The organism is Streptomyces sp. IBSNAI002, assembly GCF_052244475.1.
In the GTDB taxonomy this organism is placed as follows: domain Bacteria; phylum Actinomycetota; class Actinomycetes; order Streptomycetales; family Streptomycetaceae; genus Streptomyces.
The window spans coordinates 6,390,687-6,446,669 of sequence record NZ_JBQPXG010000002.1 but is presented as its reverse complement, the minus strand read 5'-3'; the positions used below and the strand labels follow the sequence as shown (position 1 = coordinate 6,446,669).

52 protein-coding genes and 2 pseudogenes (2 of these 54 running past the window's edge) are annotated in these 55,983 nt (G+C 71.8%); 19 read left to right on the top strand and 35 right to left on the bottom strand.

Annotated elements, in window-relative coordinates; genetic code table 11:
• Window positions 1-508 carry the 3' portion of a PaaX family transcriptional regulator gene (locus tag ACTVZO_RS30650; RefSeq protein ID WP_443301400.1) on the top strand. The gene continues 305 nt to the left of window position 1, outside the view, so only the last 508 of its 813 coding nucleotides appear in the window; its start codon lies off the left edge, out of view; its stop codon occupies window positions 506-508.
• An 86-nt stretch (window positions 509-594) separates the two neighbouring features.
• Entirely contained in the window at window positions 595-1,434 is an 840-nt protein-coding gene (locus tag ACTVZO_RS30645) for a GNAT family N-acetyltransferase (protein WP_443301399.1), read from the top strand.
• 36 nt (window positions 1,435-1,470) lie between these two features.
• On the opposite strand, the gene ACTVZO_RS30640 is transcribed toward ACTVZO_RS30645, so the two are convergent.
• Together ACTVZO_RS30640 and ACTVZO_RS30635 are read right to left on the bottom strand one after the other, a co-directional pair.
• Window positions 1,471-3,720 (bottom strand): bifunctional salicylyl-CoA 5-hydroxylase/oxidoreductase, encoded by a 2,250-nt coding sequence (locus tag ACTVZO_RS30640; protein ID WP_443301398.1) that lies wholly within the window; start codon window positions 3,718-3,720, stop codon window positions 1,471-1,473.
• Window positions 3,721-3,724: 4 nt separating this feature from the next.
• Entirely contained in the window at window positions 3,725-4,552 is an 828-nt protein-coding gene (locus tag ACTVZO_RS30635) for an enoyl-CoA hydratase family protein (protein ID WP_443301397.1), read from the bottom strand.
• Between the two features lie 258 nt (window positions 4,553-4,810).
• Here ACTVZO_RS30635 and ACTVZO_RS30630 point away from each other — a divergent pair, with 258 nt between their 5' ends.
• Entirely contained in the window at window positions 4,811-5,233 is a 423-nt protein-coding gene (locus tag ACTVZO_RS30630; protein ID WP_443301396.1) for an ATP-binding protein, read from the top strand.
• Here the strand turns inward: ACTVZO_RS30630 and argF are convergent, their stop codons facing one another.
• The 5 genes from argF to ACTVZO_RS30605 form a co-directional block, all read right to left on the bottom strand.
• On the bottom strand, window positions 5,234-6,244 hold the full coding sequence (gene argF, locus ACTVZO_RS30625; RefSeq protein WP_443301395.1) for an ornithine carbamoyltransferase: 1,011 nt from the start codon (window positions 6,242-6,244) through the stop codon (window positions 5,234-5,236).
• 150 nt (window positions 6,245-6,394) lie between these two features.
• Window positions 6,395-7,621, bottom strand: coding sequence for an arginine deiminase (locus tag ACTVZO_RS30620; protein WP_443301394.1), 1,227 nt, complete (start codon window positions 7,619-7,621; stop codon window positions 6,395-6,397).
• 46 nt (window positions 7,622-7,667) lie between these two features.
• Window positions 7,668-8,180, bottom strand: coding sequence for a hypothetical protein (locus ACTVZO_RS30615; protein WP_443301393.1), 513 nt, complete (start codon window positions 8,178-8,180; stop codon window positions 7,668-7,670).
• A gap of 170 nt (window positions 8,181-8,350) precedes the next feature.
• Window positions 8,351-10,936: a polynucleotide kinase-phosphatase gene (locus tag ACTVZO_RS30610; protein WP_443301392.1), complete on the bottom strand. Its 2,586-nt coding sequence runs from the start codon at window positions 10,934-10,936 to the stop codon at window positions 8,351-8,353.
• Complete coding sequence (locus ACTVZO_RS30605; RefSeq protein WP_443303315.1) at window positions 10,933-12,417, bottom strand: 3' terminal RNA ribose 2'-O-methyltransferase Hen1; 1,485 nt, start codon at window positions 12,415-12,417, stop codon at window positions 10,933-10,935. The genes ACTVZO_RS30610 and ACTVZO_RS30605 overlap by 4 nt, the downstream gene beginning before the upstream one ends.
• Before the next feature lie 130 nt (window positions 12,418-12,547).
• Between ACTVZO_RS30605 and ACTVZO_RS30600 the strand changes: the two genes are divergently transcribed.
• On the top strand, window positions 12,548-13,342 hold the full coding sequence (locus ACTVZO_RS30600; protein ID WP_443301391.1) for an excalibur calcium-binding domain-containing protein: 795 nt from the start codon (window positions 12,548-12,550) through the stop codon (window positions 13,340-13,342).
• 170 nt (window positions 13,343-13,512) lie between these two features.
• Here ACTVZO_RS30600 and mmuM read toward each other — a convergent pair whose 3' ends face one another.
• Together mmuM and ACTVZO_RS30590 are read right to left on the bottom strand one after the other, a co-directional pair.
• Window positions 13,513-14,409 carry a homocysteine S-methyltransferase gene (gene mmuM / locus ACTVZO_RS30595; protein WP_443301390.1) on the bottom strand — a complete coding sequence of 299 codons (897 nt, stop codon included), beginning with the start codon at window positions 14,407-14,409 and terminating at the stop codon, window positions 13,513-13,515.
• A 17-nt stretch (window positions 14,410-14,426) separates the two neighbouring features.
• Window positions 14,427-15,350 carry an LLM class F420-dependent oxidoreductase gene (locus tag ACTVZO_RS30590; protein ID WP_443301389.1) on the bottom strand — a complete coding sequence of 308 codons (924 nt, stop codon included), beginning with the start codon at window positions 15,348-15,350 and terminating at the stop codon, window positions 14,427-14,429.
• A 204-nt stretch (window positions 15,351-15,554) separates the two neighbouring features.
• Between ACTVZO_RS30590 and ACTVZO_RS30585 the strand changes: the two genes are divergently transcribed.
• On the top strand, window positions 15,555-15,812 hold the full coding sequence (locus tag ACTVZO_RS30585; RefSeq protein WP_443301388.1) for a hypothetical protein: 258 nt from the start codon (window positions 15,555-15,557) through the stop codon (window positions 15,810-15,812).
• 118 nt (window positions 15,813-15,930) lie between these two features.
• Here the strand turns inward: ACTVZO_RS30585 and ACTVZO_RS30580 are convergent, their stop codons facing one another.
• The 4 genes from ACTVZO_RS30580 to ACTVZO_RS30565 form a co-directional block, all read right to left on the bottom strand.
• Complete coding sequence (locus ACTVZO_RS30580; RefSeq protein WP_443301387.1) at window positions 15,931-16,416, bottom strand: DUF6099 family protein; 486 nt, start codon at window positions 16,414-16,416, stop codon at window positions 15,931-15,933.
• 123 nt (window positions 16,417-16,539) lie between these two features.
• A complete protein-coding gene (locus tag ACTVZO_RS30575; protein ID WP_443303314.1) occupies window positions 16,540-16,926 on the bottom strand; it encodes a nucleotide pyrophosphohydrolase in 387 nt (128 codons plus the stop codon).
• A 21-nt stretch (window positions 16,927-16,947) separates the two neighbouring features.
• A complete protein-coding gene (locus ACTVZO_RS30570) occupies window positions 16,948-18,267 on the bottom strand; it encodes an ATP-binding protein (RefSeq protein ID WP_443301386.1) in 1,320 nt (439 codons plus the stop codon).
• Between the two features lie 67 nt (window positions 18,268-18,334).
• Window positions 18,335-18,730: a cell division protein SepF gene (locus tag ACTVZO_RS30565; RefSeq protein WP_384218973.1), complete on the bottom strand. Its 396-nt coding sequence runs from the start codon at window positions 18,728-18,730 to the stop codon at window positions 18,335-18,337.
• Window positions 18,731-18,898: 168 nt separating this feature from the next.
• On the opposite strand from ACTVZO_RS30565, the gene ACTVZO_RS30560 reads away from it, so the two are divergent.
• Entirely contained in the window at window positions 18,899-19,621 is a 723-nt protein-coding gene (locus tag ACTVZO_RS30560) for a DUF2470 domain-containing protein (RefSeq protein WP_443301384.1), read from the top strand.
• 71 nt (window positions 19,622-19,692) lie between these two features.
• Complete coding sequence (locus ACTVZO_RS30555) at window positions 19,693-20,613, top strand: NADP-dependent oxidoreductase (RefSeq protein ID WP_443301383.1); 921 nt, start codon at window positions 19,693-19,695, stop codon at window positions 20,611-20,613.
• 91 nt (window positions 20,614-20,704) lie between these two features.
• Here ACTVZO_RS30555 and ACTVZO_RS30550 read toward each other — a convergent pair whose 3' ends face one another.
• From ACTVZO_RS30550 to ACTVZO_RS30525, 6 genes are all read right to left on the bottom strand, one after another.
• Window positions 20,705-22,060 (bottom strand): LLM class flavin-dependent oxidoreductase, encoded by a 1,356-nt coding sequence (locus ACTVZO_RS30550; RefSeq protein WP_443301382.1) that lies wholly within the window; start codon window positions 22,058-22,060, stop codon window positions 20,705-20,707.
• A 128-nt stretch (window positions 22,061-22,188) separates the two neighbouring features.
• Complete coding sequence (locus ACTVZO_RS30545) at window positions 22,189-23,184, bottom strand: ABC transporter permease (RefSeq protein WP_443301381.1); 996 nt, start codon at window positions 23,182-23,184, stop codon at window positions 22,189-22,191.
• A complete protein-coding gene (locus tag ACTVZO_RS30540) occupies window positions 23,181-23,975 on the bottom strand; it encodes an ABC transporter ATP-binding protein (protein ID WP_443301379.1) in 795 nt (264 codons plus the stop codon). Before ACTVZO_RS30540 ends, ACTVZO_RS30545 begins: the two co-directional genes overlap by 4 nt.
• A 5-nt stretch (window positions 23,976-23,980) precedes the next feature.
• Window positions 23,981-25,015, bottom strand: a complete 1,035-nt coding sequence (locus tag ACTVZO_RS30535; protein ID WP_443301378.1) for an ABC transporter substrate-binding protein — start codon at window positions 25,013-25,015, stop codon at window positions 23,981-23,983.
• 45 nt (window positions 25,016-25,060) lie between these two features.
• Window positions 25,061-25,672: an NADPH-dependent FMN reductase gene (gene ssuE / locus ACTVZO_RS30530; protein WP_443301377.1), complete on the bottom strand. Its 612-nt coding sequence runs from the start codon at window positions 25,670-25,672 to the stop codon at window positions 25,061-25,063.
• Between the two features lie 36 nt (window positions 25,673-25,708).
• A complete protein-coding gene (locus tag ACTVZO_RS30525) occupies window positions 25,709-26,653 on the bottom strand; it encodes a TauD/TfdA dioxygenase family protein (RefSeq protein WP_443301376.1) in 945 nt (314 codons plus the stop codon).
• Window positions 26,654-27,440: 787 nt separating this feature from the next.
• Here ACTVZO_RS30525 and ACTVZO_RS30520 point away from each other — a divergent pair.
• Genes ACTVZO_RS30520 through meaB form a run of 4 tightly spaced genes read left to right on the top strand, consistent with a single transcriptional unit; the run spans window position 27,441 to window position 33,723 of the window.
• Window positions 27,441-28,631, top strand: a complete 1,191-nt coding sequence (locus ACTVZO_RS30520; RefSeq protein WP_443303313.1) for an ROK family protein — start codon at window positions 27,441-27,443, stop codon at window positions 28,629-28,631.
• Between the two features lie 34 nt (window positions 28,632-28,665).
• Complete coding sequence (locus ACTVZO_RS30515) at window positions 28,666-30,531, top strand: methylmalonyl-CoA mutase family protein (protein ID WP_443301375.1); 1,866 nt, start codon at window positions 28,666-28,668, stop codon at window positions 30,529-30,531.
• Window positions 30,528-32,732: a methylmalonyl-CoA mutase gene (gene scpA / locus ACTVZO_RS30510; protein ID WP_443301374.1), complete on the top strand. Its 2,205-nt coding sequence runs from the start codon at window positions 30,528-30,530 to the stop codon at window positions 32,730-32,732. Before ACTVZO_RS30515 ends, scpA begins: the two co-directional genes overlap by 4 nt.
• A 10-nt stretch (window positions 32,733-32,742) precedes the next feature.
• Window positions 32,743-33,723: a methylmalonyl Co-A mutase-associated GTPase MeaB gene (gene meaB, locus ACTVZO_RS30505; RefSeq protein ID WP_443301373.1), complete on the top strand. Its 981-nt coding sequence runs from the start codon at window positions 32,743-32,745 to the stop codon at window positions 33,721-33,723.
• A gap of 186 nt (window positions 33,724-33,909) precedes the next feature.
• On the opposite strand, the gene ACTVZO_RS30500 is transcribed toward meaB, so the two are convergent.
• A complete protein-coding gene (locus ACTVZO_RS30500) occupies window positions 33,910-34,911 on the bottom strand; it encodes an asparaginase (RefSeq protein ID WP_443303312.1) in 1,002 nt (333 codons plus the stop codon).
• 119 nt (window positions 34,912-35,030) lie between these two features.
• Between ACTVZO_RS30500 and ACTVZO_RS30495 the strand changes: the two genes are divergently transcribed.
• The 4 genes from ACTVZO_RS30495 to ACTVZO_RS30480 all read left to right on the top strand — a co-directional run bounded on the left by ACTVZO_RS30495 (window position 35,031) and on the right by ACTVZO_RS30480 (window position 38,758).
• On the top strand, window positions 35,031-35,486 hold the full coding sequence (locus ACTVZO_RS30495) for an Lrp/AsnC family transcriptional regulator (protein WP_443301372.1): 456 nt from the start codon (window positions 35,031-35,033) through the stop codon (window positions 35,484-35,486).
• 188 nt (window positions 35,487-35,674) lie between these two features.
• Window positions 35,675-36,109: a hypothetical protein gene (locus tag ACTVZO_RS30490; protein ID WP_443301371.1), complete on the top strand. Its 435-nt coding sequence runs from the start codon at window positions 35,675-35,677 to the stop codon at window positions 36,107-36,109.
• Between the two features lie 37 nt (window positions 36,110-36,146).
• Window positions 36,147-38,216: a hypothetical protein gene (locus ACTVZO_RS30485; protein WP_443301370.1), complete on the top strand. Its 2,070-nt coding sequence runs from the start codon at window positions 36,147-36,149 to the stop codon at window positions 38,214-38,216.
• A complete protein-coding gene (locus ACTVZO_RS30480) occupies window positions 38,213-38,758 on the top strand; it encodes a hypothetical protein (protein WP_443301369.1) in 546 nt (181 codons plus the stop codon). The genes ACTVZO_RS30485 and ACTVZO_RS30480 overlap by 4 nt, the downstream gene beginning before the upstream one ends.
• A gap of 161 nt (window positions 38,759-38,919) precedes the next feature.
• Here the strand turns inward: ACTVZO_RS30480 and ACTVZO_RS30475 are convergent, their stop codons facing one another.
• Window positions 38,920-39,120: a tyrosine-type recombinase/integrase gene (locus ACTVZO_RS30475; protein WP_443301368.1), complete on the bottom strand. Its 201-nt coding sequence runs from the start codon at window positions 39,118-39,120 to the stop codon at window positions 38,920-38,922.
• 69 nt (window positions 39,121-39,189) lie between these two features.
• Window positions 39,190-39,561 carry a hypothetical protein gene (locus ACTVZO_RS30470; protein WP_443301367.1) on the bottom strand — a complete coding sequence of 124 codons (372 nt, stop codon included), beginning with the start codon at window positions 39,559-39,561 and terminating at the stop codon, window positions 39,190-39,192.
• 170 nt (window positions 39,562-39,731) lie between these two features.
• On the opposite strand from ACTVZO_RS30470, the gene ACTVZO_RS30465 reads away from it, so the two are divergent.
• Window positions 39,732-40,094: a hypothetical protein gene (locus ACTVZO_RS30465; RefSeq protein WP_443301366.1), complete on the top strand. Its 363-nt coding sequence runs from the start codon at window positions 39,732-39,734 to the stop codon at window positions 40,092-40,094.
• Window positions 40,095-40,311: 217 nt separating this feature from the next.
• Here the strand turns inward: ACTVZO_RS30465 and ACTVZO_RS30460 are convergent, their stop codons facing one another.
• From ACTVZO_RS30460 to ACTVZO_RS30435, 6 genes and pseudogenes are all read right to left on the bottom strand, one after another.
• Entirely contained in the window at window positions 40,312-40,836 is a 525-nt protein-coding gene (locus ACTVZO_RS30460; protein WP_443301365.1) for a hypothetical protein, read from the bottom strand.
• A gap of 369 nt (window positions 40,837-41,205) precedes the next feature.
• Window positions 41,206-41,975: pseudogene (locus ACTVZO_RS30455) on the bottom strand (transposase).
• Window positions 41,976-41,982: 7 nt separating this feature from the next.
• Window positions 41,983-42,327 carry a hypothetical protein gene (locus tag ACTVZO_RS30450; protein WP_443301364.1) on the bottom strand — a complete coding sequence of 115 codons (345 nt, stop codon included), beginning with the start codon at window positions 42,325-42,327 and terminating at the stop codon, window positions 41,983-41,985.
• 270 nt (window positions 42,328-42,597) lie between these two features.
• A pseudogene (locus tag ACTVZO_RS30445) lies at window positions 42,598-43,520 on the bottom strand (DUF5655 domain-containing protein).
• A gap of 308 nt (window positions 43,521-43,828) precedes the next feature.
• Window positions 43,829-45,166, bottom strand: a complete 1,338-nt coding sequence (locus tag ACTVZO_RS30440; protein WP_443301362.1) for a class I SAM-dependent RNA methyltransferase — start codon at window positions 45,164-45,166, stop codon at window positions 43,829-43,831.
• A gap of 129 nt (window positions 45,167-45,295) precedes the next feature.
• Complete coding sequence (locus ACTVZO_RS30435; RefSeq protein WP_443301361.1) at window positions 45,296-47,350, bottom strand: APC family permease; 2,055 nt, start codon at window positions 47,348-47,350, stop codon at window positions 45,296-45,298.
• A 241-nt stretch (window positions 47,351-47,591) separates the two neighbouring features.
• Between ACTVZO_RS30435 and ACTVZO_RS30430 the strand changes: the two genes are divergently transcribed.
• Together ACTVZO_RS30430 and ACTVZO_RS30425 are read left to right on the top strand one after the other, a co-directional pair.
• Window positions 47,592-48,260 (top strand): potassium channel family protein, encoded by a 669-nt coding sequence (locus ACTVZO_RS30430; protein WP_443301360.1) that lies wholly within the window; start codon window positions 47,592-47,594, stop codon window positions 48,258-48,260.
• Entirely contained in the window at window positions 48,257-48,919 is a 663-nt protein-coding gene (locus ACTVZO_RS30425) for a potassium channel family protein (RefSeq protein ID WP_384219053.1), read from the top strand. Before ACTVZO_RS30430 ends, ACTVZO_RS30425 begins: the two co-directional genes overlap by 4 nt.
• Before the next feature lie 94 nt (window positions 48,920-49,013).
• Here ACTVZO_RS30425 and ACTVZO_RS30420 read toward each other — a convergent pair whose 3' ends face one another.
• The 7 genes from ACTVZO_RS30420 to ACTVZO_RS30390 form a co-directional block, all read right to left on the bottom strand.
• Window positions 49,014-49,745 carry a DUF3159 domain-containing protein gene (locus ACTVZO_RS30420; RefSeq protein ID WP_443301359.1) on the bottom strand — a complete coding sequence of 244 codons (732 nt, stop codon included), beginning with the start codon at window positions 49,743-49,745 and terminating at the stop codon, window positions 49,014-49,016.
• Window positions 49,746-49,749: 4 nt separating this feature from the next.
• Entirely contained in the window at window positions 49,750-50,169 is a 420-nt protein-coding gene (locus ACTVZO_RS30415) for an OB-fold nucleic acid binding domain-containing protein (RefSeq protein ID WP_079154374.1), read from the bottom strand.
• A gap of 25 nt (window positions 50,170-50,194) precedes the next feature.
• Window positions 50,195-50,881: a response regulator gene (locus ACTVZO_RS30410; RefSeq protein WP_443301358.1), complete on the bottom strand. Its 687-nt coding sequence runs from the start codon at window positions 50,879-50,881 to the stop codon at window positions 50,195-50,197.
• Window positions 50,878-53,451, bottom strand: coding sequence for a DUF4118 domain-containing protein (locus ACTVZO_RS30405; RefSeq protein ID WP_443301357.1), 2,574 nt, complete (start codon window positions 53,449-53,451; stop codon window positions 50,878-50,880). The genes ACTVZO_RS30410 and ACTVZO_RS30405 overlap by 4 nt, the downstream gene beginning before the upstream one ends.
• 176 nt (window positions 53,452-53,627) lie before the next feature.
• Window positions 53,628-54,419 (bottom strand): DUF3710 domain-containing protein, encoded by a 792-nt coding sequence (locus ACTVZO_RS30400; protein ID WP_443301356.1) that lies wholly within the window; start codon window positions 54,417-54,419, stop codon window positions 53,628-53,630.
• A 1-nt stretch (window position 54,420) separates the two neighbouring features.
• On the bottom strand, window positions 54,421-54,957 hold the full coding sequence (gene dut / locus ACTVZO_RS30395) for a dUTP diphosphatase (RefSeq protein ID WP_384225613.1): 537 nt from the start codon (window positions 54,955-54,957) through the stop codon (window positions 54,421-54,423).
• Window positions 54,957-55,541: a PaaI family thioesterase gene (locus ACTVZO_RS30390; protein WP_443301355.1), complete on the bottom strand. Its 585-nt coding sequence runs from the start codon at window positions 55,539-55,541 to the stop codon at window positions 54,957-54,959. The genes dut and ACTVZO_RS30390 overlap by 1 nt, the downstream gene beginning before the upstream one ends.
• Before the next feature lie 58 nt (window positions 55,542-55,599).
• On the opposite strand from ACTVZO_RS30390, the gene ACTVZO_RS30385 reads away from it, so the two are divergent.
• Window positions 55,600-55,983: the 5' portion of a DUF3093 domain-containing protein gene (locus tag ACTVZO_RS30385; RefSeq protein WP_443301354.1), read on the top strand. It continues 72 nt past the right edge of the window; only the first 384 of its 456 coding nucleotides appear in the window; the start codon lies at window positions 55,600-55,602; its stop codon lies off the right edge, out of view.

Below are 55,983 nucleotides of genomic sequence, written 5' to 3'. Positions count from 1 at the left end.
GGTGGCCGTGTTCTCCGTCCCGGAGCAGGAGCGGCACAAGCGGCACCTGCTGCGCTCCCGGCTGGCCCGGCTCGGCTTCGGCTCGGTGGCGCCGGGCGTGTGGATCGCCCCGGCCCGGCTGTACGGGGAGACCGGGCACACGCTGGAGCGGCTGCACCTGACCCCGTACGTGGAGCTCTTCCGCGGCGCCCACCTCGGCTTCGCCCCCACCGCCGAGGCCGTGGCCCGCTGGTGGGACCTGGCGGCCCTGGCCAAGCAGCACGAGCACTTCCTCGACCTGCACGAACCCGCCCTGCGGGCGCTCCAGTCGGGCCCCGCGCCGACGCCGGAGGAGGCCTACCGCGGCTATCTGCTCGCCCTGGACAGCTGGCGCCGCCTGCCGTACGCCGACCCGGGCCTGCCGCGCGAACTGCTCCCGGCGGACTGGCCGGGCGACCGCGCGGCGGCGGTCTTCGCCGAGCTCCACACCCGGCTGCGGGACACGGGCGCGCGGTTCGCGCAGCCGTAGCGCTGGGCCGTCTCGGCGAGCCGTTGGTGAGCGTCCCGTCGGGAAAAGCGGGTGCACGGGGCTCGCCCGCCGCGCCAGGATGGGCCATGACCTGGACCTTCTCCTCAGACCTCGCCGCCTATCTGGCCGCGGCGGGCCCGGCCGTGGCCGCGCAGCCCGTGCCCAACACCCTCCTGCTGACCGTGGCGGACACGCTGGAACGGCGCGGAATCCATGCCTTCGGCCAGGCCGACCCCTTCTTCGGCTGGTGGACCGGGCCCGACGGCGCCGTGTCCGCCGGCCTGCTGTGCACCCCGCCCTACCCCCTCCAGCTCGGCTCGCTGCCGCCCGAAGCGGTCCGGGCGCTGGCGGACTCGCTCCATGCCGAGCCGGTGCTCGCCGGACTGCACGGCTTCAACGCCCGCCGCCCGGACGCCGAGACGCTGGCCCTGGCCTGGGGCCGGCCCACCCGTGTGGCCGAGGAGACCCGGCTCTACCGGCTGGGTGGCCTGATCGCCCCGGATCCCGCGCCCGCCGGACGGGTCCGGCGGGCGACCGGGGAGGACCTGCCGCTGCTGCGGAAGTGGATCACGGCCTTCGACGAGGAGCTGGGGCAGCCGGCGCCCGCCTCCGAGGCCGCGCTGCGGGACCGGATCTCCTACGGCGGCTTCCTGCTGTGGGAGCACGACGGGACCCCCGTCTCGCTGGCGGCCTTCTCCCGCCCGATCGGTTCGGCCTGCCGCGTCGGCCCCGTCTACACCCCGCCGGAGCTCCGCGGCCGCGGCTACGCCGCCGGGGCCACGCACGCGGCGAGCGAGGCGGCGTACGCGGCGGGCGCCTCGGAGGTCCTGCTCTTCACGGACCTGGCCAACCCGACCAGCAACGGCCTCTACCTGCGCCTGGGCTACACCCCGGTCGAGGACCGCGCCGAGGTCGTCCCGGCCTGAGGACGTCCGAGGACGCCCGAGGACGGTGGACGGGCCTCAGCCGCGGCCCGTCGGGGGCTTGCGGCTGCCCGCCCGGTAGGGCGGCGGCCAGGGCGCGGCCGGGCCCTCGTAGGACTGGTCGGCGGCGGCGTGCAGGGTCCAGTGCGGGTCGTAGAGGTGCGGCCGTCCGACGGCGCACAGGTCCGCGCGCCCGGCCAGGAGCAGGGAGTTCACGTCGTCCCAGGAGGAGATGGCGCCGACGGCGATGACGGGGACGCCCAGGGCGTTGCGGATCCGGTCGGCGTACGGGGTCTGGTACGAGCGCCCGTACTCGGGGGCCTCGTCCGCGACGACCTGGCCGGTCGACACGTCGATGGCGTCCGCTCCGCGGTCGGCGAAGGCGGCCGCGATCCGGACCGCTTCCTCGGGCGAGGTGCCTCCGGGGGCCCAGTCGGTGGCCGAGAGGCGGACCGTCATCGGCCGGTCCGCGGGCCATGCGGCACGGACCGCGTCGAAGACCTCCAGGGGGAAGCGCAGCCGGTTCTCCAGGCTGCCGCCGTAGGCGTCGGTCCGGCGGTTGGTCAGCGGGGAGAGGAAGCCGGAGAGCAGGTAGCCGTGGGCGCAATGCAGTTCCAGCAGGTCGAAGCCGCAGTCGGCGGCGCGGACCGCGGCGGCCTCGAACTCGGCGCGGACCACGTCCATGTCCTCGCGGGTCAGGGCGCGCGGGACCGCGGAGAGGCCCGGCCGGTAGGGCAGTGCGGAGGCGGCGGCCAGGGGCCAGTTCCCCTCCGGGAGGGGGTCGTCCATGCCCTCCCACATCAGCCGGGTGGAGCCCTTGCGGCCCGAGTGCCCGAGCTGGACGCCGAGTGCGGTGCCGGGGGCCGAGGTGTGCACGAAGTCGGTGATCCGCTGCCAGGCGGCGGCCTGTTCGCGGGTGTAGAGGCCGGTGCAGCCGGGGGTGATCCGTCCCTCGGCGCTGACGCACACCATCTCCGTCATGACCAGGCCCGCCCCGCCCAGGGCCCGTGCGCCGAGGTGCACGAGGTGGAAGTCGCCGGGCATGCCGTCCCGGGCCGAGTACATGTCCATGGGCGAGACGACGACCCGGTTGCGCAGGGTCAGTCCGCGCAGGGTGAAGGGGGTGAACATGGGCGGGGTGCGGTCGTCGGGGCAGCCGAAGTCCCGTTCCACGGACCGGGTGAAGCGTTCGTCGCGCAGGCGCAGGTTGTCGTGGGTGACGCGGCGGCTGCGCGTGAGCAGGTTGAAGGCGAACTGCCGGGCGGGCTGGCGGGTGTATCCGGCGATCTCCTCGAACCAGCGCATGCTGGCGGCGGCGGCCCGCTGGGTGCTGGCGACCGCCGGCCGCCGGGCCGCCTCGTACGCGGCGAGGGCGGCGGTGACGTCGGGCTCGCTGCGGATCGCCCCGGCGAGGGCGAGGGCGTCCTCCACGGCCAGTTTGGTGCCGGACCCGATGGAGAAGTGGGCGGTGTGGGCCGCGTCGCCGAGCAGCACCACGTTGCCGTGCGACCAGTGCTCGTTGACGACGGTGTGGAACCGCGTCCAGGCGGAGCGGTTGCCGTGCAGCGGGCGGCCGCGCAGGGCCTCGCTGAAGATCTTGGCGCAGCGGGCCGCGGACTCCTCCTCGTCGCACAGGTCGAAGCCCGCCGACCGCCAGACCTCCTCGCGCATCTCGACGATCACGGTGGAGGCGTCGGCCGAGTAGGGGTAGGCGTGCAGCTGCATGACGCCGTGCTCGGTCTCCGCGATCTCGAAGCGGAAGGCGTCGAAGGCGAAGTCGGCGGCGAGCCAGACGTACCGGCACCGGCCGCCGGTCAGGGTCGGCGCGAAACGGCCAGCGCCCGCCTCGCGCGTCGCGCTGTGCACCCCGTCCGCCGCGACCACCAGGTCGTGGGATCGGGCCAGGGCGAAGGCGTCGGGGGCCTCGGCACGGAACCGGAGGCGGACGCCGAGCCCGGCGCAGCGCTCGTGCAGGATCTCCAGCAGCCTGCGCCGTCCGAGGGCGGCGAAACCGTGGCCGCCGGAGGTCAGCAGCCGTCCGCGGTGCACGATGTCCACGTCGTCCCACCGTACGAACTCCGCGCTCAGGGCCGCGTACACCACGGAGTCGGCCTGCTCGATCCCGCCGAGGGTCTCGTCGGAGAGGACCACGCCGAAGCCGAAGGTGTCGTCGGGGGCGTTGCGCTCCCAGACCTCGACGGTGTGGCCCTGGCGGGCCAGCAGTGCGGCGGCGTACAGCCCGCCCGGTCCCCCGCCGACGACGGCGACCCGCATGGCGTCCGCGGACATGTGGCTACCTGCCCTTCCACTCCGGCGGGCGCTTCCCGGTGAAGGCCGCGTGGAACTCGGCGTAGTCCTGGCCGTTCATCAGCAGGGCCTGGGTGCTGGCGTCCAGTTCCACGGACGCGGCGAGCGGCATGTCGAGTTCGGCGGTGAGCAGCGCCTTGGTCTGCGCGTAGGCGAGGGCGGGCCCGGCGGCGAGGTGTGCGGCGAGTTCGGCGGCCCGTGCGTGGGCCTTGCCCTCGTCGGTCAGTTCGCTGAGCAGGCCGATCCGCTCGGCCTCGGGGGCCCGTACGGGCTCTCCGAGCATGAGCAGCCGCGTGGCGTGGCCGAGGCCGACGACGCGGGGCAGCAGGTAGGCGGCGCCCATGTCGCCGCCGGAGAGGCCGACGCGGGTGAAGAGGAAGGCGAAGCGGGCGGTGGGGTCGGCGATCCGGAAGTCGGCGGCGAGTGCGAGGACGGCGCCGGCGCCGGCGGCCACTCCGTGCACGGCGGCGATCACCGGGAAGGGGCATTCGCGGATGGCGCGCACGACCTGGCCGGTCATCCGGTTGAAGTCGAGGAGCTGGGCGGTGTCCATGGCGAGGGTGGCGCCGATGATCTCGTCCACGTCGCCGCCGGAGCAGAAGCCGCGGCCCTCGCCGCCGAGCACGAGGGCGCGTACGGACCGTTCGCGGGACAGTTCGGCGAGCAGGTCGCGCAGGTCGGCGTAGGCGCCGAAGGTCAGCGCGTTGAGTTTGTCGGGGCGGTCGAGGGTGACGGTGGCCACGCCGTCCTGCCGGGTCACCCGCAGGTGGCGCCACCGTTCGGTCGCTTCTGTGGAACCGGTGAAGGGGCTCACACGACCGACGGTATCACTGGATCGTGACTGCCGTCACAGAAACGCGACACGTGCTCCGGCGGTGCCCCCGTCACACGTGCCGAAGGTCCCGTGGACCCGGTGCCGTGGTCCCTTGCGGTTCGGACGGGGTGCCCTACGGTCGCGGATTTCGACTTCGTATGGTTGAAACCAGGATTTCATCCTGCCTGCCCCCTGCCCCCTGCCCGCCCCTGCCGAACCCCGCCGACCCTGCGCCCCCACGGAACGGAGGGACCTGCCGTGCCCGACGCGTCCGCCTGGCGGATCGCCCTGCCCCACACGACGGCCGCCGTCCCCATCGCCCGCGCCCTCGTCCGCACCGCGCTGGCCGAGGTCGACGCGCCCGCCGACAGCGACACCGCGGAGCTGCTGACCGCGGAACTGGTCGCCAACGCCGTCGAGCACACCCGCCCCGGCGCCCCGATCGAGCTGGTCGTGGAGCTGCTGGAGAGCGGCTGCCAGGTGGAGGTGCACGACGGGGACCCGCGGCCGCCCGGCGATCTGACGGCCCGCCCGGACGACGACCACCCCGACCCCTGGCAGGAGCACGGCCGCGGACTGCTGCTGATCCGCACCCTGAGCTCGTCCTGCGGCCACCGGCCCACCCCGCACGGCAAGGCCGTGTGGTTCACCCTGCCGGGGCGCAGGGCGCCGCGCGTATGACTATGCGCCCGGCTTCGCGAGGGTCGCGACGAGCACGGCCTTGATGGTGTGCAGCCGGTTCTCGGCCTCGTCGAAGACGACGGAGTGCGCGGACTCGAACACCTCGTCCGTCACCTCCAGCGATTCCAGCCCGTGCCGCTCGTGGATCTCCCGGGCCACCTTGGTGCCCAGGTCGTGGAAGGCCGGCAGGCAGTGCATGAACTTCACGTCCGGATTGCCGGTGGCCCGCAGCACGTCCATGGTCACCGCGTACGGGGACAGCGCCGCGATCCGCTCGTCCCAGACCTCCCCGGGCTCGCCCATGGACACCCAGATGTCGGTGACGACGAAGTCGGCCTGGGCCACGCCCTCGGCGACCTCCTCGGTCAGGGTGATGCGGGCGCCGCTGCGCGCGGCGAGCTCGCGGGCCGCGGCCACCACGGGCCCGGCCGGCCAGTAGGCCTTCGGCGCGACGATCCGTACGTCCATGCCCAGCAGCGCCCCGGTCACGAGGTAGGAGTTGCCCATGTTGAACCGCGCGTCGCCGAGGTAGGCGAAGGAGACGCGCTCCAGCGGCTTGGCGCAGTGCTCGGTCATGGTGAGGACGTCGGCCAGCATCTGCGTGGGGTGCCAGTCGTCGGTGAGGCCGTTGAAGACCGGGACCCCGGCGTGCGCCGCGAGCTCCTCGACCGTGTCCTGGCTGTCGCCCCGGTACTCGATCCCGTCGAACATCCGGCCCAGCACCCGGGCGGTGTCCTTGACGGACTCCTTGTGGCCCATCTGCGAGCCCGAGGGGTCCAGGTAGGTCGTGCGGGCGCCCTGGTCGGCCGCGGCGACCTCGAAGGCGCAGCGGGTGCGCGTGGAGGTCTTCTCGAAGATCAGCGCGATGTTCCGGCCCTGGAGCAGGGGCCGCTCGGTGCCCGCCTTCTTGGCGGCCTTGAGTTCGGCGGCGAGCTCGATCAGGCCGCGGAACTCGGCGGCCGTGAAGTCGAGCTCCTTGAGAAAACTGCGGCCGGCGAGGTCGGTGGCCATGGGGGTCGCTCCAGCGTCACGGTGACAGGATATTGGAAGTCTATACGATCCCCTGTATTGATATACAGCCCCATGGGTCCCGTGCGGTGCACGGGCCCGCCGCCCCCTCGCCCTCCCCCGTCAGATCCCGTCAGATCCCGTCAGAACCCGTCAGACACTGTCACGCTCCACCGGGCAGCTCATGCAGCGCGGACCGCCCCGCCCCCGGCCCAGCTCGCTCCCGGGGATCTCGATGACCTCGATGCCCTCCTTGCGCAGGTGCGTGTTGGTGGTCACGTTCCGCTCGTAGGCGACCACCACGCCCGGCTCGACGGCCAGCACGTTGCACCCGTCGTCCCACTGCTCGCGCTCCGCCGAGTGCACGTCCTGCGTCGCGGTCAGCACCCGGATCGAGTCCAGCCCGAGCGCCGCCGCAATGGCCCGGTGCATGTGCTCCGGGGCGTGGTCGGTCACCTTCAGCTCCTGCGGCTCCGCGCCCGGCTCGATCGTGTAGGAGCGGAGCATGCCGAGCCCCGCGTACTGAGTGAACGTATCTGCGTCGACCATCGTCATCACGGTGTCCAGATGCATGAACGCCCGCCGCTTCGGCATGTCCAGGGCCACGATGCTGGTCGCGGACCCGGCGGCGAACAGCCCTCGCGCCAGCATCTCCACCGCCTGCGGGGTGGTCCGCTCGCTCATCCCGATGAGCACCGCGCCGTTCCCGATGACCAGCACGTCACCGCCCTCGATCGTCGAGGGGTAGTCGGCCTGCCCCTGCGACCAGCAGTGGAAGGCGCCCGAGGAGGTGAAGAGCGGGTGGTGCTTGTAGATCGCCTCGAAGTGGACCGTCTCGCGCTGGCGTGCCGGCCAGCGCATCGCGTTGATGGACACCCCGTCGTAGATCCACGCGGAGGTGTCCCGGGTGAACAGGTGGTTGGGCAGCGGCCCCAGCAGGAAGTCGTCCAGCTCCATGGCGTGGAAGCGCACCGACACCGGTTCCGCGTGCCGCTCCAGGAACTCCCGCTTGGTCATCCCGCCGACCAGCGCCTCGGCCAGGTCCGCCGAACCCAGCGCGTCGAAGACCGCCCTGAGGTGGTCGGTGGCGAGCGGCCCGTACTCCTTCTCGTCGAACACCCGGTCCAGGACGAGACGTCTCGCCTCCGGGATGTCGAGCGACTCGCACAGCAGGTCGCCGAAGAGGTGGACCGCCACGCCCCGGTCGCGCAGCACGTCCGCGAAGCCGTCGTGCTCCTGGCGGGCGCGGCGCACCCAGAGCACGTCGTCGAAGAGGAGCGCGTCCTTGTTGCTCGGTGTGAGCCGCTTCAGCTCCAGGTCGGGCCGGTGGAGGATGACGCGGCGAAGCCGCCCGGTCTCGGAGTCGACATGGAATCCCATGCCGTACACGTTCCCAGACCGGACGGCCTTTTGACGTGGCGTCCGCTCAGCGAGGGGTGCCCAGACCGAGAAGTGCCTGCGGGGCGCCCACCAGTTCCGGGACGAGCAGGCCCAGCTTGGGCGCGGTCAGGTTCGGCAGACCGAAGTTGGAGCCGTCGGGCATCGTCAGCGGGGAGCCGACGATCGCACCCGGGGTCCGGGCGCGCAGCGTGGTGGCCGGGGCGTCCAGGGAGCCCTCGCCGTCGGTCGACGGCTCGCCCAGCAGGTTGGGCACGGGAGAGGTGACGAGGGTGTTGCCGAGCTCGGTGGCGATCGGCACCGCGGGGAGCAGCGGGGTCGGGAGCATGTCCCCGCGGTGGAAGCGGGGCGCCTCGGGCGCTCCGACGACCGGCACCGGCACGCCGGTGGCCACGCGGGGGGCGTCCACGCCGAGCGTGGTCTCCACGGCCTCCAGCGGGACTCCGACCGGGACCGACGAGGCCACGGCCGGGGTGGCCGCGCCGGCCGCCGCCATACAGGTCAAGAGCGCCGCAAAGCTTCCGCGCGCGGTCATCTTCATAGGTGATGTTCCGTCCTTCCAGGGTCGCGGACAGTCCGCTGCCCTGGATGAACGATCCCGCCGGTGGTTTTCCCGGCGTTCTCCGCGAAAGTTCCCCCATACGACCTAATTCGCGGCCGTACGGGGGCCTCGGCTTTACGCGCCCCCGCGGCCCAGCGGCCCGTACCGCGTCACAGGCGCGGGTCGACCGGCTCCGACTCCAGGGCGAGCACGGCGAAGACGGCCTCGTGGACCCGCCACAGCGGCTCGCCGGCCGCCAGCCGGTCCAGCGCCTCCAGCCCGAGCGCGTACTCGCGCAGGGCCAGCGAGCGCTTGTGCCCGAGGAAGCGTTCGCGCAGCCGCTCGAGGTGGTCGGGGCGGGTGTACTCCGGACCGTAGATGATCCGCAGGTACTCGCGGCCTCGTACCTTGACCCCCGGCTGGACCAGGCGGCCCTTGCCGTCCCGGGCGTACGCCTGGAGCGGTTTGACGACCATGCCCTCGCCGCCGGCGTCCGTCAGCTCCAGCCACCAGTCGGTGCCGGCCCGTACGGAGTCCTCGTCCGCGGTGTCCACCAGGATCCGGCCGGTGCGGCGCAGCAGGCCGGTGCCCGCCGCCTCGTCGGCGGCGACCAGCCGGTCCAGCCAGAACAGCTGCTCGTCGTGGGCCACGGCGGCCAGCGACCGCCCGGCCGCCGCCAGCAGCTGGAATGGTGCGAACCGTACGCCGTCCAGCCCGTCGGTGGGCCAGCAGTAGCGCCGGTACGCCTCGGTGAAGGCGGCCGCGTCGGAGGCCCGGCCGCGCTGGCGCTCCAGCAGCTCCCCGGTGTCGACGCCCCGGGCCGCGGCCGCCTCCAGCGCGGCGATCGCGTCCGGGAAGACCGCGCCCGAGGCCGCGCCGACGGCGGCGTACTGGTTGCGCAGCAGGCCGCCCGACTTCAGGGACCAGGGCAGCAGCTCCCCGTCGATCAGCAGCCAGTCGGTGGCCAGTTCCTCCCAGAGCCCGGCGTCGGTGACGGCGGTGCGGAGCCGGGTGAGGACCTCCTCGGTGACCTCGGGCTCCTTGAAGAACGGCCGTCCGGTGCGGGTGTAGACCGAGCCGGTCGGGCCGTCGACGCCGAAGCGCTCGCGGGCCGCGTCGGCGTCCTTGCAGAGCAGGACGGTGGCGCGGGAGCCCATGTGCTTCTCCTCGCACACCACTTGGGCGATGCCGTCCTTGCGGTACTGGGCGAAGGCCTCGGCCGGGTGCTCCAGGTAGCCCCCGTCGCCGGCTCCGTCACCGGCCTGGGCCCGCGAGGTGGCGGTCGGCGCCATGGTCGGCGGCAGGTACGGGACGAGGCGCGGGTCCACGGCGAAGCGGCTCATGACCTCCAGGGCCGCCGCCGCGTTCTCCTCGCGCACGGTGACGTTGCCCAGGTGCCGGGTCTCCACGATCCGCCGCCCGTGCACGTCGGCCAGGTCCAGCGGACGCCCTTCAAGCCCGCCCGGCACATCGGTGGCGAGCGGCTTGACCGGCTCGTACCAGACCTTCTCGGCCGGCACGTCGACCAGTTCGCGCTCGGGCCAGCGCAGGGCGGTCATCCTCCCGCCGAACACGGCCCCGGTGTCGAGGCAGATGGTGTTGTTGATCCAGGAGGTGTTCGGTACCGGGGTGTGGCCGTAGACCACGACGGCCTTGCCGCGGTAGTCCTCGGCCCACGGGTAGCGCACGGGCAGGCCGAACTCGTCGGTCTCGCCGGTGGTGTCCCCGTACAGGGCGTGCGAGCGGACCCGGCCGGAGGTGCGGCCGTGGTACTTCTCGGGCAGCCCGGCGTGGCAGACCACCAGCCCGCCGCCGTCGAGCACGTAGTGGCTGACGAGCCCGCGGATGAACTCCCGTACCTCCTGGACGAACTCCTCCGGCTCCCGCTCCAGCTGCTCGATCGTCTCGGCGAGCCCGTGGGTCCGCTGGACCTTTGAGCCCTTGAGGTAACGGCCGAGCTTGTTCTCGTGGTTGCCCGGCACGCACAGGGCGTTGCCGGACTTGACCATGCCCATGACGCGGCGCAGGACGGCGGGGCTGTCGGGACCGCGGTCGACGAGGTCGCCGACGAAGACGGCGGTGCGCCCCTCGGGGTGGACCCCGTCCTCGTAGCCGAGCTTGGCGAGCAGGGTCTCCAGTTCGGAGGAGCAGCCGTGGATGTCACCGACGATGTCGAAGGGGCCGGTGAGGTGGGTGAGGTCGTTGAAGCGCTTCTCCAGGACGACCTCGGCCGACTCCACCTCTTCGACGGAGCGCAGCACGTGCACCTTGCGGAAACCCTCGCGCTCCAGTCCGCGCAGCGAGCGCCGCAGGTCGCGGCGGTGGCGCTGGATGACCGCGCGCGGCAGGCCGGCGCGGTCGGGGCGGGCCGCGTTGCGCTCGGCGCACACGTCTTCGGGCAGGTCGAGGACGATGGCGATGGGCAGGACGTCGTGCCGGCGGGCGAGCTCGACGAGCTGCCTGCGGGCCTCGGCCTGCACGCTGGTGGCGTCGACGACGGTCAGCCGGCCGGCCTCCAGCCGCTTCCCGGCGATGTAGTGCAGGACTTCGAAGGCGGCTTTGCTGGCGCTCTGGTCGTTCTCGTCGTCGGCGACGAGCCCGCGGCAGTAGTCGGAGGAGATGACCTCGGTCGGTTTGAAGTGCCTGCGGGCGAAGGTGGACTTGCCCGATCCGGTGGCCCCGACGAGGACGACGAGGGACAGGTCGGTGACGGGCAGTACACGGGCGCGGTGGGTGTCGGTGACGGTGACGGTCATGCTGCCTCGCCCTCCTTCGGGGTGTCGGTGGTCGTGCCGGTTTCGGCGGTGGTGAAGACGGCCATCTGGGTGGGCGGGCCCACCTCGGGGTCGTCGTCCCCGACGGGCACGAACGCGACTCCGTACCCGTACCGTTCGGCGACGGAGCCGGCCCAGGCGCGGAACTCCTCGCGGGTCCACTCGAACCGGTGGTCGCCGTGCCGGACGTGCCCTGCGGGCAGGGACTCCCAGCGCACGTTGTACTCGACGTTCGGGGTGGTCACGAGGACCGTACGGGGCCGGGCCGCACCGAACACCGCGTACTCCAGCGCGGGCAGCCGCTCCGGGTCCAGGTGCTCGATGACCTCGCTGAGCACGGCCGCGTCGTAGCCGGCCAGCCGTTTGTCGGTGTAGGCGAGCGAGCCCTGGACCAGCCGGACCCGCGCGCTCTGCCGCTCGCCCATGCGCTCCGGCTTCAGCCGCCTGGCCGCGAGGTTCAGGGCCCGCACGGACACGTCCATGCCGACGACCTCGGTGTACGCCGGGTCCCCCAGCAGCGCCTGGACCAGCTGCCCCTGGCCGCAGCCGAGGTCCAGCACCCGCCGGGCGCCCGCGCCGCGCAGGGCGGCGAGGATCGCGTCCCGCCGCTGCACGGCGAGCGGCACCGGCCGCTCCTCCGTATCGCGCGACTCGTCGACGGCGTTGTCGAGCTCCTCGACCTCGCTGCCGTCGGCCTCGGCGAGACGGACCAGCTCCAGGCGCTGGAGGGCGTCCTGGGTGAGCCTTTTGTGGCGGGCGAGGTAGCGGGAGCTGATCAGGCCGTTCTCGGGGTGCGCGGCCAGCCAGCCGTCCCCGGCGCGCAGCAGCTTGTCCACCTCGTCGGGGGCGATCCAGTAGTGCTTGGCGTCGTCGAGCACCGGCAGCAGCACGTACAGCTGGCGCAGCGCGTCGGCGAGCCGCAGCTCGCCTTCGAGCACGAGCCGTATGTACCGGGAGTCCCCCCATTCGGGGAACCGCGCGTCGAGCGCGACCGGTTCGGCCCGTACGAGGTCCCAGCCGAGCGGATCGAACAGCCGGTGCACGAGCCCGGCCCCGCCGCGCGCGGGCAGCACCGGGATCTCCACGCGCAACGGCCGCACCTGCTGCGGCAGTTCGGGGCGCAGGGCGCACTGCCCCTTGAGGGCGCTGCGGAAGACCCCGCTGAGTGCGACGGCGAGCAGCGAGGAGGCCGCGTACGGCCGGTCGTTGACGTACTGCGCGAGCGCCGCGTCGGGTGCCCCGCCCCGCCCCTTCCCCTGCCCGCGCCGCACGAGCGCGACGGGGTCCACCTCCAGCATCAGCGCCGCCGTGCACCGCTCGTCCGTGGCTTCGGGGTAGAACACGTGGGCGGTGCCGTGGGACTGGCTTTCGACGCGGACCCGGTCGGGGTGCTTGTGCAGGAGAAAGCCCAGGTCAGTCGCCGGATTCTCGGCGGTGCCGGTGGTGGTGATCGTGAGGAACATGCGCTTCAGCATGACGCTCGGGTCGCGCTCGGGCCAACGGATTTCGGCGAAAACAGGTTCGATCTTCAACATCCTGGCTAAGCTGCGCGACCTTCACCACGCTCCGCCCCTTTTCAGCCCCAGGAGAGCCGTGTACCAGCCACCGTTCGGATACGCCCCCGCCCCCGCACCCGTCCGGCGCTGGTGGCAGCATCCCGCCCTGATCATCACGGCCCTGGTCGTGCTGCCGCCCGTGGGCATCGCGCTCGCCTGGACGAGCCTCTGGAAGCAGCCGCAGAAGATCGTCGCGACCGTGCTGTCCGGCGTCTGGTTCCTGATACCGCTGCTGTCGGACGCGCCGGAGGAGCCGGCCGCGGACGCCAAGAGCGGGGCGGCGGCCTCGGCCTCGGCCTCGGCGAGCCCGAGTGCGGCGAGTCCGAGCCCGACCCCTCCCCCGGCCACGACTCCGCCGCCCGCCCCGGTCGCCGACCCGCTGATGCCCGACGTCGTGGGGAAGCCCTTCGAGCAGGCGGAGAAGACCGTGGAGGATCTGATCAACGGTGAGCTGAAGGCTCTGAGCGCCTACCAGGACGTCGACCTCCCGGCCGTCCACGGCACATGGCTGGTCTGCTTCCAGAGCTTCCGGCCCGGCATCGCCCTCGGCGCGCCGGGCACCGCCACGACCGTGCACCTGGTGGCTCCGGGCACCGGGTGCCCCGCGACGGCGGACACGAACCTGCACCGCCCCCGGACGACGGCTCCCGCGCCCGATCCCACACCCGAGGACGACGGGGGCTCGACGGGCTCGACGGGCGGGGGCGGCGCCGTCTCCTACCGGAACTGCGCCGAGGTGAAGGCTGCCGGAGCGGACCCCATCCGCCGAGGCGACCCGGGCTACGCCCGCCACCTCGACCGCGACGGCGACGGAGTCGGCTGCGAGCGGTAGGGACCGGGGCAGGACCGCCCGGCGGCGGCACCGCCCCACCGTGCTTCACGAGTCCAACACCCCCGATGTTCCGCCCGTCCGCTCGCGGTAGAGCCGGCATGGGTCGATGGAATTCGCGTCCTCAATGGCCCTGTACAGGACTGGAGTCGTGGAGTCGTTCAACTGCCCCTTCACGAACATCCGTTCAGACGACGGCATTCCGCGGCCAGGGCCGCGATCCGGGCCGGGCCGATGCGGCAGCAGCCGCCGAGGAGGCGGGCGCCCGCGTGGTGCCAGGCGCCGGTGGGCCAGGCCGGACGAGTTCCGGGGGTGTGCCAGGTGGCGGTGGCGGCTTCCCAGACGGAGCCGTCGTTGGGGTAGGCCAGGAGCGGTGTGCGGGTGGCCGCCGCGGCCGCCTCCAGGGCGGGCAGCACCTCCGCCGGGTCGCAGCAGTTGACGCCGGCCGCGATGACCTGCGGGGAGGCCGCCGCGAGGGCGAAGGCCTCGGAGAGGGGTGCGCCGGAGCGGGTCCGGCCGTCGGCGACGGTGTAGCTCAGCCAGGCCGGGGCGCCGGTTTCCCCGAGGACGGTGAGCAGCGCCTCCGCCTCGTCGGGGTCGGGGACGGTTTCCAGGGCGAGGACGTCGGGGCCCGCGGCGAGCAGGGCCTCGATGCGGGGGCGGTGGAAGGCTGCGAGCCGGCGCACGCTCAGGCCGTAGCGGCCGCGGTATTCGGAGCCGTCCGCGAGCACCGCGCCGTACGGGCCCACGGAGGCGGCCACCCACACCTCGTGGGCCGCGTCCCCGGCGACGCGGGCGGCCAGGGCGACGCTGCGGTGCAGGAGCTCGGCGGCCCGCGGGTGACCGGGGCCGATCTGGTAGCTCGCGGTGATCAGCACCTCGGCGCCGGCCCGTACGTACGCCGCGTGGGCGGCCTCCACCTGGTCGGGCCGTTCGGCGAGCACCCGGCCCGTCCACAGGCCACCGGACAGGTCGCAGCCCTGGGCGGCGAGCTGGTTGCTCAGCCCGCCGTCCAGGATCACGGTCCGCCGGGCCAGGGCTTCGGCGAGCGGGCCGGTCGCGCGTGGCATCCGCGTCCCGTCCCCGGTCAGCCGAGCTGGGCGAGGACCTGGGCGGAGATCAGCTCCAGGTGGTCCAGGTCGTCGAGGTCGAGCAGCTGGAGGTAGACGCGGGAGGAGCCGATGGCGGCGTAGGTCCCGATCTTCTCCACGACCTCGGCCGGGGAGCCGGCCAGGCCGTTGGCCTTGAGCTCGTCCACGTCACGGCCGATGGCGGCGGCCCGGCGGGCGACCTCGGCGTCGTCCTTGCCGACGCAGACCACGAGGGCGTTGGAGTAGACGAGGTCCCCGGCCTTGCGCCCCGCCTCCTCGGCGGCCTCCCGGACCCGCCCGAACTGCCGCTCGCTGTCGGCGAGCGAGGCGAAGGGCATGTTGAACTCGTCGGCGTAGCGGGCGGCGAGGCGCGGGGTGCGCCGGGCTCCGTGTCCTCCGATGAGCACGGGCACCTTGGCCTGGGCGGGCTTGGGCAGCGCGGGCGAGTTCTCCACCCGGTAGTGGCTGCCCGCGTAGTCGAAGGTGGAGCCGGTCCCGGTGGCCCACAGGCCGGTGATGACGGCCAGCTGCTCCTCCAGCCGGGCCATCCGCTCGGCCGGGAAGGGGATTCCGTACGCCTTGTGCTCCTCCTCGAACCAGCCGGCGCCGAGGCCCAGTTCGATCCGGCCGCCGGACATCTGGTCGACCTGGGCGACCTGGATGGCGAGCACTCCGGGCAGCCGGAAGGTACCGGCCGTCATCAGGGTGCCCAGCCGGATCCGGCTGGTCTCGCGGGCCAGGCCCGCGAGGGTGATCCACGCGTCGGTGGGCCCGGGCAGGCCGTCGGCCGCGCCCATCTTCAGATAGTGGTCTGACCGGAAGAACGCATCGAAGCCCAGGTCCTCGGTGGCCTTGGCGACGGTCAGGAGGGTGTCGTAGCTCGCGCCCTGCTGGGGTTCGGTGAAAATGCGAAGATCCATGCCCCCCATCCTGCCCGTCCCACCCCTGCCGGGTGAATCTGCGTCAACCGGACGGTCCACCCCGGACGCCGCCAGTGACCACCCCGGAAAGGGATCGTTGGCTCGGACGGAGCCGGACCGCCCGGCCCGCGCGCCGGCGGCCGCATCGCCGGTGCGTCCACCGCGCCCTTCCGCCCCGGAAGGGCCAGGGCCGAGGAGGCCGCCATGTCCCACGAGGTCGTGCCGGAGACCCACCGACAGACCGGACAGTCCGGACAGGCAGCGCACGAGGACGCACGTCAGGAGTCCGCAACTCCCGCCGAGGGCGGCGCACCGAAGGGCCTGCTGCAGCAGATGGAAGAGCTGATGGCGGCGCTGAACGCCGACCTGTCGCAGCTCGACGCCGACCTCCAGTCCTCCACCGACCGCGCCCCGGTCACGCCCGCCCCCGAGAACGGGCGCCCGTCCTACCGGCCGCTGTGACCGTGCGGGTCCCGTCGCACGCGGCGGGACCCGTGTGACACTTCGGACGAGGCGACGCCGGACGGCACCCCGGACGGCACCCCCCGAACACACCCCGGACAGCACCTCCGACGGAACGTCAGGCCACGCCCGAGGCGGAGCCCCGCTCGCGCACCGCCATTCGGCGCAGGATCGCCCGTACCCGGTCGCTCGACTCGTCAGCCGCGTCGATCGACTCTATGCACTGCCAGTACAGGGTCTCGTCGTCCGTCCCGCAGGCCACCCCGACCAGGGCTATGCCCACTTCGCCCAGCAGCGCCTGGAGTCCGAGCAGCACCTGCCGGACGTCCGACACCTCCGTCAACTGCGCGGCCCGCGGCGGATATTCGGGCGCACTGCCCTCTCCGCGCAGGGCCGCCCGGTCTATCACGCCGCAGCCTCTGCCTCCCGCTTCCCCCAGTCCCCGTGCCTCCGCTCTCATCTCCGGCGGCCCGGTGACCGCCAGATAGCTCCCTACGCCCTGCGCGAGCGCCTGGGCCTGCCAGGCCTCGCCCACGATGTCCCACGCGGCCCCACTCTGTGCCAGCGCGTGCCGGCCGGCCGCGATGAGCCGTACCGCATCCATATGCCGTCCCCCGTCCGCACGACATCCCGCCTTTGTCACCACTACCCAGAGTGAGGGCAATGAGTCAGTAAAGCCAGGGGTATTCGGAAAATGTGGACAGAATCGTGATTGTGAAGGAGTCCATCACTCCGAAGAGTGACGATTCGGTGTCGGTTCGCCCGTCACCGGGAAGCGGAGCTCGTTCCTCTCGATCTTCGCGGCGAGCGCATCCAGCACATCCACCCCGAGAGCCTCACAGAACTGCAGGAGATACGCGAGCACGTCGGCCACCTCATCGGCCACGCGGTGGGCCGTTTCCGGCTTCTCCATGACCGCCGCCGACTGTTCCGGCGTCAGCCACTGGAAGATCTCGACCAGTTCCGACGCCTCCACGCTCAGTGCGACCGCCAGGTTCTTGGGCGTGTGGTACGGCTCCCAGTCCCGCGCCGCGGCGAACTCGGCGAGCCTGCGCTGCAGCAGGTACAGCCGCTCGGGGCGCGGCGCGCCGCGCGGGTCGGGTGTGTCGTTCATGTCCTCGGCATCGCTCATGGATCACAGGTCTACCACCGTCACCCCCGCCAGCGGGCGGGCGGCCGCCGCGGTCTCCTCCCCCACCGCCGCCGCCAGCCGGACGTGCCCCCGCCCGCACGACAGCAGGGCCAGGCGCAGCAGTTCGGCGCTCTGCCGCCGGTCCAGCCCGCGGTCGAAGCCGTCGGCCAGCACCGTCAGCGCCTGCTGTGCGGCGAGCAGTTCGGCGGCCGGGTCCATGGCGAGCACGCCCGGCCCGGTCAGCAGGACCAGCGCCAGGGCGAGGAAGCGCAGTTCGCCCGAGCCGAGCCGTCCCAGCTCCGTGGCGGGCCGGTCGGGGCCGCGGTCCAGTACCGCCGTGACGGGGCCGTCGGCGGGGGCCCGTACGTCCAGCCCGGCGACCGGACCCGCGCAGCCGGTACGGGCGGCCCCGGCCAGCAGCGCGTACCGGGTGCCGCACTCGTGGCGGGTCCGGCGCAGTACGTCGGCCAGGTTGGCGCAGTCCCCGAGCAGCCGGCCCTCCCCCGGCGGGACGGGCGCGCGCATCCGGCCGGGGCGCGGGTCGCAGGGGAACACCGAGCGCAAGGCCACCACGACCTGTTCGGCGGCGGCCAGGACCTGGCGCTGGCCGGCCGTGGCGCCGGCCACGCGGAGCGGGAGCAGGGCCGTGCCGAGCCGGTCGTCGGGCAGCGGGGCCCGGGTGACGCCGACGGCCCCGCCGGTCAGCCAGGCGCCCTGTACGGAGCGCCGGCCGGGGTCGCGCAGCGCGGTGGCGAGCAGGATCTGCCCCGGCTGCGAGAGGCGTTCGCCGACGATGCGCAGGGCGGGGTCGGCCTGGACGGCGAGGTCGAGGCGGACCGGTCCGGCGGGGCCGTCGACCGTGCAGCCGATGCGGAAACCGCGCCTCCGGTCTGCGTCGGGGACGGCCAGGTCGGGGATGCGGGCGGCGGCGTCGGGGAAGACCTCCTCGAGGGTGGCTCCGGAGCCGAGCGCGGCGAGGGCCTCGTAGGCGGCCAGGGCCTGGGACTTGCCGCTGCCGCTCGGCCCGGCGAAGAGGGTGACGGGCCCGAGCGCGAAGGCGGCTCCGCGGTGCGGCCCGAAGGCCGACAGCCGCAGTTCGGTCACCCCGGGCCGGTGCAGCCGCACGGCCTGCGCGGGCACGGCGGCCGCCCGCCGCTCCCCGGCTAACGCCTCGGCGGAGGGCCCGGCGGACAGTTGGTCGGCGGGAAGACCGGCGGACCGGTCGGCCCGAGGGACGACGGAGGCGCCGGCGGGCCGGGCGGTCTGCGGGGGCGGGGGCACGGGCGTGGGCACGGGCGTCGGCACGGGGAGGGTGGTGTCCATGCGGCGGACGGTACGGGCCGCCGGACCCCGCCCGGGCCCGGCGAACCGTTACCTCGCGGCGACCTTCCTACGATCGGGGGACGGCCGCGGCCGCGATCCCCTCGACCTCGGTCCCGACCGGCGCCAGCAGGAAGACGTTCCGGTCCACCCGGTGCATCCCGCTGCCGAGCCCGAAGACCACACCACTGCTGAAGTCCAGGATCCGCTTGGCCACTTCGCTGTCCGCCCCGGACAGGTCCAGCAGCACCGGGATCTGCGCGATGAGGTACTCCGCCACCTCCCGCGCGTCCGCGAAGATCTGAACCCGGATCACCACGAAGCGCCGCTGCTCCGCCGCCGACGCCCCCGGCGCCTTGGGGATCGTGCGGTGGTCCACCCGCGAGGGCCATTCGTTGCGGCTGCGCAGGGGGACCACCTGCGCGAGCCCCTCCCACTGTTCGTCGGTGACGTCGTACCTGCTCACCGGGCCGCCTCGGCCACGCGCTTCATGTGCATCCCCCCATCCTCTCGCGTTTCACCCGTTCAGCCCAACACCGACACGAACCAGACCGGCTCGGGGACGACTACTCCCGACGAACGAAATAGGTTAGGTTAGGCATACCTAAGTTCTCGGGATGATGGAGAGATCCAGATGCGCATGTCCGGTGCCCCTGCCGCCGCACCCGCCCGGCCCACCGACGCCGAGCGGGTGCGGTCGATCCTGGCCGCCGCCCACTCCATGACCGCGGTCACCGACGGGCTGCGCTCCGAGGTCCGCCACCTCGACGGGGGCGACCCGATGGGCCGCCTGCACCTGCACCCGGCCGAACCGGGCGGCGAATCCGAGCACCGGGCCGCGATCCGGCTGGAGTTCACCGACGTCGCCCCGACCCCGGTGCGCGACCGGGTGCGGGCCCGGGTGACCATCGTGGGCCGCCTGCTCACCCCGTACGCCGGCGACGACACCGGCCCCGGGAGCGAGAGCAGCACCTGCATGGAGTTCGGACAGGCCGTCCTGGAGACGGCGGACGGCTTCTCGTACATCGGGCTCGACGAGCTGGACGCGGCCCGCCCCGACCCGCTGGCCCCCTACGAGGCCGGCATGCTCACGCACCTCCTCGACGACCACCCGGATCTCGTCACCCTGCTACTGCGCCTGGTCCAGCCGCTGCCCACCGCCGCGGTGCTGCGCGCGCTGCCCGTCGCCATGGACCGGTACGGGATCACCCTGCGGCTCGAGGAGCGCAGCGGCCACCGCGACGTACGGCTGCCCTTCCCCTCGCCGCTGGACGACGTGGAGCAGTCGGGGGCGCAGATCCAGGCGCTGTTCAGCGCGGCGCGGCGGCGTTCGCACCGCAACACGCTGCCCGCCTGAGGCCCGGCCGGAAACAGCCGGGGCCGGAGCCGCCGGGAATAGCGGCCGGCCGCGCCCCGTTGGCGGTGATCATGAAGGCCATCAGCTACAGCGCATACGGAACCGCCGCCGATCTCACCCTCGTTGACGCACCGGATCCCAAGGTCGGACCGGGCGAGGTCCTCGTCCGCGTGAAGGCCGCCGGGGTCAACCCGGTGGACTGGAAGCTCGCCGCCGGATACCTCGACCCGATCCTCGAAGTACGCTTCCCCGTCATACCCGGCTGGGACGTCGCCGGAGTCGTCGAGGCGGTCGGCCCGGACACCTTCGACTACGCCGTGGGCGACGAGGTCTACGGATACGTCCGCAAGGAGTGGACCGAGCTCGGCACCTACGCCGAACTGGTCAGCGCCCCCGTCCGGACCCTCGCCCCCAAGCCCCGCGAGCTGACGTTCGAGCAGGCCGCGGGCATCCCGCTGGCCGGGCTCACCGCCTACCAGTCGCTGCGGCGCGTGAACGTCGAGGCCGGCGAGACCGTCGTGATCCACTCCGCCGCCGGGGGCACCGGCTCCCTCGGCGTGCAGATCGCGGTCGCCCTCGGCCTGCGCGTCATCGGCACCGCCGGCGCGCACAACCACGACTACCTGCGCTCCCTCGGCGCCGAGCCGGTCCTGTACGGGGACGGGCTGGCGGACCGCATCCGCGAGCTGGCGCCCGAAGGCATCGACGCGGGCCTCGACTTCTACGGCGACGGCGCGGTCGAGCTGCTGCAGTCGCTGGTCAAGGAGCGCGACCGGGTGGTGTCCATCGCCGACTACGAGGCAGCGGCCAAGGGCGCGCACCAGCTGTGGGTCCGGCCCGACACCTCCGACCTGACCTTCCTCGCGGTGCTCGCGGACAGCGGCCGGCTGACGGTCAACGTCGAGCACGCGCTGCCGCTCGCGGAGGCCGCCAAGGCGTGGGAGCTGAGCGCCGCGGGCCGGACCCGCGGGAAGATCGTGCTGACGGTGTGACCGTGCGACGACGCGCGGGGGCGGTCCCCTCGGACCGCCCCCGCACCACGGCCGCCCCGGCCGCGCCTCCGCGCCCGGACGGGGCGGCCGGTCAGGCGCCGGCCGCCCCGCTCGCGCCGGAGCCCGCGCCCGCGTGGCGGTTGGCGGGACGCGGCAGGCCGTAGTTCTCGCGCAGGGTCCGGCCGGAGTACTCCGTACGGAAGAGCCCGCGGCGCTGGAGGATCGGCACGACGTGGTCGACGAAGTCGGTCAGGCCGGTGGGCAGGACGGGCGCCATGATGTTGAAACCGTCGGCGGCGCCCTGCGTGAACCACTCCTGGAGCTGGTCGGCGATCTGCTCGGGGGTGCCCGCGAAGGTGCGGTGGCCGCGGCCGGCGCCCAGGCGGGCGATCAGCTCGCGCAGGGGCAGGCCGTCGCGGCGGGCGAGCTCGGCGACGAGGGTGAAGCGGCTCTTGTTCCCGTTGATGTCCCGCTCTTCGGGCAGGTCGGGCAGCGGGCCGTCGAGGGGCAGCCCGGTCAGGTCGACGTTCAGCATGCCGGAGAGCTGGGCGAGGCCGTACTCCGGCACCTGGAGGTCGGTGAGCTGCTGCTCCAGGGCCTTGGCCTCGGCCTCGGTGGAGCCGATGACGGGCGCGATGCCGGGCAGGACGAGCAGGTCGCTCTCGGCCCGGCCGTACTTCGCCAGGCGGGACTTGAGGTCCTTGTAGAAGGTCTGGCCGTCGGCGAGGGTCTGCTGTGCGGTGAACACCGCCTCGGCGTACCGGGCGGCGAACTCCTTGCCGTCCTCGGACGAGCCGGCCTGCACGAGGAGCGGGTGGCCCTGGGGCGAGCGCGGCACGTTGAGCGGTCCGGCGACCCCGAAGTACTCGCCGCGGTGGGCGGCGGGGTGCAGCTTGTCGGTGTCGGCGTAGATGCCGCGCTCCTTGTCGAGGACGATCGCGTCGTCCTCCCAGCTGTCCCAGAGCTTGGTGGCGACCTCGAGGAACTCGCGGGCCCGGTCGTAGCGCAGGTTGTGCGCGAGGTGCTCGTCGCGGCCGAAGTTGCGGGCCTCGTCGACGGTGCCGGAGGTGACGATGTTCCAGCCGGCGCGGCCCCCGCTGATGTGGTCGAGGGAGGCGAACTTCCGGGCCAGGTTGTAGGGCTCGTTGAAGGTGGTGGAGACGGTGGCGATGAGTCCGATGTGCTCGGTGACGGCGGCGATCGCGGAGAGCAGCGTCAGGGGTTCGAAACCGCCGACGGCGTTGTAGCGGGCCTTGCCCCACAGGGCGACCCCGTCGGCGAAGAAGATCGAGTCGAGCAGGCCGCGCTCGGCGGTGCGCGCCAGGTCCTGGAAGTAGCGCAGGTCGGTGACGCGTTCGGGAGTGCTGTCGGGGTGGCGCCAGGCGGCGTCGTGGTGTCCGGCGTTCATGAGGAAGGCGTTGAGGTGGAGAGTGCGGGGTGCGGTCATGACTGTTCCCGGGTTCTGTGGCGAGGACTGCGGCCTCGCATGGGGGTGTGTGATCGGCGGGGGCCGGGCCGCGGACGCGGTCCCGGAGCGGGCGGCAGCGCTCGGGTCCGCCGCCCGCGCCGGAGGCGTCAGGCGGGGACGCGCCAGAGGCTGAGCCGGCGTTCCACCGTCACCAGCAGCTGGTTGAAGGCGACGCCGATCGCGGAGATCGTGATGATGCCCGCGTACATCTGCGGGATCGCGAAGTTGAACTGCGAGGCGTTGATCAGATAGCCGAGGCCCGCCTTCGCGCCGATCATCTCGGCGGCGACGAGGACGAGGATGGAGACGGCTCCGGCGAGCCGGATCCCGGTGAAGATCGCCGGTACGGAGGCCGGGAGGATCACCTTCTGGAACAGTCGGGGCGTGGAGAGGTCCATCGACCGGGCGAGCCGGATCAGGGTGGGGTCGGCGTTGCGGACGGCGCTGATGGTGTTGAGCAGGACGGGCCAGAGGCAGGCGTAGACGACGATCGACACCTTCGACGTCTCGCCGATGCCGAGGAGCAGCACGAAGACCGGGAGCAGCGCGAGGGCCGCGGTGTTGCGGAAGACCTCCAGCAGCGGTCCGAGGAAGTCGGCGAGGGGCCGGTACCAGCCGATGAGCAGGCCGAGCGGGACGGCGAGGGCCACGGCGATGCCGAAGCCGCCGAAGGAGCGGATCAGGCTGGCCCGCGTGTGGTCGGCGAGCTGCCCGTCCCCGGCCAGCTCCCACCAGGCGACGGCGACTTCGCTGAGGGGCGGCAGGAAGGTGGCGTCGACCAGGCCGGCGCGCGGGGCGGCCTCCCAGAGGGCGATCAGGGCGAGGATCGCGGCGGTCCGGACGGTGACGGCCTTCAGGACGCGTACGACGGCCCGCGCGGCCGGCTTCGTACGGGCGGCGGCCGGAACCGTGCGGGCCGGGCCGGAGCCGGCCTCGGCCGGGGCTTCTCCGGCCGGGGTGCGGGCCGGGTCGGCCCCGGCCGGGGCCGGGGCTTGGGAGGTGGGGGGCTCGGGGGTCCGGGGGGTCCGGGGGGTGGGGGCCGGGTCGGCCGGGGCCGTGACGCCCGCGGCCGCCAGGGCGGTGGTGTCGGTTCCGGTGGTCATACGGCTGCCGCCTCCTTCTCCAGTTGCTGGGCGCGGGCCACCTCGTCGTGGAGGAGGTCCCAGATCTCGTGCCGGTAGCGGGCGAACTCGGGGCTGGACCGCAGGGCCTCCCCCAGCAGTCCGTCGCGGTCGCCGAAGGAGACGGGCACGACCTCCTTGATCCGGCCGGGCCGGGAGGTCATGACGGCCACCCGCTGCCCGAGGTACACGGCCTCCTCGATGCCGTGCGTGATGAACACGACGGTCTTGCCGGTGCTCTGCCAGATCCGGCGCAGCTCGTCCTGGAGGGACTCGCGGGTCTGCGCGTCGAGCGCGGCGAACGGCTCGTCCATCAGCAGTACGTCCGGGTCGTACGCCAGCGCGCGGGCGATCGCGACGCGCTGGCGCATGCCGCCGGAGAGCTGGTGGGGGTGCCGGTCCTCGAAACCGGTCAGTCCGACCAGCTCCAGGAACTCCTTCGCCCGGGCGGCCCGCTGCCGGCGCGGCACGCCGGTCGCCTCCAGGCCGAACTCGACGTTGCCCTGGGCGGTGCGCCACGGCAGCAGCGCGTACTGCTGGAAGACGATGCCCCGGTCCAGACCCGGCCCGGTGATCTGCTTGCCGTCGAGCAGGATCCGCCCGCCCGTCGGGGCCGACAGTCCGCCGAGCAGGTCCAGCAGGGTCGACTTGCCGCAGCCGCTGGGGCCGACGACGACGAGGAACTCCCCGCTGCGGATCTCCAGGTCGATGCCGTCGAGGGCGGTGAAGTCCCCGAAGGTCTTGCGCACTCCCTCGAACACGATCTTCGCCATGCCGGTCAGCCCTTTCCGTAGCCGTTGAACTCGTTGGTGTAGAGGTCGGACGGCTTGAACTGGCCCTGCTTGATCTCGCCGCGCTCCCCGAGCCAGTCGAGCCAGAGCTGGAACTCCTGGTCGGGTATCCGGCCGCCCGTCTCGGCGATCCCGAAGGAGCGCCAGTACTGCAGGGCGGCGGTGTCCTCGTTGCGGCCGCGCTTCTTGACGATCTCGGTCATCCGGGCGACGGCCTCCTCGCGCGGGGTGGTGCGGGACCACTCGATGGCCTTGGCCACGCCCGTCACGAAGGTCCGTACGGTGTCCGGGTTCTGCCTGATGAAGCGCTCGGTCATGATGTAGGTGCCCGCGCTGAACGGGCCGAGCAGTTCCACGTCGGTGAACAGCGGGCGGATCCCGCCGCCGGCGACGGCCTTGTCGCGCAGGACGCCGGTGAGCACGCCGACCTCGATCTGCTTCGCGCGCAGCGCCTGCTCGGTGTTGACGGGCGGTATGACCAGGGCCTCGACCTTGGCCGCGTCCGCCTTGGAGAGGCCGTTGCGGCTGAGGTAGGTGTCGAGCAGCGCCTGGTAGTGGGCGCCGAGGGTGTTCATGCCGACCTTCTTGCCGATCAGGTCGCGGGCGGAGCGGATCGGGCTGTCCTCCAGGACGAAGTAGCCGGCGTAGGAGTACTGGTCGGAGCCGTAGGAGGAGATGACGGCCTTGATCGGCGCGTTTCCGGCGGCGAGCTTGATGACCGCGCCGTTGAAGGCGCTGCCGAAGTGGGTCTGGCCGGTCGCGGCGGACTGGATGTCCTGCGGCCCGCTGATGGTGTTGCCGACCCATTCGAGCCGGAGGTCCTCCAGGTAGCCGAGGTCCAGGGCGAGTTCGGGCAGCGTGACCGCGCCGACCGCTCCCTGGTACTTCAGGGTCTTGGTCTGCTTGCCGGATCCGCCGCCGTCGGCGGTGGCCGTGCCGCAGCTCACCGCGGCCGCCGAGATGCCGAGCAGGGTGAGGAACTGGCGCCGGGAGGTGGTGGTCGAGGTGAAGGCTGCGGGCATGGCGGATCCTTGTCGGTGCGGAGGTTGTGGGGCGCGGCCGGGGCGTTACGGGGTGGCCGCGAGCGCGGTCGGCTGCGCGGTCGGGTGCGCCGTCGGGTGCGCGGTCGGCTGCTCGGTCGCGTACGAGGCGGCGCCGCGCAGGGCGGCCGCGAACTCGTCGACGGCCTGGAAGAGGTCCAGCTCTGCCTCGGGACGCAGCCGGTCGGGGCCGGAACCGCGCTCGACGGAGGAGTCCAGGACGAACCTGCCGGCGGTGACGTGCCGGGCGCCGAGGGCGGAGAGCACGGGGCGCAGGGCGTAGTCGATGGCCAGGACGTGGGCCAGGCTGCCGCCGGTGACCAGCGGGAACACGGTCTTGCCGACGAGGCCGTCCTGCGGGAGCAGGTCGAGGAAGGCCTTCAGCAGTCCGGTGTACGAGGCCTTGTAGACCGGGCTCGCGATGACGATGCCGTCGGCCCCGGCCACCGCGTCCAGGGCCCGGCGGATCTCGGGCTCGCCGCGGCGGGCGGACAGCAGGTCGGCGGCGGGCAGTTCGCGTACGGAGAGGTGCTCGGTGGTGAAGCCGGCGTGGGACAGGCGGCGCAGCACGTGGTCGGCGACGACGGCGGTTCGGGAGTGGGCGGAGGGACTGCCGGTGATGGCGAGCAGCTGGGGCACGGGGGGCTCCTTGGGCTTCGTACGGGGAGCGGACGGTCAGGCGGTGGCGGAGGCGGTGGCAGAGCCTCCGGAGGCGATGCCGAAGGCCGGGTCCGGGACGCTCGAAGGGCTGAGCAGGCGGGAGGGCTCGCCGTCGGGGCCGACGGGGACGTCGCCGTCGACGGTGACGCGGCGCAGGGTGCGCTCGTGGTCGTCGGAGTCGTCCACGCCGTAGTGCTGGGTAGCGCGGTTGTCCCAGATCGCGACGTCGCCGGTCCGCCACTGCCAGCGGACGGTGTTCTCGGGGCTCTCGATGTGCGCCTGGAACAGGTCCTGGAGCGCACGGGAGTCGCGGCCGGTGAGGCCCTTGACGCGCTGGACGAAGTTGCCGAGCAGCAGGGTGCGCTCACCGGTCTCGGGGTGGACGCGGACCACCGGGTGCTCGGTGAGGAACTTCGTCGAGGTGAAGACCTCGCGGTACTGGGCCAGGGCCTCGGGCAGTGCGTCGGGCTTCAGGGCGGCGTAGTCGTACTCGTTGGAGTGGACGGCGCGCAGGCTGTCGGCGAGGGCGCGCAGCGGCTCCGGGAGGCCGGCGTAGGCGGTGGCGGTGTTGGCCCACAGGGTGTCGCCGCCGTACGGGGGGATGGTCACGGCGCGGAGGATCGAGAAGGCCGGGTAGGCGGGGACGAAGGTGACGTCGGTGTGCCACTGGTTGGCACGGGCGCCGTGGTGGGAGTCGATGCCCAGGGCGTAACGGCCGTCGGCGGACGGCACGGTGGGGTGCGCGACCGGGGCGCCGAGCAGCTGGGCGAAGGACTCGTGTCCGGCTTCGTCGAGGTGGTCCTGGCCGCGGAAGAAGACGACCTTGTGCGCGAGGAGCGCGGCCCGGACCTCGGCGACGACACCGGCGGGCAGGTCGCCGCCGAGCCGCACGCCGCCGATCTCGGCCCCGATGCGGCCGCCGATCCTGGTGACGGTGACGGGGGTGGTTGCAGTGGCCATGAGAACTCCCTGGCAGGGGTGTGGGCGGGTTATTTCCGCAGCGGAAGAAATAGAGGTACGGGGCTGCCCGGCGGGCAGGGGGCAGCGCGGTCCGACGCGTGCGGGGACGTGCGGTGCGGTGCGGTGCGACGCGGTACGTACGGTGCGGCGCGGGTACGTGCGGTGCGGGTACGTGCGGTGCGGCGCGGGTACGGGGAGACGCGCGGGCCGGGCCTCGGGATCCGGCGGCCATGGACGCACCGGCCGGTGGGGCCGTGGGGCGCCGTGGGCCCTGGGCCTCGGCGCTCACGGAACCCTGAGGCCCTGCGGCCCGAGCCCGTGCGGTCCTGGCGCGGCCGGGCCCTGGAGCAGCGGGGCTCAGGCGCGGTGCGGGGCCTGACAGCGGCCCGGACACCCGGCCGGCGCGGTACAGGGGCCGGGGGTGTGGAGCCGCGGGACGAGAAGTGCGTTCGCGGTCATGGCTCGGAGCCTGACAGCGCCCCCGCCCCCGGTCAACCCCCGCCGAACGCCCCTTCGAGCACCGTCCCCCGATCTCCCGACCACCCCTGCACACCCCCCGTGACCTGGGCTTTCCCGGGATCCGTGGGCCGTGCGCAAACCCGGCCCGGCGGCCGGAAACCGTGGCTTGATTTCACGCCCCCGCAACGCGGCCGCCACGCGTTCGCCGGATGTGGCCGCCTCCGCGCGGGTCCCGGGGCGGCGAGGCCGCTCATCACACCGGTCCCCGGCCGGGGACCGGGCATGATCGGGGGCACACCCCCGCCCCAAGGAGACCCTCGTGACACGCATGGCCGGTGACAGTCGGGCGACGACCAACGCCGCCACCGTGCTGCGGACGGTGCTGGAGCACGGGCCCGTCGCCCGCGGCGGCATCGCCCGCCTGTGCGGGCTGAGCCCCGCCGCCGTCTCCCGGCAGACCACCGCACTGCTCCGCGGCGGACTCCTGCGCGAACTCCCCGGTCCCGCCACCGGGGTGGGGCGGCCACGGATTCCGCTGGACCTGCACACCGGCGCCGTCGGCGGGCCGGTCGCCGCCGGGCTGCACATCGGCGTGCCCTCCTCGACCTTCAGCCTCGTCGACCTCCGGGGCCGGCTGCTGGCCCGGCGGGCCTTCCCCCACGAGGGCCGTGCACCGGCCGGCCTGTCCGCCGTGATCTGCGCCGAACTGGGCAGGTTCCTGGCCGAGTCCGGCTCCGGGCGGCCGCTGCTGGGGGTCGGGGCCGCGCTGGGCGGGTGGATCCGCCCCGACGAGGGGACCGTCGTGCACCACCCGGTGCTGGGGTGGCGGCAGAAGCCGCTCGGCGCCGAGCTGTCCGCCGCGCTCGGACTGCCGGTGCGGGTCGACAACCACGCCCGGGCCGTCGCCCGGGCCGAGATCCTGTTCGGCCGGCCGGAAGCCCGCGGCAGTCTGGTGCACCTGTTCATCGGCAACGTCGTGGACGCCGCCTTCGGCATCGGGGGGACCGTGCACCAGGGCCCGGGGTCGGCCGCCGGGGACGTGGCCCACCTGCCGGTGCCCGGGTCGGCGGCGCCCTGCGCGTGCGGACGTACGGGCTGCCTCCAGGCGACCGCGTCCGACACCGCGCTGGGCGCCGAGGCCGTGCGCCGGGGGATCGTGCCCGACCCGTCCGTCACCCTGCTGGTGGACGCGGCCGCCACCGGCGACCCGCGCGCCGACCGGCTGCTGCGCGAGCGCGCCCGGGCCGTGGGCCGCGCGGCGGCGCTTCTGTTGGATGTCTTCAATCCGGCGATCATGGTCGTGACCGAGTTGTCGAGCGTCCTCGACGAGGGATATCTCGAGGAGATCCGCACCGCCGCGACGGCCCTCTCGCACGTCTGCGACGACCCCGGACGCATCGTGGTCCCGCACGCCGGACCGGCCGTCCTCCCGGAGGCGGCCGCAACGGTGCTGCTCAGCCGGGTGTTCGATGATCCCGGCCGCTCAAATGAGAGGGCGAGATCACACCCGTCGGTATAGTGCCGCTTGAGCGTCCTCCCCTACATTCGAGGCCATGACGGTCCTGCCTGACGACGGGCTCTCCCTGGCCGCCGAGTTCCCTGCCGCGACACATGAGCAGTGGCAGCGCCTTGTAGAGGGCGTACTGCGCAAGTCGGGCAAGGAAGCCTCCGGCGAGGCCGCTGAAGAAGCGTTGTCCACCCAGCTCGAGGACGGGCTCACCACCCGTCCGCTGTACACCGCACCGCCCGACAGGTCGGCTGCCGACACCGGCTTCCCCGGATTCGCCCCCTTCGTACGGGGCGGCAGGCCGGAGGGCACCACCGCGAACGGCTGGGACGTCCGCCAGCGACTGGTGGGCACCGATCCGGCCCGTATGAACGAAGCGGCCCTCGCCGATCTGGAGAACGGGGTCACCTCCCTGTGGGTGACCACGGGCCGCGCCGGAATCCCGGCCGACGGCCTCGACCGCGCGCTGGACGGGGTCTACCTCGACCTGGCCCCGGTCGTCCTGGACGCCGGAGCCGACTACGCCGAGGCCGCCCGCACGCTGCTGGCCCTGTACGCCGAGCGCGGTGTCTCCCCCGAGGCCGCACGCGCCTCCTTCGGCGCCGACCCGCTGGGCCACGAGGCCCGTACCGGCGAGGCACTGGACCCGGCCGGCGCCGCGGAGCTGGCCCTGGAGGCCGCCGCGGGCTGGCCCGGCATCCGCGCCCTGACCGTCGACGCCCTGCCCTACCACGAGGCCGGCGGCAGCGCCGCCGAGGAGCTGGCGCTGTCACTGGCCACCGGCGTCTCGTACCTGCGCACCCTCACCGGGGCCGGTCTGAGCACCGAAGCGGCCCTCGGCCAGCTGGAGTTCCGCTACGCGGCCACCGCCGACCAGTTCCTCACCATCGCCAAGCTGCGCGCGGCGCGCCGCCTGTGGTCCCGTGTCGCCGGGGCCTCGGGGGCCCCGGCGGCCGGCGCGCAGTTCCAGCACGCGGTGACCTCGCCGGTGATGATGACCCGCCGTGACCCGTGGGTGAACATGCTGCGCACCACCGTGGCCTGCATGGCCGCGGGCGTGGGCGGAGCGGACGCCGTCACCGTGCTCCCCTTCGACCACGAACTGGGCCTGCCGGACGCCTTCGCGCGCCGTATCGCCCGCAACACCTCCACGATCCTGCTGGAGGAGTCCCACCTGGCCCGCGTGATCGACCCGGCCGGCGGCTCGTACTACGTCGAGCGGCTCACGGACGAACTCGCGCACGCCGCCTGGGAGTTCTTCCAGACCCTGGAGAAGGCCGGCGGCCAGGCCGCCGCCCTGCGCTCCGGGCTGGTCGCCGAGCGGCTCGCCGCCACCTGGGCCGCCCGCTCGAAGAAGCTGGCCAAGCGCCGCGAACCGATCACCGGCGTCAGCGAGTTCCCGCTGCTGTCGGAGAAGCCGGTCGTCCGCGAGAGCGCTCCGCCCGCGCCCGCCGGCGGCCTGCCGCGCGTCCGGCGCGACGAGGCGTACGAGGCGCTGCGCGCCCGCAGCGACGCGCACCTGGCCGCCACCGGCGCCCGGCCGCGGATCTTCCTCGCCGCCCTGGGCCCGGCGGCCGCGCACACCGCGCGCGCCACCTTCGCCTCGAACCTCTTCCAGGCGGGCGGTGTCACACCGGTCCACGACCCCGTGTCGGTCGACGCGGCGACGGCCGCCGAGGCCTACGCCGCGAGCGGCGCGGACGGCATGGCCGTGCTCTGCTCCAGTGACACGCTGTACGAGGAGCACGCCGAGGCGGTGGCCGCCGCGCTCCGCTCGGCGGGCGCCACCACCGTGTTCCTCGCCGGCAAGCCCGGCACCGCAGGGGCTTCCGTGGACGAGTACGTCTTCGCCGGCTGTGACGCCGTCGCCGTGCTGTCCTCCGTACTCGACCGGATGGGAGTGCCGTCTTGAGCATCCCCGATTTCTCCGAGCTGGCGCTCGGCCCCACCGCCGCCGCCGGGATCTCCGAGGACCAGTGGCGCGCCTCGGTGAAGGAGTCCACCGGCACCGCGGCCGCGGACCTGCTGTGGGAGACCCCCGAGGGCATCGGCGTCAAGCCGCTGTACACCGGCCGCGACGTGGAGGGCCTGGACTTCCTCGAGACGTACCCGGGCGTGGCCCCGTACCTGCGCGGCCCGTACCCGACGATGTACGTCAACCAGCCCTGGACGATCCGGCAGTACGCCGGGTTCTCCACGGCCGAGGAGTCGAACGCCTTCTACCGGCGCAACCTCGCCTCCGGCCAGAAGGGCCTGTCGGTCGCCTTCGACCTGCCGACGCACCGCGGCTACGACAGCGACCACCCGCGGGTGACCGGCGACGTCGGCATGGCGGGCGTGGCGATCGACTCGATCTACGACATGCGGCAGCTGTTCGACGGCATTCCGCTGGACAAGATGTCGGTGTCGATGACGATGAACGGCGCGGTGCTGCCGGTCCTCGCCCTCTACATCGTGGCGGCGGAGGAGCAGGGCGTCTCCCCCGACAAGCTCGCCGGGACCATCCAGAACGACATCCTCAAGGAGTTCATGGTCCGCAACACCTACATCTACCCGCCCAAGCCCTCGATGCGGATCATCTCCGACATCTTCTCCTTCACCTCGCAGAAGATGCCCCGGTACAACTCGATCTCCATCTCCGGCTACCACATCCAGGAGGCCGGGGCCACGGCCGACCTGGAGCTCGCGTACACCCTCGCGGACGGCGTGGAGTACCTGCGGGCCGGCCAGGCCGTCGGGCTGGACGTGGACGCGTTCGCCCCTCGCCTGTCCTTCTTCTGGGCGATCGGCATGAACTTCTTCATGGAGGTCGCGAAGCTGCGCGCCGCCCGCCTGCTGTGGGCGCGCCTGGTCAAGCAGTTCGACCCGCAGAACGCCAAGTCGCTGTCGCTGCGCACCCATTCGCAGACCTCGGGCTGGTCCCTCACGGCCCAGGACGTCTTCAACAACGTCACCCGCACCTGCATCGAGGCGATGGCCGCGACCCAGGGCCACACCCAGTCGCTGCACACCAACGCCCTCGACGAGGCGCTCGCGCTGCCGACGGACTTCTCGGCGCGCATCGCCCGCAACACCCAGCTGCTGCTCCAGCAGGAGTCGGGGACCTGCCGGTCGATCGACCCGTGGGGCGGCAGCGCGTACGTCGAGAAGCTGACGTACGACCTGGCGCGCCGGGCCTGGCAGCACATCGAGGAGGTCGAGGCGGCCGGCGGCATGGCGCAGGCCATCGACGCGGGCATCCCGAAGCTGCGCGTCGAGGAGGCCGCGGCCCGTACGCAGGCGCGGATCGACTCGGGCCGGCAGCCGGTGATCGGCGTCAACAAGTACCGCGTGGAGAACGACGAGGCCATCGACGTCCTGAAGGTCGACAACTCGTCGGTGCGCACCCAGCAGATCGCCAAGCTGCGGCGGCTGCGCGAGGAGCGCGACGAGGCGGTCACCCAGGACGCGCTGCGGGCGCTGACGCACGCGGCGGAGCAGGGCTCGTCGGGCCAGGGGCTGGAGGGCAACCTGCTGGCGCTGGCGGTGGACGCGGCGCGCGCCAAGGCCACCGTGGGCGAGATCTCGGACGCGCTGGAGAAGGTGTACGGGCGGCACGCGAGCCAGATCCGTACGATCTCGGGTGTGTACCGCACCGAAGCAGGCGAGTCCCCGTCCGTGGAGCGCACCCGTGCCCTCGTCGACCGGTTCGAGGAGGCGGAAGGCCGCCGTCCGCGCATCCTGGTCGCCAAGATGGGCCAGGACGGGCACGACCGCGGCCAGAAGGTGATCGCGACGGCCTTCGCCGACCTGGGCTTCGACGTGGACGTCGGCCCGCTGTTCCAGACCCCGGCGGAGGTGGCCCGCCAGGCCGTCGAGGCCGACGTCCACGTCGTGGGCGTCTCCTCTCTCGCGGCCGGCCACCTGACCCTCGTACCGGCGCTGCGCGAGCAGTTGGCGGAGGAGGGCCGCGAGGACATCATGATCGTCGTGGGTGGGGTCATCCCGCCGGCCGACGTGCCGACGCTGCTGGAAATGGGCGCGACGGCGGTGTTCCCGCCGGGAACGGTGATCCCCGACGCGGCCCACGACCTGGTGACGCGGCTGGCCGCGGACCTGGGCCACGAGCTGTAGGCGGCCGCCGGTGCCGAAGATCGACATCGAGGCGTACGCGAAGGGCGTGCTCGACGGGAAGCGCGCGTACATCGCGCGGGCGATCACCCTCGTCGAGTCCACCCTGCCCGCCCACCGGGCGCTGGCGCAGGCGTTGTTGACGGAGCTCCTCCCCCATGCGGGGAAGGCGCGCCGGATCGGGATCAGCGGGGTGCCGGGGGTGGGCAAGTCCACCTTCATCGACGCGTTCGGCACGATGCTGACGGGGCTGGGCCACCAGGTGGCGGTCCTCGCCGTCGACCCGTCCTCCAAGCGGACGGGCGGCTCCATCCTCGGCGACAAGACGCGGATGGAGCGGCTCGCCGTGGACCCGGCGGCGTTCGTCCGGCCCTCGCCGTCCGCCGGGACGCTGGGCGGCGTCGCGAAGGCCACCCGCGAATCGATGATCGTCATGGAGGCGGCGGGCTACGACGTGGTCCTCGTCGAGACGGTCGGCGTCGGCCAGTCCGAGACCACGGTCGCGGGCATGGTCGACTCCTTCCTGCTGCTGTCCCTGGCCCGTACGGGCGACCAGTTGCAGGGCATCAAGAAGGGCGTCCTGGAACTGGCCGACGTGCTGGCGGTCAACAAGGCGGACGGCCCGCACGAGCGCGACGCGAAGGCCGCCGCCCGCGAACTGTCGGGCGCGCTGCGGCTGATGCACCCGGCGGACGCGGCCTGGACCCCGCCGGTGCTGACGTGCAGCGCCCGGGAGTCGGCGGGGCTCGACGAGATCTGGAACCGCCTCGAACAGCACCGGCGGCTGCTGGACGCGAACGGCCGGCTGGCGGCGAAGCGGGCGGCCCAGCAGGTGGAGTGGACGTGGGCGATGGTCCGCGACGAACTCCTGGACCGCCTCCGCGCCAATCCGGCCGTCCGCTCCCTGGCGCCCACCCTGGAAGCCTCGGTCCGCGCGGGCACGGTAACGCCGACCTCGGCGGCGGACCAGCTCCTGGCGGCCTTCGGCGCGTGAGCAACGCGGGCGGGGGGCCACATCCGGCCCCGTCGGCGCTTGAGGCGCGGGGTCCGGGGCGGAGCCCCGGCAACCGGTCCGCAGACCACCCGCGACCCCAGGCACCGAACCCCGGCCACATCCAGCCCCGCCGGCGCTTGAGGCGCGGGGTCCGGGGCGGAGCCCCGGCAACCGGCCCGGCGGCGGCTACGCCCCGACCAGCACGGCCCCCGGCGCCCCGAGAACCTCCCGCAGCACCCGAACCCGCTCATCGGCCTCGCCGGAGGCGAGCAACGCGGAGAGCACGGCGATCCGCGCCTGCCCCGCCCGCAGCGTCCCCGTCGGCACCGCACCCGCCGCCACCAGGTCCACGGCCCCGCCGTGCGTGTAGATCTCGGTGACCGGCCCGGCCATGACCCGCGTGGTCAGCGCGACCAGCACCCCGCGCCCGACGGCGGCCTTCACCGCGTCCACGATCTCCGGCGTCGCGTTGCCCGCGCCCGTCCCGACGAGGACGACACCCCGGGCACCGGCGGCCACGGCCGCGTTCAGCAGCACCGCGTCGCCGTCGGCGTGGTGCACCACCACGTCCACGCGCGGCGGCAGCTCCGGCATGGCCGGCAGCGCCAGCGGCGCGGACCGCTGCGGCGTGCGCAGGATGGTGACCTTGCCGAAGCCGATCTTCCCGAGCAGTTCCTTCGAGGGGTCGGCGAACGCGTCCAGCGCCACCGCCTGCGTCTTCACCGTGCCCCGCGCGGCGTGCACCCGCCCGGCGAAGGCGATCAGCACGCCCAGCCCGCGCGTGGTGGCGGCGGTGAGCAGCGCGTCGTACAGGTTCTCCGGCCCGTCGCCGTCCGCGGTCCCCATGGGCCGCTGCGAACCGGTGAAGACCACGGAGCGCGCGTCGTGGTGGTGCAGGTCGACGAGGAACGCCGACTCCTCCAGGGTGTCCGTGCCGTGGGTGACGACGATGCCGTCGACGCCGGGGTCGGCGAGCACCTCGTGCACGGTGCGCAGCAGGGTGAGCTGGTGGGCGGTGGTCAGCCGGGGGCTGTTCACGCTGAACAGGTCCACGACCTCGACGGTGATGCCCTCGGGCAGCGGCGCGGTGGCCATGACCTCGCTGCCGTCGGCGTCCGCCGCGAATCCGGAGCCCTGCCAGCGGCTGGCTATCGTTCCGCCGGTGCTGATGACGACGATCCGCCCCATGGCCGCGGCCACCTCTCATTCGTACGTATGTACCGAAACAGCAATGATAGAGAGATCTACGCGCAATGCGATTGCTTCTTTGACCGCTGCTGTAACAATGGCTACGTGATAATTGCGTCATGGACTCCATCGACCGCGAAATCTTGCGCGAGCTCCAGGCGGACGGCCGCCTGAGCAACCAGGAACTGGCCCAGCGGGTCGGACTGACCCCGTCCCCTTGTATGCGCCGCGTGCGCCAGCTCGAACAGGACGGGGTGATCCAGGGCTACCGCGCCGTGATCTCCCCCGAGGCGGTGGGCCGCGGCTTCGAGGTGCTCGTCTCGGTGGAGGTCCGCCGCGACCGCGAGGCCGTCGAGGCCTTCGAGGCGGCCCTACAGGACATCCCCGACGTGATCGAGGCCTACCGCCTCTTCGGCAGCCCCGGCTGCCTGCTGCGCATCGCGGTGGCGGACCTGCGCGCGTACGAACGCCTCTGGATCGAAAAGCTGACGGCCCTGTCCGGCGTCACCGAGGTCAACTCCCAGATCATCATGAAGCGCATCAAGGAACCCATGGGCCTCCCCGTGGCCCGCTGAACCCGACCCGACCCGACCTGACCGAACCGAACCGGACCGGACCGGACCGGACCGGGCGCAACGGGCGGTCCGGGTACCGCGATCGGCCCGGTGAGCGCGACCGCGGTGCCGCCCGTCGGCCCTGATAGCGTCGAATGGCCGAATGGGCGTGCTGATCGGTGACGGGCGACGGGGGAGACAGACCCACCATGGGGTTCGAAGAGGACTGGGGCGAGGCGAGGTCCATCGCGGCGGACCAAGCGGCGATGCGGCTGAACTCGGGACCGCCGCCCGGCCCGCTGTTCCCCGGCACCGGCGACTTCGGCTCGTCGCCCGCGGAGAAGAAGGCCGCCGCGAACACCATCGAGAACGACCTGGAGCCGAGCACCAAGAAGGCCGCGGACCACGCGGACGAGAGCTCGAACGGCGCCGTCAAAGCACTCGACGGCTGGAGCGCGGCGGCCGGCCTGAAGAAGGTGCAGGAGACCTGGGACCGGCAGGTGACCGGGCTGATGGGCCGGCTGGCCTCCGAGAAGACCGCGCTGCGCGGGACCTCGAACCTGTTCCTGCGCAACGACATCGCGACGGGCGACGGCTTCGGCATCCTGAAGCCGCCGGCGGACTCGAAACTGCACGGAATCTAGGCGGCGGACGAAGGCGATGCTGACATACCACCAGGTCATGACGACCGACTTCGGACACCTCACCACGGCTGCCACCAAGTGGGACGACATGGCCGGGGAGTTCAAGAAGATCGAGGACCGCTACCGGGACGGTGTCCAGAAGATCACCATGGGGGGTCAGGCCTGGACGGGTGTGAGCGTGGGCGCGGCCCACACCAACTTCGCCGGCACCCGCTACGAGTACGCGGCCGCGCAGACCCAGGCGAAGGCGATCGCCGGCCTGCTGCGTGACGCGCACGAGCAGTTCACCGACCTGAAGAAGAAGGTCGAGTCCGCCCGCGACGACGCGGTGAAGGCCGGCATGAAGGTGTCCGACCAGGGCCGGTGCACCTTCGACTTCTCCAAGGCGGACGCGGGCACGGCCAACGCCGCCCGGCACGACCCGGACCTGAAGAACGTCGAGAACTCCTGGTCCCAGCACATCGAGAGCGCGGTCAAGGCCCTCGACGACGCCGACCAGGGTGTGAAGATCGCGCTCGAGGCGGCGTGCGCGGACGGCTACGGCGAGAAGAACGACGCCACCTTCGGCACCGGCTTCAACGGCACGGCGCAGGGCGACGTCGAGGTGTACGAGGCACGGAACGCGGAGGGCATCGCGACCCGTCTGGCGGCGGGCGAGAAGATCCCGGCGGCCGAGATGGCGGAACTCCAGCGGTCCTTCCGCGACAACTCGGGCAAGCCCGAGTTCAGCCAGGTGTTCATCAACGGGCTGGGCGCGAAGGGCACGATCGAGCTGACGAACCGGCTGGGCGACCAGATCCACGTCAAGAACCCTGCGAACACGGCGGATTACACGGAACTGCAGAAGGGCCTGGGCGCCACGCTCGCCTCGGCGACGAAGGACCCGAAGTCCGAGGTCTACAAGAAGTTCCGGGCCGACATGCAGAAGGAGGGCCTCGAGCGCCGCAACACCTCCTTCACGGACCTGCGACTGGAGAAGGCGTACGGCTACCAGTCGCTGGTCACGCTGATGAGCCAGGGCGGCGGGGACTACTCGAAGCAGTTCCTGCACGACATGGGCGACGACATCATGAAGGCGGAGAAGGACCGGGACGACATCTGGGTCATGAAGGGCGGCGAGTACAGCGGGGAGCGGACCGGCTGGTTCGCCAACGACCCTATGGACGGCCTGCTCGGCGTGATGAGCCACGACCCGGAGGCGTCGGCGTCCTACCTCAAGGACGAGGGCCGGATGAAGCACCTCATGGAGCGCAACTGGGAGGTGGTGCTGGAGGCGCACGAACACGGCAACTCCACCCACTACGCGGCCGCACTCGACAAGGACGACCGTGCGGGCTTCGCCGCGGCGCTGCAGGCCGGCGCCACGGGCATCGACCCGTCGGCGGAGAACCCGAAGTTCGTCGAGCACACCGCGGACAACAAGGCCGTCTTCAAGAACTCGATCGACCAGTTCGCGAAGGCCGGCGACGACCTCCCCGAATCCCTCCGCGAGCCGATGGCGAACGTCCTCGTCAACCACGCCGACACGGTGCACGAGGTCACCAGCAGCGTGGACATGCGCTCCCTGCCGGTGCCGCAGAACGACATGTACGAGGTCATCAAGCAGGTCTCCAAGGACCAGGAGGCCTACGGGAACCTGAACTACGGGATCAACCAGGCCATGGTCGCCGACATCCACGAGGCGGGGCAGAAGCACCCGGAGGAGTCCCTGCTGCGCGCCGGCCGCACGGTGGGCTTCCTGGAGGAGGCCCGCACCGCCGCGGTCGGCCCGGCCGAGACGGCCGCCTGGGACGAGAAGTGGATGTTCGACACGGCGATCGGCTACCTGCCCGCGTACGACGCGGAGGTCCAGACCGGCTTCGACTACGTGGTCGACAAGTGGCTGGCCGACGAGCAGAAGCAGATCGACCGGGAATACGCGGACAAGGACTACGAGGCCTATGAGAAGCGGAACGGCCAGCTGATGGCACTCACCGACGAGTGGATGAAGCAGCACGACAAGGACGGCGGCCTCCTCGAACGCCAGGAGCAGATGGAGGAGGCCGCCGAGTCCGGAGCCGAGCGCGCCAAGGGCGTCACCCCACCCCCGAGCGGGGGTGCCGCATGAGGCGCACCAAGGGCTTGGGAGCGCTCGCGGCGTGCACGGTCCTGGCGGCCTCGCTCGCCGCCTGCGGCAGCGGTTCGGACGCCGACCGGGCGGTACCGGAAACCCTGTGCGGCACGCCCGTACCCGCGAACCTGTCGCGGCCGCTGCTCGAACCGCACGGGAAGATCACCGAAGGCACCTGGGTGGACCGGCAGAAGCCGAAGACGGCGCCCTGCGTGGTGAGCGTCGACGGTGAACGCGCACTGAACCTCCGGTTCGCCTGGCACAACGGGGCGCCGAAGGATCTACTGGCCCTCTCCCGCGAGAGCACGATCGTCGGGCTGACGGAACCGGCCCGGGTGGACCTGGGCTTCGAGGACTCCGTACTCGGCAACGACGGCGCCACGGCAACCGCCCCGTGCAAGACCGCGGGCGGCGACCACTTCACCCTCACGGTGCAGGCGAAGCGGGCCTACAAGAAGAACCCGGACCTGCGTCCCCAGGTGGAGGCGTTCATGCGCACGTACATGACGGAAACCCTGAAAACCCTCAACTGCGGCTGACACCCTCACCAAAAACCCGCCGCTGGACTCCCCATCCGGGGAATCCAGCGGCGGGCGAGGAAGCGGGAGCGTCTCAGGCGCCCCTCGCGATCGGTTCGAGGATCATTCCAAGAAACCACAGGTCAGGCGGCCAAAGAAGCCTCTGAAGCAGGGCCCGTGCGTCACACGAGCGTCAAAAAATCCGGCCAGCGTCGGGACCCGAGGACCGCCTGCTGCGCATCGGGGGCCAGATGCGCGTACCGCTGAATTGTCTGGTAGCTCTCGTGACCGAGGAGATGCTGCACCTCGTAGAGGGATACGCCCTTCTGGACGAGCCAGGAGGCACAGGTGTGACGTATGGAGTGCGGAGGGTATTGCGGCACGGGCTGGACGGTGCCGTCCGCATCAGCGAACCGCGATGGGTGCACCGCGGGCCACCAGGTGTACTTCCTTCAGTTGCCGTCGTCGAGTAGCCGACCAGATCGCCCTTTCGTGACCGTGGTGAAGACAACGCCCTTCCGGTCTCGACCGCGCATGTGGCGGCCCAGGGCGCCGAGGACGTGATCGGGAATCGGCATCTCTCGACGGCTCTTCGAACTCTTCGGGTACTCCTTGATGCCGGACTTCGTGTTGACCTCGACTACGAGGAGCCGTCCGCGCTGCCAGTCAATGCGGTGCCCGTGCAGGCCGGCGAGCTCGCCCCCAGCGCAGCCCGGTGAAGCACAAAAGCCCATCGTCTGCCATGACTGATCCAGCTCATCGAGGATGGACTGCGCTTGGGGCAGCGTGAACCACTGCGGAGGCCTAACCGCTTCCTCCGGCAAACCAATGCTCCGCCAAGGCGTGACCGAGATGAGGTCTTCTCGTCCAGGCCGCCGCCGTCATCACCGACCCCGCCGACGCCGGTCGCCTCGGACTGATCGGGCGCCGGATCCTCGCCCGTCTCCTCCCGCCCCGACGGCAGAGGGTCAGCACCCGCAAGGTCAAGTCACCGATGTCCCGTTACAGCACCCGCCGCGACAACGGCAGGCCCGACACCAGCCGCACCATCACCAGCCTCGACATCAAAATTCTCGAATTTCCGGAATCCCACCCCCATCTCCCTACCGCCTCTCACGACGACCGGCATACCGCCCCCACCGACCGCCGCTGGCACCGAATCCTGACCCTGCTCGAAAAGGACCCAACCCGCCTCTGGCGCCCCCGCGACATTGCCTCCCAATTCGTCGACATCACCAGGGAAACCATGTATCGACAGCTCTCCATATGGGCCGAGACCTGTCTCATCCACAAACTCGGCCCCCGCCTCTACGCCACCACAGCATGGCCCCCAACGCTCCTTGCATTACTTTCGTGACTTGCGTGACTTGCGAAACCGCTAACTGCCCGGCCTTGGGTCAAGGTCCCGCGGCTCCTCAGAGAATGCGTGGTGCGTGAGAACACCACCACAACGACCAGGAGCCTCGGCTCGTCACCCGAACCCCCACTGGCCAGCGCTTTCACCCCTCAGAAACAGGATGAAAGAGGTTCAGTGATCTACCACCGAAGGGATAGGGCCGTTTACCGGACAGACCCTAGGGCTGGAAAACCACGTTGCCACCGTTTTCGAACGAATTCCCGCCGGTGACCGTCGTCGAGCCGTTGGCACCTACGGTAAGCTTGTATAGCCCCCCGGCTGCGTCCCTGTAGCTGACAACGGCCCCGGCGGCGCCGCACGCCGGCGCTGTGGTCATACCCCCACCGATATACGTCGGAAAGCCGGGAGGGGCAAAGGTGTCTGACCCGACCTCAGTGAGAGTGCCGCTGACGAGACTGGTGATTGTAAACCCGTACTGGCCCGCTGTAGGGCACGGAGACCCATTCCCGAGCTGCCCGAGTCCGACGACACTGTGCCCCAGTCCGGTGGTGGCGTTGTGGCCGTATTTGATGTCGCGGCAGGCGTTGTGGTTGTGGTTGCCTTCGACGTGGATGTAGCAGATGTTGGTCTTCCCGTCCCTGTCCTTGTTGTCACTGTTGTTGTCGGCGTGTGCGCTGGTGACGATTCCGGTGAGGGCGAGGAGGGTTGTGGCGATGGTTAGTGCGTGGCGTGTGTAGCGCATTCGGTCTCTCCATGGATTGCGTCGGGTGTGGTGTTTGCATATTGGGGGTGGGGAGGCACGTGTTGAGAGAGGCTTGGCCGTGTTGTGGTTCGGTTGGGTGTATTGCTGCGCTCAGGCTTAACGGCATTGTCACCTTGTCGACAGTGCGATCATCCGATGGCAAGTCGGGGCGGGGATGAGGCTGCGGTTCAGGCTGCGGCGGGCATTCCAACCACATGCTGAACAACGGTGGAGACGGACATCCGCCTACCCTGACGCACCATCAGCCAGGTGCGCGGCCGATCTCGAAGAGGAAGCGTGCGTGATCGCTCTAAGGGCTGTCCCCGTAAATGATCTCCGGCGTGATGGATGGCCTGCGCCCTGCCTCCGTCACCCGGCGAGGGCGAGGTTGTGCAATCGGGCGATGCCGAGCATGGCGTGGTGGACGCCGTCGCCCTTCAGGCGACAGTCGCGAAGGATCTTCCAGGTCTTCATGCGGGCGGAGGCGTGCTCGACGCGTGCGCGGACCTTGCGGTGGGAGGTGTTGTGTTCCTCTTTCCAGGCCGGGAGTGCGGCATGGCGCGGTTCACGGCGGTGCGGGATGACCAGGCCGTATCCCCGGTAGCCGCCGTCCGCGATCACGGTCGTCTTGCCCACGGCACCCTTCGCCCAGACAGCTCCCACGCCTCGCAGTCGCTGCGGTTGGCCGGCAGTGGCTGGCCGACCACGACGACGGGCAGCGTGTCTGCATCTATGACGACCTGGTGGTTGGTGGAGTACCGGTAGTTCTTCGACTGCTCGGCGACGCTGTGGTCGCGGATGGAGACGACAGTTCCATCCACGATCAGCACGGTGTCCTTGCGGAACCGCCGACGCTGCTGGAGCGCGAGCGACGGACCGAGGTGATCGATTATGCGGTCGGCGGCCGACTTCGATACCTCGAACAGCGGGGCGAGCTGCCGCAGCGTCAGGTTTGTTCGCCAATATGCAATGACAAGCAGGACCCGGTCCTCCAGCGGCAGGCTCCATGGCCGGCCCCTGCAAACCGCGTCTGCGCCCTCGCGTCGTGACGCGGTGATCAGCCTGCCGAACTGCCGTGGGCGCAGTCCGCTGAACGGGGGTATCCGGGAAGGCTCCGGCGCCGTGATCACACCAGTCACTGCGTGATCATTCCACCGCTTTCGGCCCTCCCTGCTCGAACGCGATGCGGCAGCGTTCAACCTGGTTGGCCACCTGCTCCATGAACCACCGCATGATCTCGTAGGGGACGACGTGCTCGTCGGGGCTGAAGATGCGGACGGTCGGTTCCAGATGCGGGCCCTCGTCCGGGACGAGGGCCCGCAAGACAGCAGCGCCTGGCAAGTGGGTCACCACGGCTTCGGGGTTCTCGGTCCCCCTGGCCGACGTAGGCCGAGCCTCGCTCAGCTCGACAGACCAGGCATCGCCTGGCAAGGCGTCGTGGAACAGGGCGGCGTAGTGAAGGCCTGCATGTTCTCGCAGCTCCCATGACATGTTCGCAGGCTGCCACAGGTGCGGGGTCCAAGTCGCGGCGATATCGATTGAAACCTCAGCTCAGGGACCACAGATCCCTCCACCAACAGGCTGAACCGGCGTTTGCGGGACAGCCCTTATGAAGTTCCCCGTGAGACTTCAGCCAACCATGCACGAGCTCGTTAGGTGGCCAGCCTCCACAGTGCGGCGCGGACAGTAGCACCGAAGCCCCCGTCAGCCAAACCGGGGATTGTCGGGATCAATAGACCACCGCCACCCCTGCCCCAGCCATCAAGCACCCGACGGCCCAGCCCAGCCTGGCCATGCCACCGCGTAGCTCTGGCGGATGTACTCGACCGCGCGCTCCAGATCGCGTTCGGACTGAAGCGTGAGTTCCAGGTCGCCGGTGCCGTGGTGGTCGAGCCCCGTCACATCGCGGGCGAAGCCGGGCACGAGGTCGACCGTCACCGGGTCAGCCTTCAGGTAGACCACCGGCTTGGCCTTCCTCGGCGGGACCAGGCACGCATAGTTCTGCATGCGCCGGTAGGCGGTGTAGGTCTGCTGCGAGACCTTCGTAAGGTCCTCACCGAGCCCGAGCAGTACCTCGTCGACCGCAGCGGCAAGCTCCGCCATGACCCCGGCCTCCGTCCCGGTGCGCTGCGCCTTCGCCGTACCCCGACTCCGGTTTCCGGCCTTCGGTGCCGCAGCACGGCCGGCGAAGGAGGCCACCGTCTCAAGGCCGACGTACTCGCTGCCGAAGTACCGGTAGCGGGCCAGGTCGATGGCGTGCCGGTGCTCGCGGACGGCGTGGATGTGGTAGCGGGTGAAATCGCCAGCCACGCAGATCAGCCTCGGTGCGCTCCACAGCACCTGGGCCGCGACGTGGGCCCGAGCCGGTCGCGGACCAGGTGCCGGAACGTGTCCCGGTGATCGAGCAGCCAGGCCATGTGCAAGAGGCCCTGGTTTATGACTCCCGCGTCGGTTCCCCGCTTGTACTCGACGATCACCGGTGCGCCGTTCTCGTCAATGCCCGACGAGTCGATCCGGCCGCCGTGCACCGGTCCGGTGCTGCACTCGCTCGCCAGGAACCAGACCCCGAGCATTGTCTGCATGTGCCCCTCGACGAGGTCCTGCACATCGGCTTCGACCTCAGCCAGACGCGGCGCAACCTCGGTCACGCCGCTCTTCGTGTTGAACAACTTCAGGCCCGGCACCTCCCCCTCCGTACCGACCTACCGCCAACACACAGCCAGTCAGATCTATTTACGGCACACCGGATAGCCGGGAGGGCGGCCACGGATGTCACCGTATGTAACTGGACTGAGTCCGTGAACTCGGGCCGGGTCGGCGCCTCGGCAAGCACGACGGGCACGAAGAAGCCGCCTTCCGCACCAGGACTTCACCCTGGCGCGGAACGCGGCTTTTTCATGCTGACGCCTCATCAGAAAAAGTGCTGGGCGTGCGTCACGAGCGTCAAATCTGCGTCAAGATATCGCCCACAACGCCCACTACCCGAACCCGGTCAGAGGCCCTTTCCAACAGGTTCAAGGATTGCGACGCACTCGACATGATGGGTCATCGGGAAGAGGTCGAAGACGCGGAGGGTGCGGGGCTTGTAGCCGTGTTCCCGGAAGTAGCCCAGGTCGCGGGCCAGGGCTGCCGGGTCGCAGGCCACGTAGGCGATGCGGCGGGCGGAGAGGCCCGCGATGTGGCGGACCGTCTGCTTGCCGGCGCCGGCGCGCGGGGGGTCCAGGACGACCAGGTCGCATTCGGTGATGCCGGTCTTCGGGAGGATCTGCTCGACCTTGCCCTGTTCGACGCGGACGCGGGGGAAGTCGGCCAGGTTGTGGCGGGCGTCCTCGACCGCGCGCTTCGTCGACTCGATGCCGAGCACCGCGCCCGTCTCGCCGAGGCGTTCGGCGAGGGCGCCCGCGAAGATGCCGACCCCGCAGTAGAGGTCGAGGGCCATCTCGCCCTTGCGCGGCATCAGGCCCTGCATGACGGCCTTGATCAGGGTGTCGGCGGCCTGCGGGTGGACCTGCCAGAAGCCGCCCATGCCGACCCGGTAGGTGCGGCCGTCGGCGCGTTCGCGGACGAAGGGGCGGCCGTGGACGCGGTGGACTCCGCCGTCCTTCTCCTCCACGCGCAGGACCGAGACCGGCTTGTCGAGCTCGACCAGCGGGAGGCGGCCGCCGGGGCGCGGGGTGAGGACCACCTGGCGGTCGCCCGAGCCGGAGGCGGCGATGGCCTCCACCGAGGCCATCTGCGGCCAGTCCTGCTGCTCGATGCCCAGTTCGCTGACGCCCGGCGCCGCGATCATGCAGTGGTCGACCAGCTGCACGGAGTGGGAGCGGTGCTTGCGCAGGCCGGCCTGGCCGTCCTCGTCGATGGCGTACTGGACGCGGGTGCGCCACTGCGGGACCTGCCCGGCCGGCAGCTTGTCGCCCTCGGCGGGCATGACCGTGCCGTCCCAGCCGGCCTCCTCCGGGGTGAGCCCGGCGAGCCGCTTCAGCTGTTCGGCGACGACCTCGCCCTTGAGCCGGCGCTGGGCGCCGGGCTTGGCGTGCTGCCAGTCGCAGCCGCCGCACTTGCCGGGGCCGGCGTACGGGCAGGGGGCCTCGACGCGGTCCTTGGAGGCGTCGAGGACGGTGATCGCGTCGGCGCGCAGGAAGCGGGAGTCCGCCTCGCCCTCCGTGACGCGCGCGACGACCTTCTCACCGGGCAGCGTGTGGCGTACGAACAGCACGCGGCCGTCCTCGGTACGGGCGATGCAGTGCCCGCCGTGCGCGACGGGGCCGACCTCGACCTCGTACTCCTCCCCGACCAGTGACTGCTTCTCGTTCTGCTCGGCGCTCGTCATGGTGGGGAGACTCCAAGAAAGTGGATCAAAGGGGAACGGCCGGACGACCGACCCACCAGTTTACGTGGATCTCGTCCGGCCGTTCACCAACCCGGTACCGGGCCCGGCACCGGGCCGCGCACCGGCCCGTCAGACCTTCGACGCGGAGTCGTTCGGGGGCCGCGGGGTGTCGACGGGACCGCGGCGCACGGCGCCCGGGGCGTTCCAGTCCTGGCGCTTCCTGGCCCGCTTCTTGGCGAGCTCCGAGGACTCGAGCTGGTAGGGCACCGAGGTGACCATGACACCGGGCGTGAAGAGCAGCCGGCCCTTGAGCCGCAGCGCGCTCTGGTTGTGCAGCAGGTGCTCGTACCAGCGCCCGACGACGTACTCCGGGATGTACACGCTGACCGCGTCGCGCGGGTTCTCGCTGCGCAGGCCCTTCACGTACTCGACCACCGGGCGGGTGATCTCGCGGTACGGGGAGTCGAGGATCTTGAGCGGGACGTTGATCCCGCGCCGGTCCCACTCCTCGCGCAGGGCCTTGGTCTCGGCCGGGTCGACGCTGATGCTGAGTGCTTCCAGGGTGTCGGAGCGGGTCAGCTTGGCGAAGGCCAGGGCGCGCAGCGTGGGCTTGTGGACCTTGGAGACCAGGACGATCGAGTGGACCCGGGAGGGCCGCACGCTGTCGTCGCTGGGGCCTTCGGCGGCGGCGATCTCGGCGGAGACGCGGTCGTAGTGCTTCCGGATCGCGGACATCGTGCCGTAGAAGATCAGCATGCCGAGCAGGGCGACCCAGGCACCGTGCGTGAACTTGGTGGCGAGGACGACGACGAGCACCATGCCGGTGAAGAAGGCTCCGAAGGTGTTGATCGCCCGGGAGCGGTGCATGCGGCGGCGGGCGGCGGGGTCGCGCTCCGACTTCAGGTGGCGGTTCCAGTGCCGGACCATGCCGATCTGGCTCAGCGTGAAGGAGACGAAGACGCCGACGATGTAGAGCTGGATCAGCTTGGTCGAGTCCGCGTCGTAGACCCACACGAGCAGCATGGCGGCGCCCGCGAGGAGCACGATGCCGTTCGAGAAGGCGAGACGGTCGCCGCGGGTGTGCAGCTGGCGCGGCAGGTAGCGGTCCTGGGCGAGGATCGAGCCGAGCAGCGGGAAGCCGTTGTAGGCGGTGTTGGCGGCCAGGAACAGGACCAGCGCGGTGGCCGCGGCGAGCACGATGAAGAGGAAGCTGCCGCTGCCGAAGACGGCCTCGGCCACCTGGGAGATCACCGGGTTCTGCACGTATCCGTCGCCGACGGGGACGCCGTCCTTCAGCAGGTCCACGGCGGGCTTCTCGGCCATCCGCACGTTCGTGGCCATGGCCAGGCCGATGATCCCGCAGAACATGGTGACGGCCAGGCCGCCCATGAGCAGCAGGGTGGTGGCCGCGTTCTTGCTCTTGGGCTTGCGGAAGGCGGGGACGCCGTTGCTGATGGCCTCGACGCCCGTGAGCGCGGCGCAGCCGGAGGAGAAGGCCCGCAGCAGCAGGAAGACCAGGGCGAAGCCGGCCAGGCCCTGGTGTTCGGGCTTGATCTCCAGGTCCGCGGTGGGGGCCTCCATGGTGTCGCCGACGACGATGCCCCGCCACGCGCCCCAGGCGATCATGACGAAGACGGCCCCGACGAACACGTAGGTCGGGATGGCGAAGAGTTTTCCGGACTCCTTCACACCGCGCAGATTCATCAGCGTGAGCAGCAGAATCATGATCATCGCCGAGAGCACCTTGTGCTCGATGACGAAATCGACGGCGGAGCCGAGGTTCTCGACTCCGGAGGAGATCGAGACCGCGACGGTCAGGACGTAGTCGACGAGCAGGGCGCTCGCCACCGTGAGGCCGGCCCTGGGTCCGAGGTTGGTGTTGGCGACCTCGTAGTCACCGCCGCCGCTCGGATAGGCGTGGACGTTCTGCCGGTAGGAGGCGACCACGGTGAACATCAGCACGACGACCGCGACCGCGATCCACGGGCTGAAGTGGTACGCCGACACGCCCGCGATCGACAGGACCAGCAGGACCTCGCCCGGGGCATATGCCACGGAGGAGAGCGGGTCGGAGGCGAAGACGGGGAGGGCGATCCGCTTGGGAAGGAGGGTTTCCCCGAGGCGGTCGCTGCGTAGCGCCCGGCCGATCAGGATCCGTTTGGGCACGTCGGTCAGTTTGGACACGCAGAGGATCGTAAGCGTTCGAAATCGGACTGACGAACCCGCACCCCGCCGCACGCCATTGCGCCGCCTATATGCAGCGTATATGCCATCCATACGCCGCTGTACGCCCCCGCGACGGCGCCGAAGAGGTCCCACTGGTGACCGCCCGTGTGTAGCTTGGGCCACGGTCTGAGACCCTGTTTAACCAGAGCATGCAATGAGGCTGGACACCAGCGAGCCGCTGACAGCCGGAAGGACGGCCGTGCACATCGTCATCATGGGTTGCGGAAGAGTGGGTTCCGCCCTCGCGCAGACCCTGGAACAGCAGGGGCATACGGTCGCCGTCGTCGACCAGGACCCCACAGCATTCCGCCGGCTGGGGGCCGGATTCGGCGGCCGCCGCGTCACCGGGGTCGGCTTCGACCAGGACACCCTGAGGGAGGCCGGGATCGAGGACGCGGGGGCGTTCGCCGCCGTCAGCAGTGGTGACAATTCCAACATCATCGCCGCCCGCGTGGCCCGGGAGATGTTCGGAGTCGAGAACGTCGCCGCCCGCATCTACGACCCCAAGCGCGCCGAGGTCTACCAGCGCCTCGGCATCCCCACCGTGGCCACCGTCCGGTGGACCGCCGACCAGATGCTGCGCCGGCTGCTGCCCTCGGGCTCCGAGCCGCTGTGGCGCGACCCGAGCGGCGGTGTGCAGCTCGCCGAGGTGCACGCCGCGGACGCCTGGATCGGGCACAAGGTCAGCAAGCTCCAGGAGGAGACCGGCGTCCGCGTCGCCTTCCTCACCCGCCTGGGCGAAGCGATGCTGCCCACGTCGGCGACCGTCCTCCAGGAGGGCGACCTCGTCCACGTGATGATGCGCACGGACGAGATCGAAAAGGTCGAGGCGGCCTTCGCCGACGGGCCCGAGGAGGCACACGCATGAGGGTCGCGATCGCCGGGGCAGGCGCGGTGGGACGTTCCATCGCGGGCGAGCTGCTGGAGAACGGGCACGAGGTGCTCCTCGTCGACAAGGCGCCCACCGCGATCTCCGTGGAGCGGGTGCCGCAGGCCGAATGGCTGCTGGCCGACGCCTGCGAGATCACCTCGCTGGACGAGGCGGCGCTGCAGCGCTGCAACGTGGTCATCGCGGCGACCGGCGACGACAAGGTCAACCTCGTCGTCTCGCTGCTCGCCAAGACCGAGTACGGGGTCCCGCGCGTGGTGGCCCGCGTCAACAACCCGAAGAACGAGTGGCTCTTCAACGAGTCCTGGGGCGTCGACGTCGCGGTGTCCACGCCGCGCCTGATGTCGGCCCTGGTCGAGGAGGCCGTCAGCGTCGGCGATCTGGTGCGGCTGCTGCGCTTCAGCCACGGCGACGCCAACCTGGTCGAGCTGACCCTGCCCTCCGACTCCTCGGTCGCGGGCACCCAGATCAGCGACATCACCTGGCCCGAGGACACCTCGCTGGTCACGATCATCCGGGGCAACCGGGTGCTCACTCCGCACGCGGAGGAGACCCTGGAGCCGGGCGACGAGCTCCTGTTCGTGGCCGCGCAGGCCCGGGAGGAGCAGCTGGAGGACCTGCTGCAGGCCCGCCGGTAGCCCTGCGGGCGGCACGCGCGCACGGCGAAGGGGGCGGGGCGACCTGGTGGTCGCCCCGCCCCCTTCGTGCTGCCCGGGCTCCGCCGCCGCCGGGCTACGTGCGGTTTTCGCGGGCCGCGGTTTCGGCGGCCTCCTTGGCTTCCCATTCCGCGATCACGTCGATCGGCGGCGGGGCCTTGGCCAGGAAGAGCCAGGTGAAGTACACCGCGAGGACCATCGGCGGGAGCTTCAGGGCGATCAGTACCCAGCCCAGCTGCGTCGCGTCGCCCCACCAGTACAGCGGGAAGAGGATCGCGTACTTGGCCAGGAAGATGATGCCCCAGGCCAGGCTGGCCTTGACGTACGCCTTCTTTCGGCCGGGGTTGCGGGTGCGCCAGGACAGGTTCTCCTTGAACACCGGCCCCAGGATCACGCCCAGCAGCGGGAAGCCCACCAGCGCCGAGACCGTGAAGGCCACGCCCAGTCCGGCGCCGTAGATCATGCCCGGCAGGTAGAAGCCCTTCGCGCTGCCCGTGAACAGGGCGAAGGCCACGCCCACGCCCACGCCGAAGACCCCGCTGAAGGCGTGCTTCACCGTGTCCTTGCGCAGCAGCCGCACGATCACCAGCAGCACGGCGACCGCGCCCGCCGCGATCGCGGAGAGCTTCACGTCCCGGTTGATCGTGTAGATCATGACGAACAGCAGCCCCGGGAGCATCGTCTCCACGGTGCCGCGGATGCCGCCGAAGGCGTCGAACAGCGCCGCCTGCGTCACCGCGCTCTGGTCATCGGCGGGAGCCCCGGCGCCGCCGGGTTCCGGGGTGGTCGGTTTGTCGAGTGACGTCACCGGTTCAGTGCTCCTGTCCGAGCGGTCGGAGTTCGTACTTCGGGTTGAAGAGCACCCGACGGCCGTGGGTCATGGAGATCCGGCCCGAGGCGATCATGCGCCGGCCGGGCTCGATTCCCACGATCGAGCGACGCCCGAGCCACACCACGTCCAGCGCGGCCGAGCCGTCGAAGAGCTCCGCCTCGAGGGCGGGGACGCCGGCCCGCGGCCGCAGGGTGACCGTGCGCAGGGTGCCGGTCACCTTGACTATCTGCCGGTCGTGGCAGTCGCAGATCCGCGTGCACCCCGCGGCTTCTGCGTCCTCCTGCAGCTCCGCCGAATGCAGCTCCTCCTGGGAGGTGGACAGCCGCTCAATCATCCGGCGGAACCGGCCCACCGGCCTGGCCGGCTTCGCGGGCTTCTCGGGACGCGGTTCAGCACTCATAACAGGAAGCGTACCGGCGTGCCCACTACCTCTCGAAGCGGTATCCCATGCCCGGTTCGGTGATGAAGTGCCGGGGGTGCGAGGGGTCCGCCTCCAGTTTGCGCCGCAGCTGCGCCATGTAGACCCGCAGGTAGTTCGTCTCCGTGCCGTACGAGGGCCCCCAGACCTCCTGCAGCAGCTGCTTCTGGCTGACCAGCTTGCCGCCGTTGCGGACGAGGACCTCCAGCAGGTGCCACTCGGTGGGCGTGAGCCGTACGTCGCGGCCCTCGCGCACGGCCTTCTTCGCGGCCAGGTCCACGGTGAAGCCCTCGGTCTCCACGACCACCTCGTCCTCGCCGGAGCCGGCGGACGGCTCCGCCCGGCGGACGGCGGCGCGCAGCCGGGCCAGCAGCTCGTCCATGCCGAAGGGCTTGGTGACGTAGTCGTCGGCGCCCGCGTCCAGGGCCGCGACCTTCTCGTCGGAGGTGTGGCGGGCGGAGAGCACCAGGATCGGCACCCGGGTCCAGCCGCGCAGGCCCTTGATCACCTCGATGCCGTCCATGTCGGGCAGGCCGAGGTCCAGGACGACCACGTCGGGGTGGCGGGCCGCGGCGAGCTCCAGGGCGGTCGCTCCGTCGGCGGCCGCGTCGACCTCGTACTTGCGCGCCTTCAGGTTGATCACGAGGGCTCGGACGATCTGCGGCTCGTCTTCCACCACGAGCACCCGGGTCATTGAGGTCCTGCCTTCTGTCGTATCAGCTGATCACGGTCGTGATCACGGTCCACTGTGTGCGCCCCGTCCCGCGCCACCGCGCGCAGGGTCAGCACCATGGTCAGCCCGCCGCCGGGGGTGTCCTCGGCGGCGAGGGTGCCGCCCATCGCCTCGGTGAAGCCGCGGGCCACGGCGAGCCCGAGGCCCACCCCGGCCCCGCGAGGCGCGTCCCCGTGCCGCTGGAAGGGGGCGAAGATCCTGTCCTTGGCCTCGTCGGGCACTCCGGGGCCCCGGTCGACGACCCGCACCTCGACCCGGTCGCCGAGGAAGCTGGCCGCCACCAGTACCCGCTGCCCCGGCGGGCTGTACTTGACGGCGTTCTCCACGACGTTGGCCATGGTCCGCTCCAGCAGCCCGGGGTCCACGGCCACCATGGGCAGCGTCTCGGGCACGTCGAGCAGCACGCTGTCCTCCGGTACGCCGCCCAGCGCCATCGGGATCACCTCGTCGAGGTCGATCTCCCGGATCAGCGGGGTGACGGTGCCGGTCTGGAGCCTGGACATGTCCAGCAGGTTGCCCACGAGGTGGTCGAGCCGGTCGGCGCCGTGCTCGATGCCTTCGAGGAGCTCGGCCCGGTCCTCGTCCGACCAGTCCACGTCGTCGGAGCGCAGGGAGGTCACCGAGGCCTTGATGGAGGCCAGCGGCGTCCGCAGGTCGTGGCTGACGGCGGCCAGCAGTGCGGTCCGGATCCGGTTGCCCTCGGCCAGCCGTCGGGCCTCCTCGGCCTCCCCGACCAGCCGCTGCCGGTCCAGGACCACGGCCGCCTGGGCGGCGAAGGCGCCGAGCACGCGGCGGTCCTCCGCGGGCAGCACCCGCCCCGACAGCGCCAGCGCCATGTGGTCGCCGATCGGCATGTCGACGTCGGCGTCCTCGGGCCGGTCCACGGGGTCGGGGCCGACGCTGCCGGCCCGCCGCCACGGCTCGACCTCGCCTTCGCGCTCCAGCAGGGCCACGGACTCCATGGCGAAGGTCTCGCGCACCCGGACCAGCAGCGCGTCCAGGCTGGTCTCGCCGCGCAGCACGCTGCCGGCCAGGAAGGAGAGGATCTCGGACTCGGCGCGCAGCCGCGCCGCCTGGTGCGTGCGCCGGGCCGCCAGGTCCACCACGGAGGCCACGGAGACGGCGACCCCGAAGAAGACGGTGATGGCGACGATGTTCTTCGGGTCGGAGACCGTGAACCGGTGCAGGGGCGGGGCGAAGAAGTAGTTCAGCAGCAGCGATCCGACGGCGGCGGAGGCCAGGGCGGGCCAGAGGCCGCCCAGCAGCGCGGCGGCCACCGTCAGCGCCAGGAACAGCAGCATGTCGTTGGCGAGTCCGAGGTCCGCGTCGATGTGCGTGAGCAGCAGGCAGAGCAGTACGGGCAGGAGCACGCCCACCACCCAGCCCGCCACGATCCTCGGCCGCCCCAGCCGGGCAGCCGAGCGGACCACGGGAAGGCCGCGTCCCCTGGCCACCGCCTCGTGCGTGACGATGTGGACGTCGAGGTCGGGCCCGCAGTCGCGGGCGACGGTGGCGCCGACGCCGGGGCCGAGGACGTACTGCCAGGCCTTGCGGCGGCTGGAGCCGAGCACGATCTGGGTGGCGTTGACCCCGCGGGCGAAGGCGAGGAGGGCGTCGGGGACGTTGTCGCCGATCACATGGTGAAACGTTCCGCCCAGGTCTTCGACCAGCGTCCGCTGGACGGCGAGTTCCTTCGGCGAGGCCGCGGTCAGCCCGTCGCTGCGGGCGATGTAGACGGCGAGGATCTCGCTGCCCGAGCCCTTGGCCGCGATCCGGGAGGCCCGCCGGATCAGGGTGCGGCCCTCCGGCCCGCCGGTGAGCCCGACGACGATCCGCTCCCGCGCCTGCCAGGTGGAACGGATGCCGTGCTCACCGCGGTACTGCTGGAGGTACTCGTCGGCCCGGTCGGCCACCCACAGCAGCGCGAGCTCGCGCAGGGCGGTCAGGTTGCCGGGGCGGAAGTAGTTGGACAGGGCCGCGTCGACCTTGTCCGGCTTGTAGATGTTGCCGTGCGCCATCCGCCGCCGCAGCGCCTGCGGGGACATGTCGACGAGCTCGATCTGGTCGGCGCGGCGCACCACGTCGTCCGGCACGGTCTCGCGCTGCCGGACCCCGGTGATCGACTCCACCACGTCCCCGAGGGACTCCAGGTGCTGGATGTTGACGGTCGACACCACGTCGATGCCGGCCCGCAGCAGCTCCTCCACGTCCTGCCAGCGCTTGGCATTGCGCGAGCCGGGCACGTTCGTGTGCGCGAGCTCGTCCACGAGCGCCATGGCGGGCCGCCGGGCGAGGACGGCGTCCACGTCCATCTCGGTGAAGGCAGCCCCGCGGTAGGTCAGCTCCTTGCGCGCCACCTGTTCCAGGCCGTGCAGCATGACTTCCGTACGCGGCCGCCCGTGGTGCTCGACGAAACCGACCACGCAGTCGGCGCCCCGCTCCACCCTGCGGTGGCCCTCGGAGAGCATCGCGTAGGTCTTGCCCACACCGGGTGCCGCGCCGAGATAGATCCTGAGCTTGCCGCGTCCCATGCGCCCATTCTCGGGGACGCCCGCACCGTGCACGCACCGATGGGGGCCCGGACGCGCATCCCTGACGGATCCCTGACGCGGCCTGCGGGCGCGCGAAGGCCGGTGGGCCCCACCGGAACGGCAGGTCCCACCGGCCCGGAGCGGAAAGTGCCCCCGAGGGGCCGTGACCTGGTGGGTCAGCGGACCTCGGTGATCTCCGGACCGCGCTCCAGCTGTCCCATGCCACCGCCGAAGCGGGAGCCTTCCTGGTCCTCCGCCTGCACGCCGTCCGGCACCATCTGGGCGTCGTTGGGCAGCTTCAGGACGATCGGGTCGCGGGGAGCCATCGGGCCGTCACCGCGGACCACGACGGTGTCGCGGAAGATCTGCTCGAGGACACCCGCCGACTCGGGCCGCACCGCGCCCTGGCCGGAGATGACACCGCGCAGGAACCAGCGCGGACCGTCGACGCCGACGAAGCGGACCAGCTGCGCGCCCGTCTGCCCGTCCGGCAGCGGTACGGGAACCTGTGCGCGCAGCTCCCAGCCCAGCGAACCCTCGACCTCGTCGATGATGCCGCCCTGCTGGGTGATGCCCGCGGCGATCTCCTCGCGGACCTCGCCCCAGATGCCTTCCTTGCGCGGTGCGGCGAAGGCCTGGAGCTGTACGGCGCTGTCGCCCAGGACGACGGTCGCGGCGACGATCGCGTCACCGGCGACCTCGACCCGCAGCTCCATGCCCTCGACGCCGGGCACGAAGATGCCGCCCAGGTCCACCCGGCCGTCGGCCGGGTCGCCGAGCACCTCGGAGACGTCCCAGGGGCCGTCGGGCCGCGGGGCGGGGGGCAGGTTCACGCGGCGCGGCTGGTCCGCGTCGAGCTCCTCGGCGCCGTCCTGCTCGCCGGCGTCCAGGCCGGACACACGGCCATCGACCTGCTCGGCCGCGCCGCCGTCCTTGGCGGAGTCGTTCTTCTTGCGACGTCCGAACACGTCACTGTCCTTCCCGGTCGGTTACGACCGAAGCGTAGCCATTCCCACCCTGCTGACCAGCGCCGGATCCGGCCACGGCCGGATGGCCGCCGGTGGAGCCGAAACCCCCCTCGGCCCGGGCCGAGCCGGGAAGTTCCGCCACCTCGTGGAAGCGCACCTTCTCGACCCGCTGGACAACCAGCTGGGCAATGCGGTCGAAACGCTCGAACCGGACGCTCTCGCGAGGGTCGAGATTGACCACGATCACCTTGATCTCCCCACGGTACCCGGCATCCACCGTCCCGGGGGCATTCACGAGCGCGAGCCCGCAGCGGGCGGCCAGGCCGGACCGCGGGTGCACGAAGGCCGCGTACCCGTCGGGCAGGGCGATGGACACCCCGGTGGGGAGTACGGTCCGCTCGCCGGGCTCCAGCTCGGCGGCCTGCGTGGTCACCAGATCGCAGCCGGCGTCACCGGGGTGACTGTAGGCGGGGAGGGGCACCTCCGGGTCGACACGGCGGATCAGCACGTCGACGGGGGCATGATCGTTCAGGGACATCAGGGGTTCACCTCGAAGGCGCGGGCGCGCCTGACCTGGTCCGGGTCGGCCATCGCCGCCTGGATCTCCTCGGGCCGACCGTTCTCGATGAAGTGGTCGACCTTCACCTCGATGAACAGCGCGTCGGCGCGCACGGCGACCGGCCCCTCGGGCCCGCCTATCCGGCCGACCGCGCTGCAGTAGATCTTCCGTCCGGCCACCGCGGTGACCTCGGCGTCGAGGTACAGCACGGTGTCCACCGGAACGGGCCGTACGAAATCGGTCTCCAGCCGGCCCGTCACGGCGATGACGCGCAGCAGCCAGTTGAGCGAGCCGAGCGTCTCGTCGAGCGCGGTGGCCAGCACGCCGCCGTGGGCGAGACCTGGGGCACCCTGGTGCGCGGGCTTGACGGTGAACTCGGCGCTGACGCGTACACCCTCACCCGCACGGGCCTCCAGGTGGAGTCCGTGCGGCTGGCCCCCGCCGCAGCCGAAGCAGTGCTCGTAGTGCGCGCCGAGGAGCTCGCCGGGTGCGGGCGCGTCGGGGTGCCGGACCGGCGCGGCGGCATCGGCCGGCGGCGTCAACGCTGTGTTTCGTCCACTCACAGCCGCAGACCTTACCCGCGCGGCTACCCGCCGGTCGCCTCGTGGCAGGCTTGAGCGCATGCAGCTCTCCACCGCGCACCACGACGAACGTCTGACCGCCCCCCGCTCCTGGTGGGGCATCGCCGTACTCAGCGGCCTCGCGTGCGCGCTGATGCTGCTGCCGCTGGGCACGCTGCCGCTGCTGGCCGGTCTGGTCGGGGGCACCGGGCTGGCCGGGCTGCTGGTGAGTTCGTACGGCTCCGCGCGCGTGCGCGTGGTGAACGGCGCCCTGGCGGCGGGGGATGCCCGGATCCCGGTGGCGGCCCTGGGCGACCCCGAGATCCTGGACGCCGAGGAGTCGCGCGCCTGGCGCACCTACAAGGCCGACACCCGCGCCTTCATGCTGATGCGCAGCTACGTGCCGACGGCGGTCCGCGTCGAGGTGACCGACGCGGCGGACCCG

Coding starts and splice junctions, on each gene's coding strand:
- ACTVZO_RS30645 (WP_443301399.1), top strand. CDS start 595: ATGACCTGGACCTTCTCCTCAGACCTCGCCGCCTATCTGGCCGCGGCG.
- ACTVZO_RS30640 (WP_443301398.1), bottom strand. CDS start 3,720: ATGTCCGCGGACGCCATGCGGGTCGCCGTCGTCGGCGGGGGACCGGGC.
- argF (WP_443301395.1), bottom strand. CDS start 6,244: ATGGCCACCGACCTCGCCGGCCGCAGTTTTCTCAAGGAGCTCGACTTC.
- ACTVZO_RS30620 (WP_443301394.1), bottom strand. CDS start 7,621: ATGGGATTCCATGTCGACTCCGAGACCGGGCGGCTTCGCCGCGTCATC.
- ACTVZO_RS30615 (WP_443301393.1), bottom strand. CDS start 8,180: ATGAAGATGACCGCGCGCGGAAGCTTTGCGGCGCTCTTGACCTGTATG.
- ACTVZO_RS30610 (WP_443301392.1), bottom strand. CDS start 10,936: ATGACCGTCACCGTCACCGACACCCACCGCGCCCGTGTACTGCCCGTC.
- ACTVZO_RS30605 (WP_443303315.1), bottom strand. CDS start 12,417: ATGTTCCTCACGATCACCACCACCGGCACCGCCGAGAATCCGGCGACT.
- mmuM (WP_443301390.1), bottom strand. CDS start 14,409: ATGCCACGCGCGACCGGCCCGCTCGCCGAAGCCCTGGCCCGGCGGACC.
- ACTVZO_RS30590 (WP_443301389.1), bottom strand. CDS start 15,350: ATGGATCTTCGCATTTTCACCGAACCCCAGCAGGGCGCGAGCTACGAC.
- ACTVZO_RS30585 (WP_443301388.1), top strand. CDS start 15,555: ATGTCCCACGAGGTCGTGCCGGAGACCCACCGACAGACCGGACAGTCC.
- ACTVZO_RS30580 (WP_443301387.1), bottom strand. CDS start 16,416: ATGGATGCGGTACGGCTCATCGCGGCCGGCCGGCACGCGCTGGCACAG.
- ACTVZO_RS30575 (WP_443303314.1), bottom strand. CDS start 16,926: ATGAACGACACACCCGACCCGCGCGGCGCGCCGCGCCCCGAGCGGCTG.
- ACTVZO_RS30570 (WP_443301386.1), bottom strand. CDS start 18,267: ATGGACACCACCCTCCCCGTGCCGACGCCCGTGCCCACGCCCGTGCCC.
- ACTVZO_RS30560 (WP_443301384.1), top strand. CDS start 18,899: ATGCGCATGTCCGGTGCCCCTGCCGCCGCACCCGCCCGGCCCACCGAC.
- ACTVZO_RS30555 (WP_443301383.1), top strand. CDS start 19,693: ATGAAGGCCATCAGCTACAGCGCATACGGAACCGCCGCCGATCTCACC.
- ACTVZO_RS30550 (WP_443301382.1), bottom strand. CDS start 22,060: ATGACCGCACCCCGCACTCTCCACCTCAACGCCTTCCTCATGAACGCC.
- ACTVZO_RS30545 (WP_443301381.1), bottom strand. CDS start 23,184: ATGACCACCGGAACCGACACCACCGCCCTGGCGGCCGCGGGCGTCACG.
- ACTVZO_RS30540 (WP_443301379.1), bottom strand. CDS start 23,975: ATGGCGAAGATCGTGTTCGAGGGAGTGCGCAAGACCTTCGGGGACTTC.
- ACTVZO_RS30535 (WP_443301378.1), bottom strand. CDS start 25,015: ATGCCCGCAGCCTTCACCTCGACCACCACCTCCCGGCGCCAGTTCCTC.
- ACTVZO_RS30525 (WP_443301376.1), bottom strand. CDS start 26,653: ATGGCCACTGCAACCACCCCCGTCACCGTCACCAGGATCGGCGGCCGC.
- ACTVZO_RS30520 (WP_443303313.1), top strand. CDS start 27,441: ATGGCCGGTGACAGTCGGGCGACGACCAACGCCGCCACCGTGCTGCGG.
- ACTVZO_RS30515 (WP_443301375.1), top strand. CDS start 28,666: ATGACGGTCCTGCCTGACGACGGGCTCTCCCTGGCCGCCGAGTTCCCT.
- ACTVZO_RS30500 (WP_443303312.1), bottom strand. CDS start 34,911: ATGGGGCGGATCGTCGTCATCAGCACCGGCGGAACGATAGCCAGCCGC.
- ACTVZO_RS30495 (WP_443301372.1), top strand. CDS start 35,031: ATGGACTCCATCGACCGCGAAATCTTGCGCGAGCTCCAGGCGGACGGC.
- ACTVZO_RS30490 (WP_443301371.1), top strand. CDS start 35,675: ATGGGGTTCGAAGAGGACTGGGGCGAGGCGAGGTCCATCGCGGCGGAC.
- ACTVZO_RS30485 (WP_443301370.1), top strand. CDS start 36,147: ATGACGACCGACTTCGGACACCTCACCACGGCTGCCACCAAGTGGGAC.
- ACTVZO_RS30480 (WP_443301369.1), top strand. CDS start 38,213: ATGAGGCGCACCAAGGGCTTGGGAGCGCTCGCGGCGTGCACGGTCCTG.
- ACTVZO_RS30465 (WP_443301366.1), top strand. CDS start 39,732: ATGTCCCGTTACAGCACCCGCCGCGACAACGGCAGGCCCGACACCAGC.
- ACTVZO_RS30460 (WP_443301365.1), bottom strand. CDS start 40,836: ATGCGCTACACACGCCACGCACTAACCATCGCCACAACCCTCCTCGCC.
- ACTVZO_RS30450 (WP_443301364.1), bottom strand. CDS start 42,327: ATGTCATGGGAGCTGCGAGAACATGCAGGCCTTCACTACGCCGCCCTG.
- ACTVZO_RS30440 (WP_443301362.1), bottom strand. CDS start 45,166: ATGACGAGCGCCGAGCAGAACGAGAAGCAGTCACTGGTCGGGGAGGAG.
- ACTVZO_RS30425 (WP_384219053.1), top strand. CDS start 48,257: ATGAGGGTCGCGATCGCCGGGGCAGGCGCGGTGGGACGTTCCATCGCG.
- ACTVZO_RS30415 (WP_079154374.1), bottom strand. CDS start 50,169: ATGAGTGCTGAACCGCGTCCCGAGAAGCCCGCGAAGCCGGCCAGGCCG.
- ACTVZO_RS30410 (WP_443301358.1), bottom strand. CDS start 50,881: ATGACCCGGGTGCTCGTGGTGGAAGACGAGCCGCAGATCGTCCGAGCC.
- ACTVZO_RS30405 (WP_443301357.1), bottom strand. CDS start 53,451: ATGGGACGCGGCAAGCTCAGGATCTATCTCGGCGCGGCACCCGGTGTG.
- dut (WP_384225613.1), bottom strand. CDS start 54,957: ATGTCCCTGAACGATCATGCCCCCGTCGACGTGCTGATCCGCCGTGTC.